General features: G+C 69.4%; 46 protein-coding genes and 3 pseudogenes (1 of these 49 running past the window's edge). 33 read left to right on the top strand and 16 right to left on the bottom strand.

Going from position 1 to position 57,671, the window contains the following annotated elements:
• Positions 1-2,148, top strand: the 3' portion of a protein-coding gene (locus tag IEY95_RS45540; RefSeq protein WP_189192203.1) for a penicillin acylase family protein. 159 nt of this gene lie to the left of the window's left edge; only the last 2,148 of its 2,307 coding nucleotides appear in the window; its start codon lies off the left edge, out of view; the stop codon is at positions 2,146-2,148.
• 87 nt (positions 2,149-2,235) lie between these two features.
• Here IEY95_RS45540 and IEY95_RS45535 read toward each other — a convergent pair whose 3' ends face one another.
• Positions 2,236-3,021 carry a thioesterase II family protein gene (locus IEY95_RS45535; protein WP_189192202.1) on the bottom strand — a complete coding sequence of 262 codons (786 nt, stop codon included), beginning with the start codon at positions 3,019-3,021 and terminating at the stop codon, positions 2,236-2,238.
• 81 nt (positions 3,022-3,102) lie between these two features.
• On the opposite strand from IEY95_RS45535, the gene IEY95_RS45530 reads away from it, so the two are divergent.
• The 9 genes from IEY95_RS45530 (at position 3,103) to IEY95_RS45490 (ending at position 18,744) form a co-directional block, all read left to right on the top strand.
• Positions 3,103-4,125 (top strand): ornithine cyclodeaminase, encoded by a 1,023-nt coding sequence (locus IEY95_RS45530; RefSeq protein ID WP_189192201.1) that lies wholly within the window; start codon positions 3,103-3,105, stop codon positions 4,123-4,125.
• 318 nt (positions 4,126-4,443) lie between these two features.
• Positions 4,444-6,261, top strand: a complete 1,818-nt coding sequence (locus tag IEY95_RS45525; RefSeq protein ID WP_229703809.1) for a DUF885 domain-containing protein — start codon at positions 4,444-4,446, stop codon at positions 6,259-6,261.
• On the top strand, positions 6,258-7,556 hold the full coding sequence (locus IEY95_RS45520) for a trans-sulfuration enzyme family protein (protein ID WP_189192200.1): 1,299 nt from the start codon (positions 6,258-6,260) through the stop codon (positions 7,554-7,556). Before IEY95_RS45525 ends, IEY95_RS45520 begins: the two co-directional genes overlap by 4 nt.
• Before the next feature lie 70 nt (positions 7,557-7,626).
• A complete protein-coding gene (locus tag IEY95_RS45515; RefSeq protein ID WP_189192199.1) occupies positions 7,627-8,493 on the top strand; it encodes a hypothetical protein in 867 nt (288 codons plus the stop codon).
• 18 nt (positions 8,494-8,511) lie between these two features.
• Positions 8,512-9,825 carry a lysine N(6)-hydroxylase/L-ornithine N(5)-oxygenase family protein gene (locus IEY95_RS45510; RefSeq protein WP_189192198.1) on the top strand — a complete coding sequence of 438 codons (1,314 nt, stop codon included), beginning with the start codon at positions 8,512-8,514 and terminating at the stop codon, positions 9,823-9,825.
• A gap of 154 nt (positions 9,826-9,979) precedes the next feature.
• A complete protein-coding gene (locus tag IEY95_RS45505; protein ID WP_189192197.1) occupies positions 9,980-11,839 on the top strand; it encodes a non-ribosomal peptide synthetase in 1,860 nt (619 codons plus the stop codon).
• Positions 11,832-12,446, top strand: coding sequence for a TOPRIM nucleotidyl transferase/hydrolase domain-containing protein (locus IEY95_RS45500; RefSeq protein WP_189192196.1), 615 nt, complete (start codon positions 11,832-11,834; stop codon positions 12,444-12,446). Before IEY95_RS45505 ends, IEY95_RS45500 begins: the two co-directional genes overlap by 8 nt.
• Before the next feature lie 183 nt (positions 12,447-12,629).
• On the top strand, positions 12,630-14,432 hold the full coding sequence (locus tag IEY95_RS45495; RefSeq protein WP_189192195.1) for an amino acid adenylation domain-containing protein: 1,803 nt from the start codon (positions 12,630-12,632) through the stop codon (positions 14,430-14,432).
• A 16-nt stretch (positions 14,433-14,448) separates the two neighbouring features.
• Positions 14,449-18,744, top strand: a complete 4,296-nt coding sequence (locus tag IEY95_RS45490; protein WP_189192194.1) for a non-ribosomal peptide synthetase — start codon at positions 14,449-14,451, stop codon at positions 18,742-18,744.
• Positions 18,745-18,935: 191 nt separating this feature from the next.
• Here IEY95_RS45490 and IEY95_RS45485 read toward each other — a convergent pair whose 3' ends face one another.
• Together IEY95_RS45485 and IEY95_RS45480 are read right to left on the bottom strand one after the other, a co-directional pair.
• Entirely contained in the window at positions 18,936-19,874 is a 939-nt protein-coding gene (locus IEY95_RS45485) for an ADP-ribosylglycohydrolase family protein (protein WP_189192193.1), read from the bottom strand.
• 440 nt (positions 19,875-20,314) lie between these two features.
• Complete coding sequence (locus tag IEY95_RS45480; RefSeq protein WP_189192192.1) at positions 20,315-20,539, bottom strand: hypothetical protein; 225 nt, start codon at positions 20,537-20,539, stop codon at positions 20,315-20,317.
• Between the two features lie 216 nt (positions 20,540-20,755).
• On the opposite strand from IEY95_RS45480, the gene IEY95_RS45475 reads away from it, so the two are divergent.
• The 9 genes from IEY95_RS45475 (at position 20,756) to IEY95_RS45435 (ending at position 28,371) form a co-directional block, all read left to right on the top strand.
• Positions 20,756-21,601: a hypothetical protein gene (locus IEY95_RS45475; protein WP_189192191.1), complete on the top strand. Its 846-nt coding sequence runs from the start codon at positions 20,756-20,758 to the stop codon at positions 21,599-21,601.
• A gap of 454 nt (positions 21,602-22,055) precedes the next feature.
• The gene (locus tag IEY95_RS45470) at positions 22,056-22,517 is read left to right on the top strand and encodes a DUF8830 family protein (protein WP_373294680.1); all 462 of its coding nucleotides are present in this window, start codon (positions 22,056-22,058) and stop codon (positions 22,515-22,517) included.
• A gap of 307 nt (positions 22,518-22,824) precedes the next feature.
• On the top strand, positions 22,825-23,136 hold the full coding sequence (locus IEY95_RS45465; protein ID WP_189192190.1) for a helix-turn-helix transcriptional regulator: 312 nt from the start codon (positions 22,825-22,827) through the stop codon (positions 23,134-23,136).
• Entirely contained in the window at positions 23,133-24,677 is a 1,545-nt protein-coding gene (locus IEY95_RS45460; protein WP_189192189.1) for a helix-turn-helix domain-containing protein, read from the top strand. The genes IEY95_RS45465 and IEY95_RS45460 overlap by 4 nt, the downstream gene beginning before the upstream one ends.
• Before the next feature lie 147 nt (positions 24,678-24,824).
• Positions 24,825-25,397, top strand: coding sequence for a transcriptional regulator (locus IEY95_RS45455; protein WP_189192188.1), 573 nt, complete (start codon positions 24,825-24,827; stop codon positions 25,395-25,397).
• Between the two features lie 242 nt (positions 25,398-25,639).
• Positions 25,640-26,269, top strand: coding sequence for a hypothetical protein (locus tag IEY95_RS45450; protein WP_189192187.1), 630 nt, complete (start codon positions 25,640-25,642; stop codon positions 26,267-26,269).
• A gap of 232 nt (positions 26,270-26,501) precedes the next feature.
• Complete coding sequence (locus IEY95_RS45445; RefSeq protein ID WP_189192186.1) at positions 26,502-26,753, top strand: hypothetical protein; 252 nt, start codon at positions 26,502-26,504, stop codon at positions 26,751-26,753.
• Entirely contained in the window at positions 26,750-27,304 is a 555-nt protein-coding gene (locus tag IEY95_RS45440) for an RNA polymerase sigma factor (protein WP_189192185.1), read from the top strand. Before IEY95_RS45445 ends, IEY95_RS45440 begins: the two co-directional genes overlap by 4 nt.
• Complete coding sequence (locus IEY95_RS45435) at positions 27,301-28,371, top strand: hypothetical protein (RefSeq protein WP_189192184.1); 1,071 nt, start codon at positions 27,301-27,303, stop codon at positions 28,369-28,371. Before IEY95_RS45440 ends, IEY95_RS45435 begins: the two co-directional genes overlap by 4 nt.
• Before the next feature lie 362 nt (positions 28,372-28,733).
• On the opposite strand, the gene IEY95_RS45430 is transcribed toward IEY95_RS45435, so the two are convergent.
• The gene (locus IEY95_RS45430; protein ID WP_189192183.1) at positions 28,734-30,746 is read right to left on the bottom strand and encodes a spermidine synthase; all 2,013 of its coding nucleotides are present in this window, start codon (positions 30,744-30,746) and stop codon (positions 28,734-28,736) included.
• Between the two features lie 121 nt (positions 30,747-30,867).
• Positions 30,868-31,197, bottom strand: coding sequence for a hypothetical protein (locus tag IEY95_RS45425; RefSeq protein WP_189192246.1), 330 nt, complete (start codon positions 31,195-31,197; stop codon positions 30,868-30,870).
• A gap of 109 nt (positions 31,198-31,306) precedes the next feature.
• Between IEY95_RS45425 and IEY95_RS45420 the strand changes: the two genes are divergently transcribed.
• The 3 genes and pseudogenes from IEY95_RS45420 (at position 31,307) to IEY95_RS45410 (ending at position 33,015) form a co-directional block, all read left to right on the top strand.
• Positions 31,307-31,522, top strand: coding sequence for a hypothetical protein (locus IEY95_RS45420; protein ID WP_189192182.1), 216 nt, complete (start codon positions 31,307-31,309; stop codon positions 31,520-31,522).
• A gap of 284 nt (positions 31,523-31,806) precedes the next feature.
• Positions 31,807-32,378 (top strand): annotated as a pseudogene (locus tag IEY95_RS45415) (transposase).
• Positions 32,379-32,682: 304 nt separating this feature from the next.
• The gene (locus IEY95_RS45410; protein WP_189192181.1) at positions 32,683-33,015 is read left to right on the top strand and encodes a hypothetical protein; all 333 of its coding nucleotides are present in this window, start codon (positions 32,683-32,685) and stop codon (positions 33,013-33,015) included.
• A gap of 237 nt (positions 33,016-33,252) precedes the next feature.
• Here the strand turns inward: IEY95_RS45410 and IEY95_RS51130 are convergent.
• Positions 33,253-33,487, bottom strand: a pseudogene (locus tag IEY95_RS51130) (helix-turn-helix domain-containing protein); the annotation flags it as partial.
• A 67-nt stretch (positions 33,488-33,554) separates the two neighbouring features.
• Entirely contained in the window at positions 33,555-35,108 is a 1,554-nt protein-coding gene (locus IEY95_RS45395; RefSeq protein ID WP_229703808.1) for a serine/threonine-protein kinase, read from the bottom strand.
• 731 nt (positions 35,109-35,839) lie between these two features.
• Between IEY95_RS45395 and IEY95_RS50925 the strand changes: the two genes are divergently transcribed.
• The 7 genes from IEY95_RS50925 to IEY95_RS45360 all read left to right on the top strand — a co-directional run bounded on the left by IEY95_RS50925 (position 35,840) and on the right by IEY95_RS45360 (position 44,071).
• Positions 35,840-36,076 carry a helix-turn-helix domain-containing protein gene (locus IEY95_RS50925; RefSeq protein WP_373294678.1) on the top strand — a complete coding sequence of 79 codons (237 nt, stop codon included), beginning with the start codon at positions 35,840-35,842 and terminating at the stop codon, positions 36,074-36,076.
• 29 nt (positions 36,077-36,105) lie between these two features.
• Complete coding sequence (locus IEY95_RS45385) at positions 36,106-37,200, top strand: hypothetical protein (RefSeq protein ID WP_229703807.1); 1,095 nt, start codon at positions 36,106-36,108, stop codon at positions 37,198-37,200.
• A gap of 258 nt (positions 37,201-37,458) precedes the next feature.
• Entirely contained in the window at positions 37,459-38,103 is a 645-nt protein-coding gene (locus tag IEY95_RS45380; RefSeq protein ID WP_189192242.1) for a class I SAM-dependent DNA methyltransferase, read from the top strand.
• A 467-nt stretch (positions 38,104-38,570) separates the two neighbouring features.
• Positions 38,571-39,983, top strand: coding sequence for an ABC transporter substrate-binding protein (locus IEY95_RS45375; protein ID WP_229703806.1), 1,413 nt, complete (start codon positions 38,571-38,573; stop codon positions 39,981-39,983).
• A gap of 13 nt (positions 39,984-39,996) precedes the next feature.
• On the top strand, positions 39,997-40,950 hold the full coding sequence (locus IEY95_RS45370) for a carbohydrate ABC transporter permease (protein ID WP_189192178.1): 954 nt from the start codon (positions 39,997-39,999) through the stop codon (positions 40,948-40,950).
• Positions 40,947-41,831, top strand: a complete 885-nt coding sequence (locus IEY95_RS45365) for a carbohydrate ABC transporter permease (protein WP_189192177.1) — start codon at positions 40,947-40,949, stop codon at positions 41,829-41,831. The genes IEY95_RS45370 and IEY95_RS45365 overlap by 4 nt, the downstream gene beginning before the upstream one ends.
• Positions 41,831-44,071, top strand: a complete 2,241-nt coding sequence (locus tag IEY95_RS45360; RefSeq protein ID WP_189192176.1) for a glycosyl hydrolase family 65 domain-containing protein — start codon at positions 41,831-41,833, stop codon at positions 44,069-44,071. The genes IEY95_RS45365 and IEY95_RS45360 overlap by 1 nt, the downstream gene beginning before the upstream one ends.
• Before the next feature lie 56 nt (positions 44,072-44,127).
• Here the strand turns inward: IEY95_RS45360 and IEY95_RS45355 are convergent, their stop codons facing one another.
• From IEY95_RS45355 to IEY95_RS45335, 5 genes are all read right to left on the bottom strand, one after another.
• A complete protein-coding gene (locus IEY95_RS45355) occupies positions 44,128-45,174 on the bottom strand; it encodes a LacI family DNA-binding transcriptional regulator (protein ID WP_189192175.1) in 1,047 nt (348 codons plus the stop codon).
• A gap of 332 nt (positions 45,175-45,506) precedes the next feature.
• Positions 45,507-46,346: a hypothetical protein gene (locus IEY95_RS45350; RefSeq protein ID WP_189192174.1), complete on the bottom strand. Its 840-nt coding sequence runs from the start codon at positions 46,344-46,346 to the stop codon at positions 45,507-45,509.
• Positions 46,347-46,496: 150 nt separating this feature from the next.
• Positions 46,497-47,519, bottom strand: coding sequence for a TolB family protein (locus IEY95_RS45345; protein WP_189192173.1), 1,023 nt, complete (start codon positions 47,517-47,519; stop codon positions 46,497-46,499).
• Entirely contained in the window at positions 47,516-48,799 is a 1,284-nt protein-coding gene (locus IEY95_RS45340; RefSeq protein WP_189192172.1) for an MFS transporter, read from the bottom strand. Before IEY95_RS45340 ends, IEY95_RS45345 begins: the two co-directional genes overlap by 4 nt.
• 5 nt (positions 48,800-48,804) lie before the next feature.
• Positions 48,805-49,695 carry an alkaline phosphatase family protein gene (locus IEY95_RS45335; protein WP_189192171.1) on the bottom strand — a complete coding sequence of 297 codons (891 nt, stop codon included), beginning with the start codon at positions 49,693-49,695 and terminating at the stop codon, positions 48,805-48,807.
• Positions 49,696-50,289: 594 nt separating this feature from the next.
• Here IEY95_RS45335 and IEY95_RS49840 point away from each other — a divergent pair.
• Positions 50,290-50,562: pseudogene (locus tag IEY95_RS49840) on the top strand (transposase); the annotation flags it as partial.
• Between the two features lie 425 nt (positions 50,563-50,987).
• On the opposite strand, the gene IEY95_RS45320 reads toward IEY95_RS49840, so the two are convergent.
• A complete protein-coding gene (locus IEY95_RS45320) occupies positions 50,988-51,368 on the bottom strand; it encodes a winged helix-turn-helix transcriptional regulator (protein ID WP_189192170.1) in 381 nt (126 codons plus the stop codon).
• Positions 51,369-51,442: 74 nt separating this feature from the next.
• Here IEY95_RS45320 and IEY95_RS45315 point away from each other — a divergent pair, with 74 nt between their 5' ends.
• Positions 51,443-52,126: an NADPH-dependent F420 reductase gene (locus IEY95_RS45315; protein ID WP_189192169.1), complete on the top strand. Its 684-nt coding sequence runs from the start codon at positions 51,443-51,445 to the stop codon at positions 52,124-52,126.
• Between the two features lie 536 nt (positions 52,127-52,662).
• Here the strand turns inward: IEY95_RS45315 and IEY95_RS45310 are convergent.
• Complete coding sequence (locus tag IEY95_RS45310; RefSeq protein WP_189192168.1) at positions 52,663-53,340, bottom strand: histidine phosphatase family protein; 678 nt, start codon at positions 53,338-53,340, stop codon at positions 52,663-52,665.
• Positions 53,341-53,854: 514 nt separating this feature from the next.
• Between IEY95_RS45310 and ku the strand changes: the two genes are divergently transcribed.
• Positions 53,855-54,787, top strand: coding sequence for a non-homologous end joining protein Ku (gene ku, locus IEY95_RS45305; protein ID WP_189192167.1), 933 nt, complete (start codon positions 53,855-53,857; stop codon positions 54,785-54,787).
• Here the strand turns inward: ku and IEY95_RS49835 are convergent.
• Positions 54,784-54,915, bottom strand: coding sequence for a DUF6233 domain-containing protein (locus IEY95_RS49835; RefSeq protein ID WP_268240556.1), 132 nt, complete (start codon positions 54,913-54,915; stop codon positions 54,784-54,786). The two genes, ku and IEY95_RS49835, sit on opposite strands and share 4 nt — an antisense overlap.
• 147 nt (positions 54,916-55,062) lie before the next feature.
• A complete protein-coding gene (locus IEY95_RS45300; protein ID WP_189192166.1) occupies positions 55,063-55,605 on the bottom strand; it encodes a hypothetical protein in 543 nt (180 codons plus the stop codon).
• Positions 55,606-56,168: 563 nt separating this feature from the next.
• Between IEY95_RS45300 and IEY95_RS45295 the strand changes: the two genes are divergently transcribed.
• A complete protein-coding gene (locus tag IEY95_RS45295) occupies positions 56,169-57,233 on the top strand; it encodes a hypothetical protein (protein WP_189192165.1) in 1,065 nt (354 codons plus the stop codon).
• Positions 57,234-57,671 lie beyond the last annotated feature (438 nt).

The raw sequence follows: 57,671 nt of genomic DNA, 5'->3' as shown, positions 1-57,671 counted from the left end.
GGGATCGCCGGCTATGTGCATCGCAACTGTGGCCGGGTCGCAGTTGAGCGACGGATGCTGCGGGCCCTCAAGGACTCGGCGCCACGCTGCCCCGGGGACATCGAGGTGCCCACGCTGACCGCACCGGTGCGGGCCGAGTGCGGCGACGACGGCGTCACCCGGATCACCGCGCAGACCTACCACGACGCGGTCCGCGCGCTCGGCTACACGATGGGGCGTGACCGCGGCTTCCAGCTGGACCTCGTGCGCCGCACCGGAAGCGGCCGGGTCGCGGAGGTGTGGGGGCGCACCGCCGTGCCGTTGGACACCGCGTACCGCCACCTGGGGCTGGCCGCGGCGGCCCGCGCCGCGACCGAGCAGCTCGCCGGGCCGGAGCGGGACCTGCTGACCGCGTTCGCTGACGGGGTCAACGCCGCCTTCGCGCAGGAGACCCCGTTCGAGTGCCTGTTCCTGTCCTACCAGCCGCAGCCGTGGCAGGTGGAGGACAGCGTGCTCACCGCGCTTGTGCTGTCCCACTCGCTGTCGTGGAACGAGGAGGCCAAGAGGGCGGAGTCGGTCATGCGCCGCGTGCTGCCCAAACCCATCGCCGACTTCTTCCTGCCCGGCGGAACCACGTCCCTGCCCGCCGACCTGGCGCGTCATCGCGGCGAGGAGCGGTCCCTGGACCTCGTTGCCCTCGACGGCGCCGTGCCCGGCTCCAACTGCTGGATCGCCACGGGGGACGAGCCGTTGCTCGCCTGCGATCTGCATCTGGCGTTCGGCGTGCCCAACGTCCTCTACGAGATCGACCTCGCCTGGCCCGGCACCCGGCTGCGCGGCCTTGCGAGCCCCGGCCTTCCGGTCGCCCTCGCCGGCACCAACGGGCGGATCGTCTGGGGTGTCACCAACCTCACCGCGGATGTGCTCGACCTCATCCCCACCGGTCAGGACTCCCTGCACACCAGGACGGAACAGATCCGCGTCCGTGGCCGCCAACCGGTCACCGTGCAGATCACGACCGACGGCACGATGCCGGTCTCGCAGACCCCGCTGTGCGGCGAGAAGATCGCCGTCCGCTGGACGGGACACGACCCCCGCGCCGCCGACCTGCGATTCCACCGCCTCGCCCACGCCCACGACGTCGACGAAGCCGTCGCGGTCCTCGACGACGCACACGGCGTCGCCCTCAACGTCCTTGTCGCCGACCGGGAGCGGATGGCGCACCTGGCGACGGGTCTGCTGCCCCGCCGTCCGGCCGGCACCCCGCGCACCGAACCCGCCGACGGCCATCTCACCGGACCGGAACGCCCCCGGGCCGTGGACCCCGCCGACGGCATCCTCGTCTCCGCCAATGACGCCGCCCTGCCCGAGGACGAGTTCCGGATCGGCCTCGACCTCGACCCCGGCCACCGCGCCGGCCGCATCCGCGACGTCCTCGGCGCGGCCGAGCGGCACGACGCGGCCGGCATGCACGCGCTGCAGCACGACATCGCCGCTGATCTGTACCTGCACTACCGCGACCTCGCGGTCGCCGCGCTCCGACCGGGCGACCCCATCCGGTCTCTGCTCAAGGAGTGGGACGGCACCGCCGCGACCGACTCCCGCGCCTTCGGTGTCCTCGTGCGGCTGCGCAATGTCCTTGCCCGGCGCGTCCTTGCCCCGTATGTCGCGGTCTGCCGCGAGGACGAACCCGCGTTCCGCTTCCCGTTCCGCGATCTCGACCGGCCCCTGATCGCGATCCTCGACGCCCGGGACTGTGCGCTGCTGCCTGCCGGGACCACCGACGTCGATGGCTTCATCGCCGAGTGCGTGGCGGCGGCGGTGCGTGAACGCCCGCGGAAATGGGGCCACTTGAACCGGGTCGGTCTCAGGCATCCGCTCGCCGCTCTCGTGCCGTGGTCGGACGCCCTGCTCGGCATCCGTCCGCGCTCGCAAGCCGGGATGCTGCACAGCGTCCGTACCGCCGTCCCGGGGTTCGGCGCGGCCGGCCGGATCGTGGCCACGGTGGACGACCTCGTCACCGCCGAGCTGCCCGCAGGCCAGTCCGGGCACCCGCTGAGCCCGCACTATGCGGACCGGCACGCCCGCTGGGCGAGCCTGGCCCCGCTGCGGCCGCGGGCACGCCGGGCGGGCTGCGGCCACGTGCTGCGCCCTCCGGCGGACCGCTGACGTGCCAGGTGACGAAGGAGCGAAGGAGCGAAGGAACGAAGGAGCGAAGGAGAGAGACAGCGGCTCGCGACGAGCGAGCCGCTCGGCTCATCCGACCGCTTGTTCCTGCTCCGCCGGGACGTCGGCCACGTCGCCGAAGTCCCGGCGGATCTCGGCGAGCAGCGCCGGTGGCGCGGAGAGGAATTCGAAGTGGCCGCCCTGCAGCTCAACGGACCGGCAGTCGGCCGAGGTGTCCTGCCAGCCGCCCATGAGCTTCGTCGGGATCTCGGCGTCCTCGGACCAGCCGAGCGCCGTGATGGCGCAGGGAACGCTGATGCGGCCGGGGGCGTACTGCTTGTTCGCCCCGAGGTCGTTGACGAGGACCTCAAGGCCCATCTCGACGAGCGGTCCGCTCGGCTCGCCGCCGAGCCTGGTGATGATGTGTCCCAGCTCGGTGCGCAGCCCGTCCCGGTCCAGCTCGAACAGCCGGCTGTAGGGCCCATCGTGCGGCGCCACCTGCCCCGAGACGAAAACCCTCTCGGGCAACGGGAGCCCGGCCGCGGCGAGTTGCCGGGTCACCTCGATGCCGGGAAGTGCGCCACCGCAGTGCCCGAAGAACGCGAAGGGCCTGTCCAGGTACGGCCGCAGGTAGTCGACGAGCTCCCGCGCCATGTTCTCGTACGTCCCGTAGTGCGGTTCGGCGATCCGATTCTGCCGGGCAGGCGGCTGGATCAGGCAGACATCGATCGCACCGATACGGCGCGGCCACGCCTGGTACATCGAGGCGCCGCACCCCGAGTAGGGGAACAGGAAGAGGCGGGCCGGCGCGTCCGGGTCCGGGCGGCGCAAGAGCCAGCGCGGCGGCTTTTTGGGACGGGGCTGCGGTGAATTCATGCGGGCGACCGTAGAGGAGGCCCTCTGAGCGCTTCAAGGATGCGCAATTCCCTTGTTCCAAAACGAGAAAGGACATAGCCCATGCAAGCCCTGCCCCAACCGATGCGGTACCTCGATCGTGAGACCGTCGCGTCGCTGTGCGCGCGGATCGACCCGCTCGAGGCGGTCACCGAGGCGTTTCTCGCCGTGCGTGCGAACCGGTCCGGAGTGGCGACCGAAGCCGCCCTGCGCTGGATCACACCGGATGGATCCGCGGCCCGCAGCCTCGTCCTTCCCGCCTGGAACGACGGCGCGTACGGCTGCAAGATCATCAACGCCAGTCTGGGGAACGTGGACCGCGGCCTGCCTCGTGCCGCCGGCCTGATCCTGCTGTACGACAGCGAAACAGCCGAACCGGTCTGCCTCATGGAGGGCGCGCAGATCAGCGCCCTGCGCACGGCGGCGGTCTCCGTGGCGGCGCTGCGCGCGGTCCGCCCGCTGCCCACGGTGGACCGGGTGGCCCTGCTGGGGTGCGGTGTCCAGGCACGTACCCACCTGGGGTTGCTGGCGGCCCACGGCGCGGTGAAGTCGGTGATCGTCTACGACTTGTCGCCGTCCCGACGCGAGGCCTTCGCCGACGAGCTGCGCGCCGCGCTGCCGGAGATCGACGTCGAGATCGCCGCCGACCCCGAGTCGGCGGTCCGCTCGGCCCCGGTTACGGTGGCCGCCACGACGACCACGACCGCGTATGTACCGCTGGCCTGGCTGCCGGAGGGTTCCGTCTTCCTCAACGTGTCCCTGGACGATGCTGCCGAGGACGTGCTCCTGGGCGTCGAGCACCTGTTCGTCGACGACTGGCACCTGGTCAGTGAGGACGACACCCGGCTCCTGGGCCGCCTGGCCCAGGCCGGCCGTGCCACCGCGCCGGGCACCGAGATCCCGGGAGCCCGCCAGGTGGACGCGGACCTCGCCATGCTCCTGTCCGGCGCCTACGCGCGCCCGATCGCCTCCACCGACCGGACAGTGATCAACCCGTTCGGCATGGGCGTCCACGACGTGGCCCTCGCGACGCGCGTCCACGCCCTCGCCTGCGACGAGGATGCCGGCGTCTTCCTGCCTCGCTGACCGAATGTGCCTCCGTCCCGGTCGTCGTCGCCGCGTGCCGTGCGAGAAGCCGGGACGGTCAACTCGCCACCGAATGTGCCTCCGTCCCGGTCGTCGTCGCCGCGTGCCGTGCGAGAAGCCGGGACGGTCAACTCGCCGTCGTTGTCTGCCAGTCGGCGTTCAATCGGCGTTGATTGACCGGCCCATCCGGTCGGGCCATGATCTGTTTCCCGGCGGTGCGGTGCACCGCGTTCCCCCGTCCGCTGCGTGGCCCACGGCGTAGTGCCGTGCCCCCGGACAGAGCCAGTGACCGATCGACACACAGTGAGGTGGAGACACGTGGGCGACGACCTGTCTGCCGACTCCCGCGCAGTGCGTGACGTAGCGGATGCCTACGTCACGGGGCTCGCCCGAGTGGACCCGGGCATCGCCACCTACCTGGGTCTGCCGGTGGGGCAGGAGGAGATGCCCGACCTGTCGCCGGAAGGCCGCGACCGGATGGATGGCCTGTCCCGCGCGACCCTCGTGGACCTGGACCGGGCCGAGCAGGCCGCGGTGGGCCCCCTGGCCCCCGCGGAGCGCCGGTGCGGGCGGCTGTTGCGCGAGCGCCTGCAGGCTGACCTGGCCGTCAGCACCGACGACGAGTACCTGCGGGAGATCGTCAACGTCTATGGCCTGCAACAACGGGTCCAGGACATCTTCCAGTTGATGCCCACGAGCACCGCGGATGACTGGGCAGCGGCCGCGCGGCGGATGAGCCGTGTCTCCCAGACGCTGGACGGCTTGCGGGAATCCCTCACCCGAGGACTCGACACGGGCCACTTCGTTGCGGCGCCGAGACAGGTCCGCGTCATCGCCGACCAGCTCGACGCGTGGATCCGCGACGCCGACGGCCGGGGCTGGTACGCCGGCTTCTGCGCGGACGCTGACGTGCCGGCGCCGCTGCGGTCCGAACTGGACAGGTCGGCGGCCCTTGCCACCGCGGCGGCGGCCGGGATGCGGGACTGGTTGCGCGCCGACTACCTCCCCAAGGCTGAGGCCCAGCCCGACGGCGTGGGCGCCGACCGCTATCGCACCTGGGCCCGGTTTTGGACCGGCGCCGAACTCGACCTGCACGAGACCTACGGGTGGGCTTGGGGGGAGTACCGCAGAATCCGGGCCGAGATGCGCGCCGAGGCGGAGTCCGTGCTGCCCGGGGCCACGCCGCGCGAGGCGATGCACCACCTCGACCGGCACGGCGAGGCGGTGGACGGTGCGGAGGCGGTCCGGCTGCGACTGCAGGGCTGGATGGACGAGGCGCTCGACGAGCTCGATGGCACGTATTTCGAGCTGGCGCCGCCGGTGCGGGTGGTGGAATCCGCGATCGCACCGGCGGGCAGTGGTTCGGCGGCGTACTACACCCCGCCGAGTGTGGACTTCTCCCGCCCCGGCCGGACGTGGCTGCCCACCCAGGGACGCACGCGGTTTCCCCTGTGGAGCCTGCGCAGCGTCTGGTACCACGAGGGCGTGCCGGGCCACCATCTGCAACTCGCCCAGTGGAGGCACCTCAGCGACCAGCTGTCTACGTACCAGGCCGGCCTCGGCGGCATCGACGCATGCACCGAGGGCTGGGCCATGTACGCGGAGCGGCTGATGGACGAGCTCGGCCACCTGCGCAGGCCCGGCGAGCGCCTTGGCTTCCTCGACTGGCAGATGCTGCGCGCCGTGCGGGTCCTGGTCGACATCGGCGTGCACCTGGCCCTCGACCTCCCGCACGACGCCCCGGTCGGCGCGGGCCAGGCATGGACCCCCGGGCTCGCGAAGGAGTTCCTGGCTGTCCACAGCGGGCAGTCGGCCGAGTTCGTGGACAGCGAGATAGGCCGTTACCTCGGCCTGCCCGGCCAGGCGGTCTCCTACAAGTTGGGGGAGCGGGCATGGCTGGAGGGACGGGCCGCGGCCGAGGCGGCGCACGCGGGCCGTGGCGAGCGGCTGGACCTGAAGTCCTGGCACACGGCCGCACTGTCGCTTGGCCCGCTCGGTCTTGACGACCTTCAGGACGAACTGGCCCAGCTGCAGGCGGAGGAGAACCCGCCTTTGCGTCCACGGCATCACCGGGACGGAATGGAAACACGCGTGAGCAACGGGCCGACGGAGGCGGAAGGCGGGTCACTGCTGTGAAGGGCGCCAGATTCACGACCCTCGCCATCAGCGGGGCCTACGACCATGCGGAGGCGGCCCATCACCTCGGTTCGCTGAGCGAGCCGGCCCATCTGGCGACCGCGCAGAGCTTCCCGTCGATGGACGCCATGCTCGCGGCCACCGCGGAGGACGGCGACGGCTGGGTGTATGCGCGACGGGGCAACCCGACGGTCCGCCTCCTGGAGCAGACCGTGGCGGCGCTGGAGGGGTACGGGGTGGACGCCGCGGTGAGCGCCACCCTCACCGCGACCGGGATGGGCGCGATCACCCTGGCCACGATGCCGCTCCTGTCCACGGCTGCCGGGCCCAGGCCCAACATCGTGGCCTCACCGCAGTGTTACGGCTCCACCACGATGGTCTTCGACAAGCGGTACGGGCAGGAACGGGACGTCGACGTACGGTGGGTCGGCGACCCGCTGTCGGTCGACGACTGGGCCCGCCGCATCGACGGCGAGACCCGGTTCCTGTACGCGGAGGTCCCCTCGAACCCGACGGTGCAGCTCGTGGACATCCCGGCGCTGTCGGTGCTGGCCCGTCAGGCGCACATCCCGCTCATCGTCGACGCGACGCTCGCGACGCCCGCACTGCTGCGCCCGCTGGCCCTCGGCGCGGACGTGGTGGTGCACTCGCTCACCAAGACGGCCGGCGCCAGCGGCCGGAGCATGGGCGGCGCGGTGATCGCCCGGCACGCCCTGGAGTTGCGCCGGCAGCCTGCGGAGCTGTCGGCCGACTACGCCGGCTATCTGCGCCGTGGTCCCCTGCGGGACATGGGCGCGGTCATGAGCCCCTTCAACGCGTGGACGATCCTCGCGGACGTCCGGGAGGTACGCGGCCGGGTGGACGCCATGTCCCGTACCGCGCACGAAGTGGCCCGGTACCTCGCGGAGCACACCGGTGTCACCGAGGTCTTCTATCCGGGACTGGAGAGCCACCGCTCCCACCACATCGCCCAGCGGGACATGTGGCTGGTCGACAGCGAGCTGGACGGGGGCGAGGCGGAGAACCGGTTCGGTTTCCTTCTCTGCTTCCGCCCGGCCGGCGGTGTCCGTGCCGCGCACGAGGCCATGGACCGCCTCGGGCTCGTCTGGCGGGCGAACAATCTCGGTCAGGTCAAGAGCACAGCGACGATTCCCGGCGCCACCACGCACAAGCAGGCCGCGGACGCCGATCCCGGCCGGGCCCCGGTGCCGCCGGACATGATCAGGCTGAGCGTCGGGATCGAGCACGTGGACGACATCATCGGGGATCTCGACCAGGCGCTGCGGACGCGCTGAGAGTCCCGTGCCACCTCCGACGAAATCCACGGCTTCGGCCGTTGCCAAGCTGAGTCAGCAGGAGGAGACAGTGGAATTGGAAACTGCGTTGACCCGTGCCTACGACACGCGGTTGGTGCTGATATCGCCCCCGCGTACCGGGTCGACCGCCGTGGCCCGGTTGTTGTGGCAGCACCCCTCCGTGACGCACCACTGCCACGAGCCGTTCGAGGCTTGCTACTGGGGTGCGCAGGGACCGGAGTCGGTCGAAGGCATCCTGCGCAACCCCATGGTGGTCGCGTCGGGCGAGCGGGTCGCGCTGGCCGACGTGGAACGGGGCAGCGGCCTGCTGATGAAGGAGATGAGCTTCCAGCTCAGCGAGGCCCAGTTCACGCAGCTCGTCGGGCTCACCACGGCGCCCCCGATCTTCGTGATCTGCGACCCCCGGCTGTCGACCACCTCCCGGCTGCGCATCGTGCGCGAGCTCAACGGGGCGAAGACCTTCCCGCCCTTTGAGAGCGGGTGGCAGTCGCTGCGTGAGCAGGTGGAGCTGTGCCGGGCGCGGGACATCCCGTATGTGCTGGTCGACTCCGACGACATGCGGGCCGATCCGGCCGGTGTCACGGCCGCCCTGATGACGGCGGCCGGACTGCCGCAGGTCGGCGGACTGGAGAACTGGTCCCCTCGTCCGGGCCTGAAACTGGTCTCGCCCGAGGTGGGTGCGCTGATGAGCGACGTCCGCAAGGCAGACGATCCCTTCTACCGCAAGGTGCTGGGCAGCAGCGGGATCCAGCCCAGGGGCGAGGTCGACTGGGAGCGGGAGGAAGCGGCGATCGCCGCCGCCGGCCTCGAGGGCGACGTGGCGAAGTGGCGGCACTGGTACGAGGAGATGCGGGCGGACCCGGCACTGATCGCCGGCCGACACACGGAACGGGAGAACAATGCTCACACGGGATGACATACGCCGAGGTGCCGCATGACCGACCGACCCAACGTCCAAGAGACCGCGCCGGCTTTTGAACCCGTCGATGTGCTCGGCGTCGGGTTCGGACCCGCGAACCTGTCGCTCGCCATCGCGCTGCAGGAGGACCTGCCGGAGGCAGGCGCCTTCTTCCTGGAGGCCGCATCCAACCCGGTGTGGCAGGGGGGACTGCTGCTGGACGGCTCCAACATGCAGAACCACCCCAACCGCGACCTCGTCACCCTGCGCAATCCGCGCAGCCGCTACAGCTTCCTCAACTACCTCTTCGAAGAGGGCAGGCTCATCGAGCACCTGAACCTGCCCCTGGAGTTCCCGCTGCGCAAGGAATACGCGCAGTACATCGACTGGGCCACCCGGCAGTTCCAACCGCAGGTCGCCTTCGGGGCGCGGGCGACAAAGATCGCCGTGGCCGAGGCCGACGGCACCCCTGAGTACGTGGTGACCTGCGCGGACGGCTCGCAGCAGCGGGCCCGCTCGCTGGTGGTGGGCACCGGGCGTACGCCGTTCGTTCCCGGACCGTTCGCCGGCCTCGACACCCCTCGGGTGTGCCATCTGACCCGGTACCTGCACACCGTGCGGGAGCTGACCGACAAGCCCCCGCAGTCGATCGCCGTCATCGGCGGCAGCCAGAGTGCCGTCGAGATCGTCCTCGATCTCGCGCACCGCTTTCCGCAGGCGCGCATCGTCAACTACGTGCGGAAGTTCGGGCTGCGGCTCAAGGACACCAGTCCGTTCAGCGAAGAGGGCTTCTTCCCCGCGTTCACGGACTACTACTACCGCGCGAGCCGGGCGAGTAAGAACGAGCTCGACGCGTACATGCGCCCCACCAACTACTCATCGACCGACGCCGACGTCCTGCACCACCTGTACGCGCTGATATACGAACAGCGCCTGGACGGCGATCAGCGGATATTCGTTCGCGGCAACAGCGAGGTGCGGACCGCGGAACCGGATGACACGGGCGTGCGCCTGGAGGTGGAGGAAGTCCACACCAAGGACGTGTCGACGGACCACGTAGACCTGGTGATTCTCGCGACCGGGTTCCGCGATCTCGGACCGCATCAGGGCCAGGAGGCGTATCCGGCGCTGCTGTCGGGAGTGATCGACCGCTTCCAGTTCGACGACGAGGGCCATCTGGTCGTCGAACCCGACTACCAGCTGCGGCCCTGCACCGACGGCACACCACCGCTGTTCCTCAACGGGCTGTGCGAGTCAAGCCATGGCATCGGCGACGCGGGATCGTTCAGCCTGCTGTCGCTGCGCGCCGCGACGATTCTCGACGGCCTGCGCAAGCAGGGGGTCGTGTGACCACGGTGAGCCGGTTGTGCCCCGGTGGGCAAGGAGCGAGTTCGATGACTCCGGCGCGGCGTAGCGATGCGTACGGGAGACGAACCGGGGTCCTCGATCCCGCCGGCTTTCCCGAGCGGGAGTTCGAAGCGGCGTTTGACAAGGCGGGCATCTGATGACGATTGACAACTGGCGGAACGCGACCATCACCGATCTGTTCGACGAGCAGGTGCGTCTTCGCCCCGAGGCGACCGCGCTGCGCTTCGACGGCGTCGACATGAGCTATGCGGAGCTCGACCGGCGGGCCGATGAACTGGCCCGGCACCTGCGCGCGCTCGGGGTCGGAACGGAGAGCGTGGTCGGCCTGTTCGTCGAGCGCTCCTTCGAGATGATCATCGCGCTCGTCGGCATCCTGAAGGCGGGCGGCGCGTACCTGCCCGTCCACCAGAACGAACCCCCCGAGCGGTTCCGCTACATGCTGGAGCAGGCCCAGGCCCGCGTCCTGCTGACCCACGACCGGCTGAGCGACCGGGTGCCCGAGATCGACGGCACCGTGGTCAATCTCGATCACGCGTGGGAGACGGCCCCCGTCGCGGGGCCGATCGAGCCCGGCACCGGCCCCGACAACCTGGCCTACATCTGCTACACCTCCGGCTCCACCGGCATGCCCAAGGGCGTCGCCGTGCGCCACCGCGGCGTGGTTCGCCTGGTGCAGGACGGCGACTACGCCTCGCTGACCGCGGACGAGACCTTCCTGCAGTTCTGCTCGTTGCGCTTTGACCCCTCCGCCTTCGAGATCTGGGGATCGCTGCTCAACGGGGCCAAGCTGGTCGTCTATCCGCCGGGCACGGTGGCGATGCACGAACTGGCCGCGTTCCTGGAGAAGGAACGGATCACCACGCTGTGGCTGACCACCGGCCTGTTCCACCGCCTGGTCGACGACCATCTCGACAGCATGGCCGGCCTGCGCCAGATGCTCGGCGGCGGTGAGCCGCTGTCCCCCCTGCACATGAACACGCTGCACCGGGCCTACCCCGACCTGCTGATCGTCAACGGCTACGGCCCCACCGAGGACACCTGCTTCACCTCCTGCCACGTCATCAGCGACCTGATCGGCGACAGCGTCCCGATCGGCCGCGCGGTCACCGACACCCGCCTGTACGTCCTGGACGAGCACCTGAAGCCCGTCCCCGAGGGCGAGTGGGGTCTGCTGTACACCAGCGGCAGCGGTGTGGCCCGCGGCTATGTGGGGCGCCCGGCGCTCACCGCCGAGCGGTTCGTGCCCGACCCGTTCGTCCCGGGCGAGCGGATGTACAGCATCGGCGACGTGGTCCGGCTCGACGCCCACGGCGCCCTGGAGTTCCGCGGCCGCATCGACGACCAGGTCAAGGTCGACGGCTACCGGATCGAGCCCGGTGAGATCGCGGCCGCCCTGTCCGGCTTGCCGGATCTGAAGGAGGCCGTCGTGCTGGCCCGCGACGACGTCATGCCCGGGCGCAAGGTCCTGGTGGCGTACGTCGTGCCGAACGGCCCCGCCGAAGGTCTCGTACCGAGGCTGCGCCTGGCCCTGCACCACAGGCTGCCCCGGTACATGCACCCGTCCGTCATCGTCGTCATGGAGGAGTTCCCGCTGACGCTGGGTTCCAAGACGGACCGGCGGGCCCTGCCGGCCCCCACGCACCTGCCGCGGACCGCGGACACGCCCTACGTGGCCCCGCGCACTCCGCTCGAGGAACTGCTGGCGGACCTGCTGGCCGACGCGCTCGCACTCCAGGAGATCGGCATCGACGACGAATTCTTCGAGATCGGCGGCAACTCGCTGATGGCCATGGACCTCCTCGCCCGCATCCGGACCGTGCTCCAGGTGGATCTGCCAGCGGCCGAATTCTTCGAGGCCGCCACCGTCGCCGGACTGGCGGAGCTGATCGAGCGTTACGTCCCCGACCTGCCGTCCTTCGGCGAAGCGGGCACCCAGTCGTCCCCGGCAGCGGCCCAGCGGCCCGTGCCCGCACAGGTGGGCGGGCCCCTTGGCTGACATGAGGTCCTTCCGGGACGCGGTCATGGCATGGGCGGCAGGTGGCTCCGGCGACCTGGCGTACGAGCTGGCCACGCTGTTGCCCGTCGAGGGGGCCGTCCTGCTCGAAGGGCCGAGCGACGTCGCCGCGGTCGAAGCGCTGGCAGAGGGCTACGGCCGCGACCTGGCGGCGGAGGCCGTATGCGTCCTGGCGATGGGCGGCGCGATGAACGTGACCCGCTTCATCGACCGCCTCGGGCCGAACGGCTTGAACCTGCAACTGACGGGTCTGTGCGACGAGAGGGAACGCGGCTACTACGCCCGCGCCTGGGCGCGGGCCGGGCTGCCGCCGCACTTCTTCGTGTGTGACGCAGACCTGGAGGATGAGCTCATCCGCGCCCTGGGCGTGGAACGGGTGGCCGAACTCATCCAGCAGGAGGGCGACCTGCGTCCCCTGCAGATCTTCCTGTCCCAGCCCGCGCAGCGGGGCCGCAGCTCGCAGCAGCAGCTGCGGCGGTTTCTCGGCACCAAGAAAGGACGCAAGATCCACTACGGTCGGGTGCTGGTCGACGCACTCCCGCACGAACGCGTCCCCGCGCCGCTGGCAGACCTGCTCGACTTCGTCTGAACCTGCTGCCCGACGGCAGGCGGCCGGCTCGCAGGTGAGCGGCCGCCCGCCGGGGTGCTCCGTGAGCGCGACGCACCCATCACCACGATCAACTGGCCCGTCCACGCGAGGAACCAGAGCCCCGCCATGCCCTTATCGCACGCGACCCCTCTGCCCAGCAGTGGCCCGCCCTCAGGAGACCCCGTGCCCGTGTCGTCGCCTGCCTCGACCCAGAGGACCGCAAAGGCCGCGCTGCAGATCATCGCCGAGGTGCTCGGCGTTCCCGAGACCGACGAGACCGAAAGCTTCTACGACTTCGGCGGAACCTCCCTGCAGGCCATGCGGATCTGCGCCCGGCTCGCGAAGGACCTAGGCCTACAAGCCTCTCCCGAGGCCCTGTTCGAAGCGGACACCCTCACCGATTTCACGGCCGAGCTCACTCCAAGCCCGGGCAGCACCACAGCACCCGCTGCTCAGCCGATACCTCCCGCACCACCTCATCGCGGCGCCGAGCGTTCCCTCCATGCCGCCGTCACCCACCAGGCGCGCCTGCGGCCCACTGCCCTCGCACTGATGTGCGGGAACGAGCGCGTCAACTACGCCACCCTCGATGCCGCATCGGACACCTATGCCGCGGAGTTGACCGACGCCGGAGTGCATCCCGGCTCCGTCGTACCAGTCCTGCTGCCCCGCTCACCCCGACTCGTCGCGGTGCTGCTGGCCGTCCTCAAATGCGGCGCCTCCTACGCCGCCCTGGACCCGCGCTGGCCCGCCCCGCGGATCCACGACGTCATCTCCCGCCTGCGCGCCCCCCTGACAGTGGCCGAGGAAGGCGTGCTACATGGGTGGGCCCCACCCGCCGAAAGCCTGGAGCAGGCAGCGGCCCGGCGCATCGCCTTCCCGGACGTGACCGTCACTCCGGACGACCCCGCTGCGGTGTTCTTCACCTCCGGCACCACCGGCGTCCCCAAGGGCGTCCTGTCACCCCATCGTGCGACCACCCGCCTCTTCCCTCCCGACGGTGTCTCGTTCGCGGACTTCGGCCCCGGGCGGGTGGTCCTGCAGGCGGCTCCAGTCCCCTGGGACGCCTTCAGCCTGGAGCTGTGGGGCCCGCTGACAAGCGGCGGCACGTGCGCCATCGCCCCTTGCGACTACCTTCTCCCAGACGCCCTCACCGATCTGGTCGCCAGGGCCGGCGTGGACACCGTGTGGCTGACCTCGTCCCTGTTCAACCTCTTCGTGGACGAGGACGACCCGGACCGCCCCTGCTTCGCCGGGATCCGGCAGGTCCTCACCGGCGGCGAGCGGATCTCGCCCGCACACGCGAGCCGCTTCCTGGCCCGCTACCCGGACACCGTGCTGATCAACGGCTACGGACCGGTGGAGAGCTGCGTCTTCGCCACCACCCACCAGGTCACCGCCGCCGACTGCGCCCGCGCCGAGGACATCCCCATCGGTGTGCCGGTGCCGGGCACGGCCGTGCACATCCTCGACGGCGACCGCCCGGCCGCACCCGGCGAGCCGGGCGAGATCTGCCTGGCCGGCGACGGCCTGGCCCTCGGCTACCTGGGCGACGCCGAGGCCACCGCCGCGTCCTTCGTCACCCTCCTCCTCGACGGCTCGCCCCTACGCCTCTACCGGACCGGCGACCTGGGCGTACTGGACGCCGACGGGTCGCTGTCCTTCCGCGGCCGGACCGACCGGCAGGTGAAGATCGCCGGCCACCGCGTGGAGCCGGGCGAGATCGAGACGGCCGCGCGCCGCGTCCCCGGCGTCTGCGAGGCGGCCGTCATCCCGGTCCCGGCGCCGGCGGGCGGCTACGAGCGCCTTGCGCTGTTCTACACCTCAAAGGACCGGGACGATCCGTCCCACCCGGCCGTGGTACGGCGTGCCTTGGCCGCCAGGCTCCCCGCCCCTTTGGTGCCCCGCACCGTCCGCCGCTGCGCGTCCTTGCCCACCACGGACAACGGCAAGCTCGACCGCCGTGCCCTGCCCGCCTGGCTCTGACCAAGGACCGTTCGCCATGTCGCACACCCTCCCCAGCTACCCGATGTCCTGCGAACAGGAGTCGATCTGGCTCAACGACCAGTTCCAGGAGGGAGCCTCCCGCTACCTGGAGTCCTGGACGTACCGGCTGCACGGCGCCCGCATCGTGCCGGCCGCCGTGCAAGCCGCGCTGGATGGCATCGTCGCGCGGCACGAGGCCCTGCGCAGCCGCCTGCATCTCGTCGACGGAGAGCCGCGCCAGACGGTCCTCCCGCCGGGCCCGGTCGAGCTGGAGATCCGTCCCGTCACCCCCGGACAGCTGCTGGCCGCACTGACCGAAGCAGCCACCCGACCGGTGCCTCTGCACCAACCGCCGCTGCTGCGGGCGACCCTGCTCCAGCTGGACACCCACGGCAGCAGCAGCGGCGCCGTCCTGGTCGTGGCCATCCACCACGCGGTCATCGACGGCTGGTGCTGGAGTCTGCTGGACACCGAATTCAGCGCCCTCTACCGGGCCGCCCTGGACGGCTCCGACCCCGAACTGCCCGAGCTGCCCATGCAGTTCGGCCCGTACGCCCAGGCACGCCCCGCCCCCAGCCCCGCCTCCCTGGAGTACTGGCGTAGCGCGCTGGCCGGAGCACCGCAGGAGTCGTCGTTCCCCGCCGACCGGCCCCGCCCTGCCGTGCTCGGCACCGGCGGCGACCGGGTGGAGTTCACCCTGGACCCCGACCTGGTCAAAGGGGTGCGAACCCTGGCCCGCCGAGCCCGGACCACCCCCTTCGCCGTGCTGGCCACCGCCCTGGGCGCGCTGCTGGCCCGGCTGTCGGGCCAGCAGGACGTGGTCATCGGCACTCCCGTCTCCCGGCGGGACGACGAACACCTCGAGCCGATGCTGGCCTGCCTTACCGATGTCATGCCACTGCGCCAGCACCTGAACCCCACCGCATCCTTCGCCGAGCTCACGGCCCGGACCAAGGCCGCGGTGTGGGCCGCCGTCCGCCACCGCGACGTTCCCTACTCCCACCTGATCCGCGACCTGAAAGTGGAGCGGTCCACCAGCCGCTTCCCACTCTTCCAAGTGGTGTTCGGTCTCGACGACGCCCCCGCCCCAGCCCTGGACCTGCCCGGCGTCACGGCCGAGCGGCTGTATGTGCACGGGGGCACGGCAAAATACGACGTCTTCCTCCACATGGTTCCCGAGGCGGACGGCTTCCACGGCTACTGGGAGTTCTCCACCGACCTCTTCGACCGCGCCACCGCCGAGCGGCTGACCGCACGTCTCACAGCGCTGCTGGCCGCCGCCGTCGCCAACCCCGACCGGTCACTGGCCGAGCTGGACGTCCTTCCTCCCGAGGAACACGCCCTCCTCCACCAGTGGACGCACGGCCCGGCGCCCGTCAGCGACCGCCCGCTCGCCCACGAGGCCGTCGCCGCTCAGGCACGCTGCACCCCCAACGCCCCCGCGGTCGTCCACCGGGACCGGATACTCACCTACGCCCAACTGGAAGCGGCTGCCGCGAACGTCGCCGCCCATCTCGTGGCCCGGGGCGCGGCGCGACAGCTCGTCGGGATCTGCCTGCGCCGCTCGCCGGAACTGGCCGTCGCCGTTCTGGGCGTGCTCAAGGCGGGCGGCTGCTACCTGCCGCTCGACCCCGACTACCCCGCCGACCGCATCGCCTTCATGGCCGCCGACAGCGGGATCAAAACCGTGCTGACCCAGCGCGACCTGGTGGACCTCGTCGACGCCGAGTCCGTCGTGGTGGACGACCTACCGCCCGCGCCCGCCGTACCGCTGCCCGCGGCGAGCCCGAACGACCTCGGCTACCTGATCTACACCTCCGGATCGACCGGCCGGCCCAAGGGCGTGGTCATGCCGCACCGCGCCCTGGCCAACCTGCTGGCCTGGCAGCGCGCCCGGTCCGCCGCAGGCACCAGCACACGGACCCTGCAGTTCGCCCCGCTCAGCTTCGACGTGGCCTTCCAAGAACTGTTCAGCACCTGGACGACCGGCGGCGCCCTGGTCATGGTCGACGACGAAATCCGCCGCGACCCGGCCCGCCTCCTCGACCTCCTCGCGGCCGAGCGGGTGGAGCGGCTCTTTCTGCCGTTCGTCGCCCTGCAGCAACTCGCCGAGTACGCCTGCGCCACCGCCCGGACACTGCCGCGACTGCGCGAGGTGGCCACCGCGGGCGAGCAGCTCTTCGCCACCCCCGCCCTGCGAGAGTTCTTCCGGTCGCACGCGCCCAGGGCAGTGCTGGACAACCAGTACGGCCCCTCCGAGACCCACGTCGTCGTTGCCGAGCGTCTCGCGAAGGACCCAACCTCCTGGCCGGACCTGCCTCCCATCGGCCGCCCGATCACAGGTGCGCAGATACATGTCCTCGACGAGGCGCTGCGCCCGGTCCCACCCGGCATCACGGGCGAACTATGCGTCGCAGGCCCCGTACTGGCCGACGGCTACCTGGGCCGCCCCGACCTGACCACCGAGAAGTTCGTCCTGCGCGACGGCTTGCGGCTCTACCGCACCGGCGACCTCGTCCGGCACCTTCCCGACGGCCGCCTCCAGTACCTGGGGCGCCGGGACGACCAGGTCAAGATCCGCGGTCATCGGGTGGAGACCGGCGAAATCGAGGCCGTCCTGCGGGCGTTGCCCGCGGTGACCGATGCCGCCGTGGTGGCGCAGGAGTCCTCCACCGGGCGCCGCCTGGTCGCCCACTACCTCACGACCACCGACGACGCAGCAGCCCCACCCCACCCCGACGCAGTGCGACAGGCGCTGGCCGAACGCCTCCCCGAGTACATGGTCCCGGCCGCCGTGCTGAAGCTGGAGAGCTTTCCCCTCACCCCCAGCGGCAAGCTGGACCGCGCCGCCCTGCCCCGCCCGGAGCAACTGGATACCCAGCCATCCACACCCTTTGCCGCGCCCACCACTCCTACCGAGCATCGGATCGCCCGGATCTGGAGCGAACTGCTGGACATCACCCGCGTCGGCGTCCGGGATGACTTCTTCACCCTGGGCGGGCACTCCCTGCTAGCCACTCGACTCGTGCTCAGGATCCGAGAGGAACTGGGCGTGGAGATCCCGCCCGGCGCGGTCTCCGCTTCCGCAACGGTTGCCGCACTGGCTGCCCTGGCCGACGGAAACGACGTCGCAGAAGCCCTCGACCTGCCCGCCGAGATCAACCTGCCCGCCGACATCGTCCCGGCGCCGAAGACAGTCCCGGCGATACAAGCCCCGGCACATGTCCTGCTCACCGGCGCCACCGGCTTCCTGGGCGCCTTCACCCTGCGTGCCCTGCTGAACCGCACCGACGCCACCGTGCACTGCCTGGTCCGCGGCACCGACCCGGAACACGCCGCGAAGCGGCTGCGCATCGCCCTGGAGAACTACGGGCTGTGGGACGAGCGCTGCGCTCATCGCGTCACCGCGGTCCACGGCGATCTGGCCCAGCCGTCGCTGGGCCTGTCCGAGGACGCCTTCGACAACCTCGCCCGCACCATGGACGCGGTGCACCACGTGGGAGCGGCGGTCAACCTCGTCTCCTCGTACGGACAGCTCAAAGCAGCAACCGTCGACGGCACCACCGAGATCCTCCGGCTGGCCGCGCGTCACCGCACCGTCCCGGTCCACCACGTCTCCACCGTCGGCGTGTACGCGGGCACGGCCCCGCACCCGATCGGCCCGGAGCACCCGACGGGGCCACCTGAAGCGCTGGAGCACGGATACACCCAGAGCAAATGGGTGGCCGAAGGGCTCGTCGAACAAGCTCGCCGACGAGGGCTGCCCGTCACGATGTACCGGCCGACCCGCATCGCCGGCCACAGCCGCACCGGCGCCTGCCAGACAAGTGACTACCTGTGGCTGATGCTCAAGGGCTGCATCCAGGCCCAGGTGGCACCCGCCCAGATGGACACCGCCTTCGACCTGACACCGGTGGACTACGTCGCTGATGCCGTAGTGGCGCTGTCCCTGCTCCCAGGCACTGCCGGCCGGACCTTCCACCTCGCCGCAGGCCGGCTGCTGCGCCTGGAGACGACGCTGGACTGGCTGCGAACCATGGGGTACCACCTGCCAGAAGTTTCCCCGCAAGCGTGGCTGGACCGGATCGGCGCGGACCCCGGCAACGCGGCGTTCCCGCTCCTTGGCACGCTGGCCGCGGAACTGACCGGCGGCGGATCGGAGGGCAGCCTGGCCTTCGACCCCACAGCCACTGACGCCGCGCTGGCCGCAACGGACGTACTGCGCCCCGAGATCGACCGGGAGCTGTTCGGCCTCTGCGCCGTCTACTTCACCGCAACAGGCTGGCTCCCGGAACCCGGCGCAGCGCAATAACAGCAGCGCAATAACAGCAGCGCAATAACTTCGGCGGCCTCGGCAGATGCCGGGACACTCACCCGCCGGATCGGTGAGCTGGCGCAGCATGTCCTCGACCTCCGCATGGCACTGGCCGAGCGGGACGAGGCCCTCGCTGCTGCGCGGGCGGCCCACCGCGAGCTGATGGCCCAGCTCAACCGCTGACCACGTCAGTCCGCGTCAGCCCGGAGGCGGTGCGCGAGATCAACCAGATCGGCCAGACGCAGCACCCGTCCGCCGAACCCTGGCAGGGGGACGTGCAAGGGCTCAGTCCAGCGGGCAGGGATCGCATCCAATCCGTGATACGCGCCCGCGAGACCTCCGGTGACCGCAGCGACGGTGTCCGTATCACCGCCTACGTCAATCGCCGCACGCATCGCGTCCTCGAAGCTGGCTGTGCTGCGCAGAGCCCACACCGCCGACCCCAGGCAGGGCCAGACTGCGCCGTTGAACTCGGTTGCCTGGTCGGGATGCCAGCCGGCAGCAAGCACCGTGGCATATCTCTGACGGTGATCCGGATGGACGAGATCCAGAACGTCAGGAAGGGCACAGAGAGGGTCGGCGCCTGTCAGGGTGACGCGGATGAGCTCGTGAAATATGGCGGTCCCTTCCCAGGCGGCGCGGTCGCCATGGGTAAGGGCAGCGATGCGCCGGGCGGCATCCATCGTGGCCGACTGGCCGGCACGTGCAAAGTAGACCGCAGATGTCGATGCCCTCATCAAGGAGCCGTTCCCGGCTGCTCGCCGGTTGACCTGGAAATGAATTGCGGCGGCCAGATCCCACGGCATGCCGTTCGTCAGAACGTCCTCGGTCTGCAGGCCGATGTCTTTGGGGTCGGCTGCCGCCCATTGTTGGAAGCGGGCGAAGATGTCCGGCAAGTCCAGTCCGCCCCGCTGCAGCAGCGACTCCGCGACGAGAACGGCCATCTGCGTGTCGTCCGTGGCTTCGCCCGGTTCCCAGCCACCGCCTCCGCACATCTCGCCATCGCCCCCCGGGCCTGGGAACCGGGCAGAGAACACGCCCTGGGGACCGAACTCGAAGGGGGCGCCCAGCGCGTCGCCCACCGCTGAGCCGACGACCGTCGCGACGGCTCGCTCAAGACGCTTCACCCGCGCAGGCTATCGGCGTCACACGAGGCCGCACCGGCCATTTCTTCGCCCAGCCGCCGGCGACCCAAGGCGGCTTCCGTTCGACCGCTGTCGCCGGACGGCGAACTCACCGATGCGTGCGGCGGGTGCCGCCTCGCAGCGCATCCCCCAGCAGACCGGTCCGCGACACCTGTCACGCACCCGCGCCAGATCGACGCACGCCGTTGACCTGGGTCACCATGCGATCCCGGGACCTCGGATCCGGCCAGGACCAAGAGAATCTGCGTGGCGGGTTGGGGCGTGCCGGCCGGCTGTCTGCGAACCGGGCCCGGGCGCAGAGCGATGGGACGGCGCCCGCATGCGTGACCCGTCGCCCGCCCGCCCACGCGGCGGCGCCGCGGCCCGGATCGCCTCTGCCGGCTCGCGGCGACGGCGCGGGCCGGGGCCGCCGGCGCCGGCGTTCACCCGATGAGGCTGCGCAGTACGGGAACACTGACGCCGCCCCCGGCCAGGCCCGCGAGGACTGCCCCTGCGACGGTGCTGCTGCTGAGGAAGGTGAGTCCTGCGACGATCAGGGCAATGACGACCGCGGCCAGCAGGACGACAGCGGTATGCACCGTCAGGAACGGACCAGGCTCGGACGGACCCTGCGGACCCTGCGGCGTCGGGGCGGACGGGGAACTCACGTGCTTCTCCCTGTCTGTTGAAGGTGGTGTGACGCCCGCTCATACGTCGTAGCCGTCCCCGCACCCCACGGACTGTTCCAGCCCGGGCCACCGTCTGAAAAAACTTGAAAAGGTCCGTGGGGTGGCGGCCGGCGCCGCACATACAAGGCGTCATCTTGCGGGCGAGCCGGCCCGGTTGCTCCGGGGCGGCGTGGTCGACAACCGAAGGGGGAGGCGATGCAGGGCGACGACGAGGCTGCGGGCGCTCAGCCCGCGGTCTCACCCGCCCGGGACCTACAACCTTCCGGTGAGCCCCACCCCCACCTGCTCGGTGCCCCGGTTCCCCCGGGCGCACTGGGCGAGATGGACGCCTGCCACGGCAGGCAAGCGCGTCGGCTGCACAAGAGCATCGACCGGCGGATGGCGGACCGGAAGTTGGTCCGGCTGCTGTCCGAGGACGGCTTCGCCGGCCCCCGGTATGCATGGTTCGAGGAAGAACTGGCCCGGTACGGGATCTCGGTGCTGCGCGGCTGGATGCACTCCGGGTTCGTGTTCACGCTCGTCGCCTCGCGCGGCTTCGCGCTGCATCCGCACGAGCTGGAACTCGAAGCGCTGGCCCAGGACGGCGAGTTGCGGGAGGAGCTGGCGACGATGACCGTGGCCCGCGCCCTGCCGCGCTTTCGCCGGCGGGCCCTGGTGGAAGGCGGGTGGACATACGAGGGCGGCGCCAGCATCGCCACCTACTTCATGGGGGCGTGTGCCTACGAATTCCCCAACGAATACCGCAGACACCGCAGCCACGAGGAGAGATGGCGCCGCGCACTGGAACGGGATGCGGCAACAACCAGGGCCCCGGTGGCCAGTGATGCCGCCACGGAAGTCCTCGGCAGACAGCGGGTGCTGGACGACCTCGAGGGCATCAGCGATCCGCGCATGCGCGCAGCCCTCGCCCTGACCCTGGACGATTACACCCAGGAGGAGATCCGGCTGTTCCTCGGCGCGGCGTCCCGTCGCGCGATCGAGGGTCTGCTCTACCGGTGGCGGACCAAGGCGAGGCGGGAAGAAGGTGAGGACCATGAGTGACCGGGACGAGGCCTTCGACGCACTCATTCAACAGTCGTCCCTCGGCTCCGAGGGCGCCGGGCGGCTGCGCGAACGCACCCCGCTCGCCCGGGCCCGCACGGTCCGCAGGATCATGCATCTGCGCGACCGGATCACACACCCTTCCGGCGAGGACACCGAACGGCTTGAGGCCGCCCGTGAACTGATCCAGCTGCTGGAGTCCCTCGGATACGGCACAGCCGGCGAGATGCCCGACGAACTGCTGCGCGCAGCACGCCGTGCACAGGCGGCAGCGCAGCAGGGGAGCGCGGGCCCGGGCCGGGCAGAGCAGCCAGACAGCCACCGCCGTGAGGCGCCCCGCAGCCGGCCCGCCGCCCCTGCCGCGACCCGCCGTAGCGATCCCGGCACCGCCGACCCCGCACAACAGCCCCGCACACGCCCGGACACGAGCGGCAGCACCCCCCGCACGAGCAGCATCACCACCGCAGCCCCGGCCACCACGGGCGATCCCGCCGACCTGCCGCCCGCCGGCCCCCGCCCCCAGCAGCCGGAGCCGGAGCGGGAGCGGGAGCGGGACGTTTCCGGCCTGTGGCACAGCACCGTGCACGTAGCCGGCCCCACCACACCACTGGCCGAGGTCCGCCGGGCCCTTGAACAACTCGCCCACGACCATCCCTTCCTCCTGACCAGCCGCTACTCGGACGATCATGCCGAGATCCGCTGCTGGGTAGAGGCCCGCGATCTGCACGAGGCAACCGCCCTCTCGCTGCGCCTGTGGTCCGCCTGCCACGCCTTCGCGCACCTGGCGCGGTGGGAGATCGTCGGCCTGGAGGTCATCGACCGCGCGACCTACCACCACCGCATCGCCCAGAACACAGCCGCTGATCGCACCACAGCCCTGGCAGAGCGCGGAGGGACCCGTGGACCCGGTGCGTGAGCAACCCGCCTTCGGCGTATGCGGAGTTCGTGCGGGGCGTGCACGCATTTCGCCGGGCTGCAGCGTTTCGGCCTCTGCCCGCGCAGCCGTTGCCGGCGCTTCTGCCGAGGCCGATCCGCACGGCCCCGGGTGCCGCGGAGCAGCCGGGGGCCGCTCACGGCGGCGCGGGGGCCGCGGCGCCGGGGGCTGACGGTCCGGTGGGCCGGCAGTGCCGCAGGCAGAAACACGGATTGCGCTGAAAGAAAGACCTGAGCGCAATAGGCAAGCATCCACCCTATAGCGCATACCATTTGGTAGGGTCGACAGCATGGGGATGACACTGGGGGAGCGGGTGCGGGCCACCGTGGCTGCCCTGATGCAGATCACCGGAGAGACGCAGGCCGACCTCGCCGCCGCCCTCGGTGTGAGCCAGACGCAGCTGAGCCGCCGTCAGTCCGGCAGCGCCGCCTGGAGCCTGGACGACTGCGACACCCTGGCCGCGCACTACGGCCTCGACGTACTGGACCTGCTGGCCGGCCCCACCCGGGCGTGCGAGCTGCTGCCCGCCGCCAGACGCCGGCGCCCCGTCACCGGCCGGAAGGCAACCGGCGTCGCGGCGGGGAAAGAGGCGGCGCGATGACGGACTTCGAAGCGATCGACCACCTGCTGGCCACCGCCCGCCGCGAGGTGGAACTGCCCCCCACCGGCCGGCGGCGCCCGCTGCGGGAGGCACTCGGCCTCTCGCGCACCCAGGTGGCACAGGCCCTCGGGGTGAGCCCCTCCACGGTCGGCGGCTGGGAATCGGGCCGCGACCCCAGCGGCCACGTACGGGAGAAATACGCGTACTTCCTCCAGGGAGCACAGGCAAAACTCGAGACCCAGGCCCAGGCCGCGCCCGCGGCGGCACCGGCCGCGGAGAATACGGCCCACGGCAACACCGAGGCCGGGACCGCCGCCGACCCCGACTCCGACGAGGTCCACACCCTCCCGGCGCCCCAGCCGTGCGTCCTGTGCGGGCAGCCGGCCCGCCGGCACGTCGCCGGATTCCCTCAGCACCTGGATCCCGCCGAGTGCGCCGCGGCAAGCCCCGCACCCCCCGCCGCACCGGTCCCCACCGGAACGGCCCCAGCCCCGGCCCCCGTCACGGCCCCGGCGCCCGCTCACGCCGTCGCGCCCCGTCCCGGCCGCAGCGTGAAGGCCGTCACCGCGCACCGCCGGACGCAGGCCGCCTCCGAAACCCGGGACGTGATCGCAGAAGCGGTCGCGGCCGCACTCGCCGAACACGCCGGCGACGTCGAGGCGGCAACGGCCGCACTGGTCAAGCGGGCGATCCCGGACGTGATGGCGCTGCTGGACACCTGCCGCAGGGGCGGCCGGTACGAGATCGTGGCACACCCCTGGATGCCCGACATCCTGCGCAAGCAGACCGCCCGCGGCCCCGACCAGATCTGGGAAGCCCGCCCCAAGTGGGCACGCCCCGAACTGCCCGCAGGACGGCACGACGTGAGCGTCCTGGACGTCAACGCCTACTACCTGTCCGCGTTCAAGACCCACCTGCCGATCGGACAGCTCGAGCACACCTCCGGCCCCGGACACGACCGCCGCCGCGCAGGCGTCCACCTCATCACCCCGCCCGCCTGGGACCACGACGCCGTACTGCCCAACCCCATCGGCAACCGCGACGAAGCCGGCCCCCTGTGGGTCACCGAACCCACCCTCCGCCTCCTGCTGCGCCTGTCAGCACCGGCCTACGCCCTGTGCGATCCCCCCGAGATCCACGAGTCGTACACCTCCGGCGCGACCGAAGGCCTCCTGGAAAAGTTCCGCATCACCCTCCGCGACGCCCGCGACCGGGCGATCGCCGCACACGACGACGTCACACTGGAATACCTCAAGGCGATGTACTCGAAGTTCGTCTCGACGATGGGGGAGTCGCACTACAACCGTCAGCTGTACCGGCCCGACTGGATGCACATCATCCGCTCCCAGGCCTTCTCCAACCTGTGGTGGAAGGCATACAAGGCATACGACGAAGGCCTCACCGTCGTCAGCGTCATGGGCACCGACGAACTGCACGTCATCGGCGACTGGCGCAGCGTCTTCCCCGAAGGCCGCGGCGTCAGCGAAATGAAACCCAAAGACGCCTACAGCATCGGCACCGAACCCGTCGACGAATCCTGACCCACCGGGCCACAGAACCAGCAGAATGCGCCGTTGTCCCGCCACACAGCCAGAAGTCCCGAACTCACCGTAAACGAACGGAATTTACGGTATTCTGGCACCCCCTGAAAGAGACAGAAGACGGCAACCACGCGAGAGGAAAACCGAATGCCGGAGAGGAACATCGACTTCGGTACATACGGTGCTCGCGGCATCAAAGCCCACGAGGCGGTCGCCCGCCAACTCGACACCCTCGCCGGCTACATCGCCACCCCCGTCACCGCGCGCCGCGGCCTGCTGGCCCGCCTGCACTACCTCACCCGCACCGACCATGCCCTCAACGCCGCCCGCGAGGCGGGCCTGACCGTCACCGGCCGCACCCTCAGGGCCTGGCTGGAGGGCAGACGCGCCCCCTCCCGGAAGAACCTCGAGCGCATCGAGGCCGCCTACAAGACGGTGCGCCGCCACAACGTCGCCCGCTACCTCCTTGGCCGCCTCAACGCGGACGGCCGCGGCACCCGCGTCGAAATCCACCCGCTGAACCAGTCCCAGGTACCGCGCCCACGCCAGCGCATCGTGGAGTACCGCAGCTTCAACGTGCGCCATTGGGATCGCGTCATCCAGGCCTGGGCCGACAACGACACCCAGGCACTGGACGACGCCTGGGTGGAGAAGATCGTGGACCTGGGCAGTCAGTGGGGGCAGTACGAGTACGTGACCAACGTGGGGTTCGCGGCCTGAGCTTGTTGCAGGACCTCACATTCCGTGTCCTCAACTCACGGCCGGTGGCCAGTCGACGGCAGACATGGGCGAACAGGGCATCGGCCGTGCCGAATTCGGCTTTCACGCGGTCGGCCGGCGCATCGATGTCGGGCAACGACGACGCGTCGCTGCGTACCGCGCTCGCGTTGTCCCCGAGCTGGTCGCGGGCGGCATATGGGGCCGCCTGGTGACGCCCGCATGAATCCTGCTTCAATCCAGGCATGTCCGTCATCGCCTCGCAGGAGTTCTACCGGTCCCCGATCTTCTGGGCTGCGGCGGCTGTTGTGGCTGCCGTTGTCATCGGCGTCGGCACCATGTGGGCCACCCTCCGGGCCGCGAACCCCAAACGCAGCATCCAATACGCCATGGAGGAGACGCGTCTCCTCCAGCCCCATGAGCACCTCGACGGCACGATGGAGTTGCGGCGGAACGGAGTCCCGCTCACCGATCCCCGGATTGTGCGCGTCCGCATTCGGAACAACGGCCGACGCGATGTGAGTGCGAACGACTTCGACAGCGCACACCCCATCCAGGCGTCCTTCGGCGTGCCCGTCCTCGAACTGCTGAGCTCTGGCTCGCAGCCCCCGACGTCGCACACGCCCGCCGCCGTCGTGTCGGGAAACGAGCTGCGCATCGGACCGGGACGGTTCGGCAAGGCCACGGAGACGTCGTACGTCGTCCTCATCGATGGACAACCGGCTTTCGAGCTGAGGCACTCACTGCTGAACGTTCCCGTGCGAGAAGGAATCACCCTGGGGTTCACCTCCCGGCTCCTGACAGAAGTCGTGTATCCGATCGCCGGGGCCGGCGCAGCTCTGCTCATCATCATCCTTGGGGCCCCCTTCACCTGAGGTCATCGCTCCTGGTCAGCCCGCCGGGACCTCGTCCTCGCGACACGCTCTCATTGCCACGCCCCGGCGCGTCAGGGCGAGACGGCGAGACACCGCCCTGTGCCATCCCTGATCCCGGCCCGTCCCCTCGGTGCGAAATCCCCTCGTGCAGGGGTTCACGCGGGCGGCGTCGTTGGGCTCTTTCTTATGAGACGGAGCCGACAACTGGTCGGCACGGGAGGGGAGAAGGACGATGACCCACCTCATGACGGTGCTCACCGTGTGCTCGATCGTCACCGCAGAGGTGTCGGCGCTGACGAGACTGTGGCTGCAATTGCGGTGGCGGTCGCGCCAGGAACAAGCACGGCTCGTCTGCCTTTCGGGCATCGCGGAACACCTCGCCGTCGGCAGCCAGATCGTCCTTGACGATCAACAAAGTGACGGACAGCGTTTCCAGATGAAGGCAGGCCGCGATCCGGCGAAGGAAGGCGGCACAGCCACGTGAACGATCACGAATCTCCGGACGGACCGGCCACCGCCCCCGCCAATGTCTTCGACTCAGTGCGCCTGGCGATAGATGCGGAGTTCTCAGACTTCTACCGCGCCAACATCCAGCAGCTCGTCGGATTTCTGATCAACCAGGGAGCCAGCCTTCCGACCGCCGCCGACATCGCTCAAGACACCATGGCCAAGGCATATCAGAACTGGGGCACCATACACACGCCACGAGCCTGGGCCCACACCGTGGCCTCCCGCACTCTGGTCCGCAAAATCGCCAGCATCCGCGAGGAACCCGTCGACCGCCTGCCCGAGCCCACCTCCTTGCTCCCCAGCCCGGACTCACTCAAGGAATGGGAGAGCCACCACCAGGTTCTCGCCCTACTGCAGCACCTGCCACCCCGCCAACGGCAGGTACTGGCCTGGAGGTTCAACGGTTACACACCCCAGGAGATCGCCGAGCAGCTCGGCATGACCGCGACCGCGGTCAGATCCAACCTGAAGAAAGCGCGCAGAGCCGTCGCTCGCCGCCTCACCTGTGAGGAGGCGGAGCAGTGACCGATGACCGCTCCTTCCCCGGCGACTGGACCGACCGGCACCAGCGCGCTCTTGACGCAGCGCTGCAGGCCGCACTCGACACGGAAGCAGGCCTGAACGAGATCCTCTTGCAGTCTCACCACGACGCCTGCATAGAAGCCCTCGACACCGTCCTTGACACAGAAGCAGGCCTCGCCGCAATCCTGTCGCCCACTTCGCCCCCCGTCCCCCGCCTCACGAGGACAGACGCCGGCCACCAGGCCCCCGACCCCACGCAGAAGATCATCCGTTCCGTCAGCCCCGCACGCCGTATCGCGCTGCGCCGGCACCCGGATCTCACGACGGCGACCCGCCTTCTCAGCCGCGCTGTCGCCCTGGCCGCTGATCCCCGCCGTACCTGGTCGGGAGTGCGCTCGCTCGCACTCGACATCGTCCTCGAGCTGGCACGCTGCCTCCCCCAGGACATGACTGCTGCCGGCCCCCGCAGCATCGAGCTCTCCCTTGACCAGATCTCCTGCCTCGATCGCACCCGCGACCTCTACGACGACCTCTGGCTCTCCCACCCACGCGATAACCCGCAAGATCTCTACCTTGCCCGAGACCGCGCCCGTGACCTCGTCCTGATCTTCACCATGGCCGACGAACTGGACAACAATCCTGCCCTCACCCGGGCTCACGCACGCGGCCGCGACGTCGTCTTCGTCCTGGACGGAATCCGCAGAGGCGAGCGCCTGCGGGAAGATACAGCAGACCATGCCTGCGCCGTCTCGAGTGACCTCACCCGCGTCTGCATCCGCGAGATAAGCCGAACGATTGGTCAGCTCCTCGGCGCAGACCTGCTCTTGTTCAACGCCGCATCACTGGGCGCGTTCCTGGACGATTTCACCAAGGCCGACCTCCGCACGGCCAACCTGGCAGGAACCGACCTCATCGGCGTGCTCTGGTCGGAGAACACCACCCTGTGGCCGGGCAGCATCGACGTGGAACATCTCAAAGCCCGCTCCGAAAGCGTTCCGCACGAGCAAGGAGTCTGGGTTGTGAGATCAGACCAGGCCAGGACACGTGACCCTGCAGAAAGGAATGCATAGAGACCGCGAGTCCTGCGAACCGATCGCAGGGCCCCCGACGCACATTGCCCGCCGCTCACGTGGCGGGCCCGGCGCGCACCAGAGTTGCCGAACTCCTCGAGATCGGCCCGCGCAGCTCCTCCAGCGACGCCGGCAGACGCCGACGGAACTTCTCCCGGTACAGCGCAGGTGCCGGGGGAGACGAGCACCGCGTGCCGCGGCCGCTTCCGCCTCCGTGGCTGAGGCCCTACGTCACATGCGAGCTGGGCATCGGCCCCTCCTCGGCGATGCTGTCGATGAGGCCTGCGATTCCGCCGGAACGAAGCTCTCGGCGGGAAGGACATCATCCCGGCCACTGATCCGCTCGGCGACCGGCAGCCGGCTCAGCTGTTGAGGGCCGCCGTATCGTCCGGCACCGGCGTTGCTGCGCGCCCGGCGAACCGCATGGCGACGCACGCCCCCAGGTACAGCAGGGCGACGACCAGCAGCAGCGCCTGATAGCCCGTCAGCAGGGCCAGATACTCGAGCGCGCCCCCGGTCAGTGCGCCCAGCAGATTCGCGCCGAACGCGGATGTCGGGTCCGGGGCGAGCGCGAGGCGGTCTGAGAAGATGAGGTTGGCACAGAAGATGGGGGCGAAGGCCAGGGCGATGGCGGCGGTGAGCCGTGCGGCGAAGGGCAGCGAGAGCACGGCGTGCGCCGGAACCAGCCAGGCTACCGCGAGGGTGCCGAAGAGCAGCAGCTGCAGCAGCAGCTGATTGACCCGCAGTAGCCGGCGCCGGACCTCGACCCCCGCGAGAACGGCGAGCAGGACGCCGATGAAGACGAGGGCGTTGACCAGCCAGGTCGTACCGAAGTAGAGCGCGAAGTTGATCACGTTCTTCGTTTCGAGCAGCATGAAGGCCGCGCCCAGCAGGAACATGTCGGTGTAGCGGACCATGCTTCGGATCCGGACCCCGGTCAGGCGCACCGACAGGAGCGTCACCATCAGGATCGCGCCCAGCACGCCCAGGTAGAGGGTGGGAATGTTCCGGTGGAGCAGGTACGGGAAGGGGTGGTCATCGCTCGCGGCCGCCGGGACCGCGCCGCTGGGCTGCCAGATCTGCTCGCAGGACTGGTCGGCGGTCGTCATCCCGGCCACCAGCACGGCCGCGTTCTGGCCGAACGTCGTCATACAGGGCGCGTGGCCGTAGATGTCATCGAGGGTGCCGGCGAAGCGGTCGACCAGCCAGCTCTTGCGATAGTAGTTGTACATGACGAACGCGCCGTGCGGCGCGAGGTGATCGCGGGCGGCCTCGAACGCCTGCTGGGTGAACAGGTAGCTCTCCAGGCGCAGATTGCTCGCGCCGGCCACCAGCGTCAGCGAGTCCGGCAGCGCCAGGACGACGAGGTCGTACTTGGTGCTCGTCCGCTCCAGGAAGGCCCGTCCGTCGTTGATGTGGACGTGCACCCTGGGGTCGTCGTACGGCTTCGCGGGGTGCAGCTGTGCGCCGATCTGCTGCAGCCGGGGATCGATCTCGACCGCGTCCACGCGCTCCGCTCCGTACGCCAGCGCGACCGCGACGTCATTGCCGTTACCGGCCCCGATGACCAGCACGCGCTGGTGCGGGTTGTCGGGCGTCCGGTCGTAGGCCTGCCGGTAGAGCGAGTCCTGCTGCAACAGCGCGGAAAGCGGCGCGATGCTCTGGTGCGGGATGCCGTTGACGGAGATCGTGGAATTGAAAAGCTGGATCTTGTAGTAGGGCGACCAGGAGATGCCGGGCGTCGTCGTCTCCACGAACAGTGCAGCGACCATCGCCGTGAGGGGGATGCCGTACGGCAGGGTGTTGCGCCGTCCGCCGAGGACCAGCAGGGCCGCGGCGGCGAGTACGCCCCACACGACCGACGGGGCGCGGAGCCAGGACAGCAGGGCGAAGGACACCGAGCCGGTGAGGCTGCCGAGCAGGTCGTAGCGGTAGGCATCAAGCGGGGGAAGCCGGCGGAAGAAATCGGCGGTGATCTTGCCGATCGCAGTCATGATCACCGCGGTCAGCAGGAAGATGGCCGGCAGCGTGACCCACTCGGGGAGGCCGGTGGTCTTCACGGAGGTGAAGTAGATGACCTGGCTGCTGCTCTGACGCACCTGCACCGGATACTCGCGTACCAGGATGACGAGGAGCGCGAGCGGGATCGGTGCACAGCGTTTGAGCCACTGCCCGCGCGCGGCGGGGATCAGGAACCCGAGGCCGATCCCGAGGAACGACCCCAGCAGGATGAAGTTCGAAAAGTAACTGAGGTGGACGACGTTGGCGCCCGCCCATCTGATCAGCGCCAGCTCGACGAAGAGCATGGTGGCGCTGGCCAGCATCAGCCTCCAGCGCACCGAGCTGTAGGTTTGTCTGGTTTCGCCCAGGTTCATGCGTGTTTACGGTGCCATCTTCGGCAACGGAGAGTCGAGATGCCTTGCCGGTTTTGCGGCACGGATGGTTGGTCGGGTGAGGTCGCGCGGCATCACGATGCGCTGGACCTGATGCGTGCCCTCAAGAATCTGGGTGATCTTGGCGTTGGGGCAGCATGCGCTCGACGGGACAGTCGCGGGTGCGGCCGTAGTCGTCGACCTGGGGATCACCGCCGAGCAGCTCGGCGGCGTGCAGCAAAAACGTGACCTCGAGCGGGCGGACCGGTGTCTGCGGCTGCTTCCCGCATCCGCGCGAGGTGGTCAGCGCAACCGGGCTGCCCGTCATCACGTCCCGACCGTGGTCGAAGCGGCCGGCCCGGCCTTGTCCGCGGCTGTGCGCCACGGACTGCGGATGTCCTCGCCCGCCGGTGGTGCGCATGTTCGACCGGGCGGGCAGCCGGGCTCGGCTCACGTCCCACCTGCGACTTCAGGACGGAACGTCCTTGATGGCTGTTTGACACTGCCATGGTCAGCTTCCACGCTGGTGCATAGATGGACAATTCGACCAAAAGGAGATGATCATGACGATAAGCACCCGAAAGTACATCCGACACCTCGTCGGGGCGTCGTGCGCTGCGGCGCTGCTCGCCGCAACGGTGGGCGTGGCGAGTGCCGAGACGGTGTCGCTGACCACGGGGGAGACGTCGAGAGCGGCGCCACACGGGGACTGCACGGGTTACCACTACGACGAGAACCGCAACCGCATCTGGGATCCGGCGGGCTGCACCCCGCCGTGAAGCGAGGAAGCCTCCACCGGCCCCGCGCCTTGAGCGAAGCCGGCATTGTCACCAATGGCGTTCATGGTGTCACTACGTGTGTTGTTCAGGGCTTTTTTGATGGCACATGCGCCGAGGGCAACCGTTGCACGGGCCGGCCTGGTACCGGTTGCACGGTCTCCTTTGCTCCGGGTGGCTGCACGGCCGGGGCGCGGTCCTCACCTGCGGACGCCCTCTGGAGATCTTTAGCGGTGTGGGTTACGTCGGGTCGTGACGGGTGTCGCGGGCCGCGCTGTGCCGGGAGGATGAGGTACCCCGATGGCGGTGGACTGACGGCCGGAAAACGGGCTCGGCGTGCGCAAGTCCGGCTCGCGGCCGCTGACTTGATCGAAGCCGGGGCCAGTGACCGGGAGGTGGCCCGACGGTTCAGGGTGACCCGGATGTCGGCGAACCGTTGGCGGCGGGCGTTGGCTTCGGGCGGGCGGCAGGCCCTGGCGTCCAAGGGCCCCGGCGGTGCCCGCTGCAAGGGCTTCACCGAGACCGACTGCGCCCGCCTGCTGGATGCCGCGCACCAGCAGCCCGGCGGCCCCGTCGTTCTGGTGCGGGACAACCTGAACACGCACGCCAACCGCACCATGCACGAGCTGATCGCCGCCGATTATGGCTGACCGTCTACCAGTTGCCGCCGTACGCTCCCGAACTCAACCCCGTCGAGGGCGTGTGGCCGCACCTGAAGCGGTCGCCGGCCAACCTCACCAAACACAGCCTCGACCGGCTCACCGCATGGGTGAAGACACGGCTGAAACGGATGCAGTACCGCCCCCGACTCATCCAGGGCCTCATCGCCAAGACCGGACTCGACCTCCAACCGCCGTAACCCCAGCCGTTAAAGATCTTAGTGCTGCCCATCGGCAGATGGAGTGCGGTCAGACGCACAGCGAATCTTTACCGTCCGCACAATCACTCAACGCCCGTCTGTCAAGTTCCGAGACTCAGTGGCATGACGAGGGTGCTGGATCAGGGCTTACTTGAAGCACGGGTTCACGCCATCAGGAAGCCGGGCTCCACGTCCGGAAGGTCCTGGCTGCGTGATTCACGAAACAAAGGGGAGTGCATTACTCCCAAGGCAACCTCTGATCGCCAATAAGCGAACAGAGGGGAAATTATTCGGAGGTAATCCAATGGCGGCAGAAGTGAAGTTTGTGCGGCTCCAGTGCCTGGAAACAGAGGATAACGGAGCAGACGAGCTGTACCTGCATTACAACGGTGCCCATCTGGCAGGTATCCAGGACGTCGAGACTGGAGGAACGTGGCAGCTTGACCTCGTCAAGCGCCTTGACGGCGAGGCGTTTGTGTCCCTCTTTGACGAAGATGACATCGATGAGGATGACTTCCTCGGCGAAATCGTGATCTCTGAGTCGGAGATGAATCAGGGGCTCCGTCAACAGGAATTCAATCAGGATGATGCCCTCTACGTGCTCTTCTATAGGGTGCGTCCATTCGAGGAAGACTGATCAAGGATTCCCAATTCTTCCGAGGCGTGGGTGGTGCCGGCCGCGACCGGCCGAAGAGCGAGCCGTAGCGCGACCGAACACCGCCCAACGCTCGGCGGACCGCCTAGGTCCAGCGATCAGCTCGTGCATGGTGCGGCTGACATGCATGTTCAGGTTGTCCCGCACCAGAACGACGGGGCCGCCGAGCTGCTGGTGCGCGGCATCCAGCAGGCGGGCGCAGTCGGTCTCGGTGAAGCCCTTGCAGCGGGCACCGCCGGGACCCTTGGACGCCAGGGCCTGCCGCCCGCCCGAAGCCAACGCCCGCCGCCAACGCCCGAAGCCAACGGTTCGCCGACATCCGGGTCACCCTGAACCGTCGGGCCACCTCCCGGTCACTGGCCCCGGCTTCGATCAAGTCAGCGGCCGCGAGCCGGACTTGCGCACGCCGAGCCCGTTTTCCGGCCGTCAGTCCACCGCCATCGGGGTACCTCACCCTCCCGGCACAGCACGGCCCGCGACACCCGTCACGACCCGACGTAACCCACACCGCTAAAGATCTACTAGAAGGTGATCACCGACACCGAATCCGAGCCCTTGTTGGTCACGTAGACCTGGCGCTCAGCCGGGGACACCGCCACCCCCTCCGGGGAGTTGCCGACGGGGATGCCGTCTGCGATGTGTTTCGTCGCGAGGTCGATCTCCGACACCGAATCCGATTTCCCGTTGGCCACGTAGACCTGCTGTCCGTCCGGGGACACCACCACCCCCGTCGGCCGCTTCTCGACGGGGATGGGGCTGCCGACGGTGCGGTTCGTCGCGGGGTCGATCACCGACACCGAGTCCGAGCTGAAGTTGGTCACGTAGACCCGGCGTCCGTCCGGGGACACCGCCACCCCCGCCGGGGAGTTGCCCACCTGGATCGAGGCCAGTTCAGGATGGGAGGAGGGGGTCTGTGTCAGGTAGATACCGCCTCCTACCGCGGCCAGCGCCACCGCCACCACCCCTGCGATGAGCCTGGCCCGGTGGTGTCTGGGGCGCTGCCGGCGGGGCCGGAGCGGAGCCTCGTCACCTTCGCGCGGCAGCGGTCCCCGGGGCGGGCCGGCCGGTTCCGCCGGCTCGGCCGGCCCCATGAGCTCGGTCGGCGGGGCCGATTCCCGGGGGCGCGGCGGCTTCGAGGCGGGGGGCCGCCCGGGCGACGGCACCCCCGGTGAGGAAGCCGGTTGCGGCAAAGGGGACGGATGGGGCTGGACGGCGATGGAGGCGAGCCGCTGGGCGGCCGCGTCGCCGTCCATTCTCTCCGCGGGGTCCTTGGCCAGCAGCCCGAGGAGGACCGGGGTCAGCTCCGCTGCCCGGCGCGGCGGGGTGGGGGGCTCGAACTGCAGGGCGCTCAGCGTGCCGAGAGCGGAGTCGCGGTCGAAGGGGCCGGCCCCCTCGAGCGCGAAATACAGGGTGGCGCCGAGTGAGAACAGGTCGGCGGCCGGGGTCAGTGCCCCGCTGCGGGCTCGTTCCGGGGCCATGTAACGCACGGTCCCGACGATCTCCAAGGAGGCGGTCAGACGGGCCTCTCCGGAGCCCGGCTCCAGCGCGATGCCGTAGTCGGTCAGCAGCACCTGGCCGCCCTCCGCAGGGTAGGAGCGCTGCGGGCCGGGGTCGGTCAGCAGGATGTTGGCCGGTTTGACATCCCGGTGCAGGACGCCGACCCGGTGGCCCTCCAGCAAGGCGTCGAGCACCGCCAGCCCGATCCAGGCGACATCGGCGGGCGGCAGCGGCCCCCACTCGTGCACCACCGCCTCCAGGTCCATGGCGCCGGGGATGAAGTCCATGACGATCCACGGCAGGCCGTCGTCCTCCACGATGTCGTGCACGGTGACGACATGGGGGTGGTTGCGCAGCCGGGCAGCGTGCCGCGCTTCGCAGCGGGCCCTCGCGATCCGGGTGCCCACATCGCGTTCTGGGACGTCCGGCGGCAGGATGATCTCCTTGAGCGCGACCTCGCACGCCAGTTCCTGGTCGTACGCCAGCCACACCCGCCCCTGACCGCCGGCGCCGAGACGACGCAGGAGCCGGTAGCGCCCGGTGATCACGCGCCCGGCCGCCTCGTTCGCTCCTGTCATGGCTCCCTCTTCCGGGACGGGCCAGCAGGGTCTTCGGCGAGCGGCAAAAGGCCTCCCTCCACATATCGCATATCAGTCAAAGCGTGGCAACCCTCCCGTTGATTCGCGTCATCACTCAGTAGGGCATATGTTCGATTATCGGCAAGAGGGACACCCGTGTCGGTGGAGTAGGTCTCTGCGCTGGGAGTCTGCGAGTCTGCTCTCTGGGGGAGAGAACACCGCGTCCGGGTTGAGTCGACGGACACACAACAAGGCGCAGACGGCTGGCCGTCCGGGGGCCTGGTCCCGCCCGCCCCCGGAGCTCACGGGGTGCAGCGGCGAGCGGGTGTCCATGACCGCGCAGCCTGGTACGCGCCCCACAGCTCGTCCGCCTTCGCGCACCGCACCTTCCCGTGTCCGCAGTCGCCGCACGTGGTGGGATCGTGTCCCGCGAAGGACACGGTTGGCGAATTCGGCTGCTGTACGGGGGCGAGTCGGGCGAAGGGAGAGGTCCTGGTCTTGGCCAGTGGTGTTCCGGTCGGCCGGGCGTCGGGGGCGTGAAGGAGAGCAAGGAGCCACAGGCCATCGGCACCGGTCTGAAGATTGTTCCTGAGCCTTCATCGGGTCTCCTTCGTGGATACCCCTGGCTTCAGCCGGGGGAGGAAACGAAGCTCCTGTGGAGCAGGGCAGGGAAAGCCGTTGCGCCGCCAGGGCGGAACGGCGTTGTCAGTGGCGGCCGGTACGTTGATCGTATGCATCTGCGGTACTCCTTCCGGATCGAGCCGACGCCGGGTCAGCGCACCGCGCTGGCCCGTACGTTCGGCTGCGCCCGGGTGGTGTACAACTTTCCACTCCAGGCACGGCCCGTTGAACGGGGAACCCACCCGAAGCCCCAGCCGGTTACCACAGGCAGGCAGGCAGGCGGGAATCCCCCTCCTTTTTTAGGAGGGGGAGGATGTCAAGTGAGGATGTGGCAATGGCATGGCTGAGGAAACGCGGGAGGCGGACGGTCGGGCTCGTGGCCGCGGCGAGTGCGGCGCTGGCGCTGACCGCCTGCGGCCCGGGCGGCTTTGACGACGGGGACTCCGGGGATCGCGAGGCGAAGTACAAGCGCGTCATCGAAGACCCTCACCCGCGCCCCGCCGACGTCATCGAGGCGGCCGGCGCACCCACCGGCGTGGTCCGCGCGGACGACGGCTCGCTGCTCCTGACGTACGACGCCAGCAACGTCGAGGACGACGAGGGGCCGGCCGCCACCGCCTGGCGCATCGTCGGCCCCGACGGCCGTACGGTCGCCGAGCACGCGGAACACGCGGACGCGGAGGCGGCGCCGGCCGCGTTCAAGGGGGTGCGCGGGGGCTTCGTGCGGGTGCCGCCGGGTGAGGGGGCCGAGGGAGCGTACGCCCTCGACGTACGCGGCAAGCAGCACAAGGTCATCATCACCGACACCCCGTTGCGCACCCGCCCCGGCGACATCCTGCTCGCCGAACTGGAGCCCACCCTCATCTACCGCCCCGCCACGCGCACCGTGGCGCCCCCGGCCGGAGTGCCGGGCGACGCCATCCGCCTCGCCGTCGACGAGCGGGGCACGGCCTGGAGCCTGGACCAGCCCCTGACCGAAGACCCCAACCGCGTCGTATGGCAGCGCGACGGTCGCAGCGTTGGCTCCACGGCGGTCCCGAAGCCGTACGCGGGGGGTATCCTCGCCGCCCGAGGTGGCACCGCGGCGCTGTCCCTCACTCAGGGCGAGGGCGTGCGCGGCCTGTTGGTGACGACGGACGGCGGCGGGCACTGGCGGACCGTTCTCGCCGGCGGCATTCCCTGGAGGGAGCTGAAGCATGGCCCGGAGTCGCTGGTTTTGGAGCTGCTTGCGGACGGGCGGCTGCTCGTCGGCGAGGAAGGCGGCCGCTACTGGCTCGCCGACGACCGCACCAACAGCGCCTTCCACGAGCTGAAGACGCCGGCGAAATTCACGTCGTTCACCGTCGACGGAACGACGCTCTACGGCATCGCGGACGCGACGACGGCGACGTACAACCTGGTGAAGGGTGAAGGGCTATGGGTCTCTCGCGACGGCGGACGCGAGTGGCGGCGCTACGGGCAGCGCGGATAGCGGCGGAACGGGTGCGTGTACGCATCCGCGAGCTCCCCAACCGCCACCCCGGCGCACCAGCCCTTCGTGCCACTCAGTATTCGGTGGCACTCATCAACCTTCGGTGGCAATGATCAGGCTTCGCCGGCGCAGGACGATCACGCGTGACTGTCCCGTCTTGAAGGATCTGGTCTCCGTCTCAAGTGACCTGGTCTGATGCGTCGTTGATCTCAGTTGATCTGGTTCGTCATCCTGATCGCTGCACTACTCTGTCGAGCCATGAACGCGGACTGCTGGTTGGCAGACACCCGGACCTCCTACGACACGGTCGCGGTCAGCTATGCCGACCAACTACGCGAGGCTCTGGCCGGGGCGCCGTATCTTCGGGCGGCTCTGGCGCTGTTCGCCGACGTGGTGCACGCCGCTGGCGGTGGGCCGGTGGCGGACGTGGGCTGCGGACCTGGACACGTCACCGCTCACCTGCACGAGCTGGGTGTGGACGCTTTCGGCATCGACCTTTCATCCGTGATGATCGACGTGGCTCGGCGTGACCACCCCCGCCTGCGGTTCGAGGTGGGCTCGATGACCGACCTCGACCTCGCCGATGCTTCAGTCGTCGGCCTGCTCGCATTTTGGTCGTTGATTCACGTCCCCGACGAAGCAGTGCCCACGATCTTCGGCCACTTCCGGCGCGTGTTGCGTCCCGGCGGACCGCTGCTGCTCGGCTTTCACGTCGGCGACGGGTCGAGGCTGAAGACGCAGGGCTACGGCGGCCACCCGATGAACGTCCACGTTCACCGCCGCCAGCCTGACCAAGTGGCGGCCTGGCTACGCGATGCCGGGTTCACCGTCGAGGCCCAAATGCTGATCGACCCCGACGAGAGCGTTCCAGGTGCGGTCCTCTTCGCACGCCGTCAGTCCTAGCCACGCCAGCGGTCCGGTTGCGGCCGACGGCACAGCGAAGTCGGACCACATCAACTGAGACAGCCTCCGGCATCCGCTCGCCCGGGACCACATCACTTGAGATTCCTGGCTTCCCCACGTCTCAACTGAACTGGTCGCCGCAGGTCAGCGACCCGACTCGGAACCAGATCATTTGAGACCGGACAGTGACATTCGCCCTCAGACGGTGGCGTTCGCTGCACAGAGTGAGAGCGAACGCGACGTGAGCCGCCCCGCCCTCCCGGTCGGGAGCCGTACGGTCGCCCTCCCGGATATGAACGATCAAACTTCTCCACCCAGAGACAGTCATCGAGCTCCAGTTGCGACCCCAACTCCCTGGTGAGAGCGGCTGGTAGAGGAAGAGCGCAGTCGCTGTCGGAGGGGTTGACGGGAGGACGCATCGAAGGCATCTTGAACGATCAAATTCAGCCGTTGGCAGGGCCGCTGCCATGAGCCGGTCGACGCAGCGTCTGCATCTGCCGGTGAACAACGAGGAGGACACCGTGAGTTCTTCGCGGATAACCGTCGGTGCGGGACAGGGCCGGCCGAAGCCCCCGGGCGCGAAGCCGGTGCGGCGGGCGGCTGCGGTGGTGGCGGCGGTGATGTGCGCCTCGGCGCTCAGTGGATGCGGTGGCTCGGACTCCTCCGGCACGGACTCCAAAGGGCCGGAGAAGTCCCAGGACCGCGGCCCGATCACCTTGGCCACCGGTAAGGACACCACGGGCACCCTGCAGGGCCAGCTCGATCGCTGGAACAAGCAGCATCCCGATCAGAAGGTCACTCTCGTCGAGCTCCCGGAGAGCGCCGATCAGCAGCGCCAGCAGTTCATCCAGAACGCTCAGACCAAGTCCGGTACTTACAGCGTGCTCAACCTCGACCCGATCTGGGTCGCCGAGTTCGCGGCCAACCAGTGGATCGACGAGCTCCCCGCCAAGGAGTTCCCGCTCGACAGGATGATCCCGGCCGTCGTGAAGACCGGCGAGTACTTCGGCAAGCAGTACGCCGTCCCCTTCAACACCAATGCGGGTCTGCTCTTCTACCGCAAGGACCTTCTCGACCGGATCGGTGCCCAACCGCCCACCACCTGGGATGAGTTGAAGCAGGACTGCGTGAAGGTGCAAAAGCTCCCGGAGGGCAAGGGCGTCGACTGCTACGCCGGGCAGTTCGACAAGTACGAGGGGCTGACCGTCAACTTCGCCGAGGCCGTGGCCTCCGCCGGTGGCAGCGTCGTCGACGACAAGGGCAAGGCCACCGTCGACACCGAGGCCGCGAAGAAGGGCCTGCGGTTCCTCGCCGACGGGTTCAAGGACGGCACCATTGCCCAGCAGGCCTCCACCTACAAGGAGGAGGACGGCCGCCGAGCCTTCCAGGCGGGCAAGCTCCTCTTCCACCGGCAGTGGCCCTACCAGTGGGCTCTCGCCAATGCCAAGGACGGGTCGAGCAAGGTGGCGGGGAAGTTCGGCGTCGCCGCGCTGCCCGGCCTCGACGGCCCCGGCAAGTCCAGTCTCGGCGGACTCGACCTGGCCATCAGCAAGTTCGCCAAGAACAAGGCGACCGCGCTGGACTTCATCAAATTCTTCTCCAGTGAGGCCAACGCCAGGACCAACCTCAAGGTCACCTCCGCGGCCCCGCCCTACACCGGCCTCTATGACGACCCGGCGCTGCGCAAGCAGTTTCCGTACCTGGCCACACTCAAGGAGTCGCTGGACACAGCGACGCCCCGGCCCGTGGTCGTGCACTACGGCGATGCCACGGCCGCCATCCAGGAGAGTGCCGCGGCCGCGCTGAGCGGCTCCAAGTCGGTCGACGCGGCCCTGGCCGATATGCAGAAGAACCTCTCCGCCGCCATCGCTGCGAAGTAGACGGGCCGCCCACGTGTCCGTCACGACGCCGACGCCGGTGCGCAAGACGGCGGCGTCCCGGCCCGCGCGCTCATCGCGCCGGGCCGGGACGGCCGGTCTGGCCGCGGCCCTGCTCTCACCGACGTTGCTGGTCCTCGTCCTGGTCATCGGATACCCCGTGGTGGCGGCCCTGCGGCTGTCCTTCCAGGTGTCCAGCGAGTCCATCGACCCGCACACCGGTTTCAAGGTGACCGCCACCTCCTACGGCGCCGAGAACTACACGTCCGTCTTCTCCGACGACCGGCTGCTGCGGCCCTGGTGGAACACCACGTCGTTCGCTCTGGCCTCGGTCACCCTCGAGGTCCTGATCGGTGTCTCCATGGCCCTGGTGATGCACCGGGCCTTCCGGGGCCGGGCCCTTGTCCGCGCCGCGGTCCTCGTGCCGTGGGCCATCCCCACCGCGATCTCCGGCATGCTCTGGAAGTGGATCTTCAACAGCCAAGGGGTCGCCAACGAGATTCTCGGCACCCAAGTGCTGTGGAGCAGCGACGGGTTCCAGGCCTGGCTCTCCGTGGTCATCGCCGACACCTGGAAGACCGCGCCGTTCATCGGGCTGCTCGTCCTCGCCGGACTGCAGATCATCCCCGGCGAGCTGTACGAGGCTGCCCGCGTCGACGGCGCCTCTGTATGGCGCGTCTTCTGGCGGATCACCCTGCCCCTGGTCCGCCCGGCCCTCGTGGTCGCTGTCCTCTTCCGCCTCCTGGACGTCCTGCGCATGTTCGACCTGCCGTACGTCCTGGTGGGGCCGCGAAAGGATTCGGTCGAAACGCTCTCGATGATCGCCTTTGACGAGATGACCAATCTGCGCTTCGGCACCGCCGCCGCGTACGCGACCGTCCTGTTCCTGTACGTCGCCGTGGTCGCCCTCGCGTTCGTGAAGCTGTTCGGAGCCGATCTGATCGGCCGGGGCACCGGGAGCGAGACATGAGTACGACGATCTTCAGGCTTCGGCGGGTCGCGCCCGTACGGCGTGGCACGAAGCGTGCCGGGCGCGGCACGGCCTGGGCCCGCCGCCTGGGCATCGCGGCGGTTGTGGCCTACTGCCTCGCGCCCTTCTACTGGATGGTCGTCTCCAGCCTGCGCAGACCGGCCGACCAGTTCTCCAACGCGCCGCTGCCCGCACCGGTCTCCTTCGACAACTACTCCGCGGCCTTCGACGCGCGCAACGGATTCGGCCGGGCCCTGGTCAACAGCCTTGTCGTGGCCGGAGTCAGCACCGCCGTCACGCTGGTCGTCGCCATCTTCGCCGGATACGCGCTGGCGCGGCTGCAGTTCCGCGGCAAGACACTGATCCTGACGCTGATCATCGCGGCCTCGATGTTCCCGCCGATCATCCTGGTGGTGCCGCTGCTCGAACTCTTCACGGACGCGGGCTGGATCAACACCTACCAGGCGATGATCGTCCCGAGCATGAGCTTCGCCCTGCCGCTGGCCGTCTGGAACCTCACCGCGTTCTTCCGCCAGATGCCCGCGGAGCTGGAGAAGGCCGCGCAGGTCGACGGGTGCACACCCGCGCAGGCGTTCCGCAAGGTCGTGCTCCCGCTCGCCGCACCGGGCGTCTTCACCACGGCGATCCTCGTCTTCATCTGCGCCTGGAACGAATTCCTCATCGCGGTCAGTGTGGTGAATGACCGTCACATGATGACCGCGAACGTGATCGTGTCGCTCTTCACCGGCCAGTACAAGTACGACCAGCCGTTCGGCACACAGATGGCGGCCGGCGTCGTGGTGACCCTGCCGCTCGTCGTCGCCGTGTTGTTCTTCCAGCGGCGGATCGTGGACGGTCTCACGGCAGGAGGACTGAAATAGTGGACGCTCACACGGCGGGAGAGCCGGCCCGAGTAAGCGCCCCGGCCGGCGGGGTGCCCGCCGCCTTTGACGAGTGGGTGCTGAGCACCGACGATCCGCTGACCGACTACCACCCCGCCTTCACCGGCAACGGCCGGCTGGCCGCGCGTGTGCCGGCGGCCGGCAACGGCTTCGCCGAGGCCCCCGTGCGCACCCAGTTCCATGTCGCCGGCTTCTACACCGGCCGCGACGGCGGATGGTCCCGCAAGGCGTCCCTGCCCGCCTGGACGACGCTCGACGTGAGCGACGGCAGCGGCTCGTTCAACGACGCGTTCAGCTCCGTACGCGCAACGGCGGAGGAACTTGTCGGAGGTGACTGGGCAGCGGTGACACGCCCGGAAGCCGGAGTTGCTCGCGGCATCGAGCGGTACCGGCAGTCCCTCGACCTGCGCACCGGAGTGATCACCACGGAGGCCCGCTGGACCTCGCCGGCGGGCCGGGTCACGGATGTGCGCTACCAAGTGCTCACCGACCGGTCCAGGCCTCACGTGGCCGCCGTGACCGTGAGGGTCACCCCGCACTGGGAGGGGACACTCGTCGTCACCGACACCCTCGAGGACCGGGCGGCTTCCCACACAACACCTGCCCGGCAGGGAGCGGGCGAGGGACGGATCTGGACCGTGACGGAGGCCGAGGGAAGTGGCATCGTGGCCGCGGTCGTCTCCGTTCTCGACGCCGCGGGTGCCGGGCCGCCGCGTCCATGGGGGGAGGAGACGGCGGCGCGGACGGTCACGGTACGAGCGCTGCCGGGCCACCCCTACAGCTTCACCAAATACGTGTCCGTCGTGACCTCGCACGACGCCGACGACCCGCCCGCCGCCGCCCGAGCCCACGCCGACGCGGCCGCTCGTGCGGGATACGGCCGGCTCGCCGACGACAACCGCCGGGCCTGGGCGCGGGAATGGGAGGGCGACATCGTCGTCCGCGGCGACGCCCGCCTGCAACGCCAGGTGCGGGCCTCGAAGTTCTACCTCCTGACCAGCGTGCGCGAGGACTCGCCGTGGTCGCCCTCACCCGCCGGGCTCTCCAGTGACAGTTACAACGGCCATGTCTTCTGGGACACCGAAACCTGGATCCTGCCGAGCCTCCTGGCCCAGCACCCGCAGATCGCCGAGAGCGTCCTCGACTACCGGCTCCGGCGGCTCGACGCGGCCCGCGCCTACGCCGCCGACGGCGGATACCGGGGCGTCCGCTTCCCCTGGGAGAGCGGTCTCACCGGCGACGAGGACACACCGGCATGGGCTCCGTGCGGCCGTCTCGAACAACACGTCAGCTCGGATGTCGCGCTGGCCTTCTGGCAGCACTGGCTGGTCACCGGCGACGAGCGGTGGCTGCGTACGTCGGGACTGCCCGTGCTGAGCGCGGTCGCGGACTTCTGGACGAGCCGGGTCACCGCCGACGCCGAGGGCCGCTGTCACATCAACGGGGTGATTCCGCCGGACGAGTACGCGGAAGGGCCGCACGACGACTCCGTCTACACCAACGTCGCTGCCCGGGCCGCCCTCCGCTTCGCTGCCCGGGCCGCAGAGACATTGGGGCAGCCGGCCGATCCGCGCTGGACGGACGTCGCGGACCGGCTTGTCATCCCGTTCGATCAAGCCCAGGGCATCCACCCGGAGTTCACCGGATACGAAGGCCAACGGATCAAACAGGCCGACGTGGTGATGCTCGCCTACCCGTGGGAGAACCCGCAGCCCGCGGAGGTCTCGCGGGCCGACCTCGAGTACTACGTGCCCCGTACGCACGAGGACGGCCCCTCGATGACCGACTCGGTGCACTCCATCGTCTACGCCGAACTCGGCGACGCCAAGGCGGCGTTCGAACATACCCGGCGCAGCGTCGAGCCCTTCCTCCGGCCGCCCTTCGAGCAGTTCGCCGAGACCCGGACCGGGGGAGCCTTCACCTTCCTCACCGGTCACGGCGGCTTCCTGCAGGAGTTCCTTTACGGCTACTCGGGACTGCGCTGGCGCGCGGACCGGGTCGTCCTCGCACCGATCCTGCCCGACCCGCTGGACGGCATCACTCTGCGGCGGCTGCGCTGGAGGAGCCGTGTCTTCGACATCGACATCCGGCACGACGGCACGACGGTACGGCTGCACGCGGGCCAAGCGCTCCCGGTGGAGGCCGCGGGACAGCTCCATCACGTCCCAGCCGGGGGAGAAGTCAGGCTCGCTACGCGCACACCAGTGGCAGACCAGTAACCGTTGGGCAGGGGCAGGGGCAGGGGCAGAGGCAGAGGCAGAGGCGCGCGGCCGGATCAGCCGCCGGGCGCGCTCCGCGGCGGCGCCGAACTCGCACGCACGACCAACTCCGGAACCAGCAGCCGATGCAGAGACTCGGCAGCCTCGTCGACGTCCTCATCCGCGTTCCGGCCGACGAGCCGCAGCAACTCCGCCATGATCAACCGGCCGACCTCCTCTATCGGCTGACGGACACTCGACAGACCCACCGCCGCTGCGGCCGGGGTGTCGTCGAATCCCACCACCGCGACGTCCTCGCCGGGGCGCAGCCCGTGGTGGCGCACGGCATGCAGCGCGCCCACTCCGAGAGCGTCGGTCGCCGCGACCACAGCGGTCGGCGGCCCCGGCCGGTCCAGAAGCTCCACCATGAGCCGCGTACCACTCGACATGGTGTCGTCGCCCCGTACGTCGAGCCGGTGGCTTTGGGCGAGCAGGCCGTGCCGGTCCATGGCCGCCAGCCAGCCGTGCGCCCGGGAGTCGCCGACACTGGAGCCCTCGGGCCAGCCCAGGAATCCGATGCGCCGGTGGCCGGCGGCAACCAGATGATCGACGGCCGAGGCCGTCCCGGCCGTGTTGTCGACGTCGGCCCAGCTATAGCCGGCGGCACCGGTCGCCGTACGCCCGAACGCGGCGAACGGGACGCCGGCTGCCTCCAGTTGCCGTGGACGCGGGTCGTGCGGAGTGACGTCGTAGAGCACCACTGCGCTCACGGCCCCGGCGCGCCACAGCGCCGTGCACCGCTCGGTCTCCTCGTCGGCATCGGGCGCCGTGAACAGCAGCACATGGTGGTCGCATGCCTGGCCCGCCTCGGCGAGCGCGTGAAGGAAGCGGTCCTGAATGGAAGCCACCGTCTCCGCATGGACCGGCAGGATCCTGCACCCCACCATGCGGGGAGAGCTGGCCCTGAGCGAGCGTGCCGCCCGGTTGGGGTGGTAACCGAGGTCGGAGACAGCCCGGTTGACCCGCTCCCGCGTCTCGGCGCGGACCCGGTCGGGCGCGTTGAGCACGTTGGACACCGTCTGTCGTGACACCCCGGCCGCCTCGGCGACGTCCGAGATGGTCACGGACGGCCCCGGAATCAGCCGTGGGCCATGGGAACCGGCCGTCATGTGCATCCCCCGCTGGTCGACCCATACGTATGTGCATGAACGGAGATCAGCGCCCCGCATGCCGGACGGATCGATTTTATCGTTCAAGCCTGGGCTGTCGAGGCTGGGCAGAGGGGGAGGGGCGCACGACCAACGAGCATTGGTGGACGGAGCAGCCACTTCACATGTGTGCACACCGCCCTTCCGTACGGCGGGTGTGGAGTCTCACACAGCACATGGTCGTCTCGATCGGTGTCGACGAGCGTGACAGCGGCATCCCGCGCCGGTGATGGTCTCGCAGCGCGAAGCTAGGGGTGTTCGTAGAGCTGGATGAGGCCGGCGAGTGAGAAGCACAGGGCGCCGGTGAGGGTGCCCCAGTTGGCGATGTCGGCGTTGACCATGCTGCCCGTGGCGGGGCGGGTGAAGGCGGCGAGCGCTGCCACCATGAACAGGAAGGAACCGAGCTGGTTCACGGCGACGATCCACCAGCTGAGGCTGCGGGGGCGGACGCAGGGCCGGCCGTGGCAGATCTCGACGAGGCCCAGGTGCCCGGAGACCAGGAAGAGCACACAGCCGACCACGTCGGGCGCCCAGATCAGCCGGTTGACCCGCTGGACGCTCAGGCCCCGCAGGAAGGAGTCCAGCAGGGAGACGGCGAAGACGAGCGTGCCCGCGAAGAGGACGAATGCGCTCAGCCAGTCCACCCGCATCGGCTCGTAGCTCCACCACCGCCAGCGGCGGGTGACCAGCCGGCCCTCGCCGCCGGCGTAGCGGGGTGCGTTGACCACCTGAAGCAGCGAGACGTAGCCGCCGGTGTTGAAGAACAGGCCGCCCACGAAGTAGATCGAGGCGCTCTCGGTGGCGTTGCCGGAGCCGAATTGGGCCACGGCCGCGCCAGCCGCGAAGAGAGCCCCGCCGACGACGAAGGCGATCGCCGCGATGACGTTGAGTCTGCGCAGCCGGCCTAGGGCAACGGCATCCGCACGGGTGCGCCCACTGGCCGCCGCACCGGGCGAACGGACGACGAGGATGCCGCGCCGCCGCGCGACCCGCGACTCCCACACCGCGGTGCCACCGCCGGGAAGGTGCCAAGTGAGCCTGGTGGTGAACGGTCCCGCGCCCTCGGCGCGCTGCTCCGGCTGCTCCACGGGCCGAGCCTAGATGTCGGACGGGACCGGAAGGCGAGCGAAACGCTGTCCCGCCAAGCCGTCGGAAAGCGGGTCTGTACGGTCAACGGTGGCTCTTCGAGCAGGAAGTAACACCTGATGCAAGGGTGGTCAACCACTGCGGACGGCCGGTCACCCCAGGTAGGCGGGGGCGACGGCCGAGGCCATCAGCCGGCGGGCTGTGCCGGTGCCGTCGGCCGGGACGGTCCACAGGTCCGAGCCGTAGTCGCCGGGGAGGGCGTAGACGAGGGTGGAGTCGTCGGACCACAGGGCCTGGTCGTCGATGTTGCGCTGTTCGGCGGTCGCGGTCTCCTTCATGGTGCGCAGGTTCAGGACGTACAGGCGCCAAGGGGCGTCGGGTGAGGCTCCCTTGACGCGTTTCTTGTAGGCGATGCGGGTGCCGTCGGGCGAGAGGGAGGGGCATTCGACGTTGCGGTGCAGGGTGGTGAGGGTGCGTGTGGTGACGTCGCCGCGGACCAGGTAGGTCTGGCCGCCGGTCGCCAGCGTGGCGTAGAAGCGGGTGTCGTCGGCGAAGGTGACGCCCCAGATGTTGGTGTCGGCGGCGTGGTAGGTCCGGCCGTCCTTGATGACGCGGAAGGTCTCCAGGTTGTCGTCGATCTTCCAGGTGCGGGTGTCGACGATGGCGGTGCGGGTGGAGAAGTTCGTGCCGGCGTAGGAGTCTCCGCTGACGAAGACCGTCCAGGCCACCAGGTGGCCGGAGGGTGAGACGCGGGCCCGGGTGGGGATGCCCGCGGCCGGGAAGTGGTGCAGTTCGTGCAGGTGCGAGTCGAGCACGACCGCCCGGTAGGTGTCCCGCAGCGTGCCGTGCACGGCCTGCAGGCAGATGCCGGTACCGGCCGCCGCGTGGAAGCGCAGGCACTTGACGCCCGACGCGGTGCGCGGCCCCTGCGGATCGTCGGCGGGCACGGTGGCGATCTCGTCGCGGTGCGGGCCCCAGGCCAGGTTGCGCACCAGCAGCCGGCGGTCGGCCGTCGGCCGGAGCGAGACGGTGCCGGTGCGTACGGTCGGGCCGTTCGCCTGCTGCTGGTCCCGCATGCCCGAGCGGTGGGCGGCGTACAGCACGGCCCCGGTTCCGACGCTGCCGAGCAGCAGGACGGCGGCCAGCAGGATCACCAGGCGGGTGGTTCTGGTCAAGGGGACACCTCAGCGGGGGACATTTCGTCGGCGGGACGAAGGATGAACGAGGCCACGAGGGCGCTGATGGCAAGTGCGGCGGCGGTGACGGCGAGTGCGGTGCGGCCGCCCCACAGGCTCCAGGCCGCGCCGAAGGCGAGCGAGCAGGCGAACCGCGCCAGCGCCTGGCCGGTACCCACCAGTGCCTGCCCGGCGCCCTGGTGCTGTGCCGGCACGGCGCCGGCGGTGGCGGCCGCAAGGACTCCGTCGGTGGCTGCGTAGAAGGTGCCGTGCAGCGCGAGGACGGCGACCACGGCAGGAACGCCGTGCCAGGGGGAGAGCACCAGGCCGTAGCCGAGCAGCAGGACGCCGTGGCCGGCCAGGAAGAGCCGGCGGCGGCTGATGCGGTCGGCGAGTGCGCCGAGCGGAACGGCGAGCAGCAGGAAGACGGCTGCGGTGCCCAGGGGCAGCAGCGGGAACAGGTCGGCGGGCAGGTCGGCTTCGCGCTGGAGCAGCAGATACAGGAAGGAGTCGCTGACGGTGGTGAGACCGAGCAGGGCCGCGCACAGGGTGAGCCGGCGCAGTTCCGGGCGGCGCAGCAGGCCCAGCGAATCGCGCAGGGCCGGCCGGGCCGGCTCGGGCAGCGCTGCGGCACCGGCGGGGGCGATGCGGCGGGGCACGAAGAGCACCAGCACCAGGACCCCGAGCACCGCGACGCAGCCGCTGACCGCGAAGACCGCGTCGTAGCCGTCGACGGTGGCCCGCAGCACGGCGAAGGCGACGAGCGGGCCGAGCAGCGCGCCGGTGGTGTCCATGGCGCGGTGCACCCCGAACGCCCGTCCCCGGTGCTCGGGTTGGGTGGCCAGTGAGATCATCGCGTCCCGGGGGGCGGTGCGCAGCCCTTTGCCGGTGCGGTCGACCGCGAGCACGGCACTGAGTACGGGGAGGGTGTGGGCGAGCAGCAACAGCGGCTTGCACAGCGCCGACAGGCCGTAGCCGAGGCCCGCCACGACCTTGTGCCGGCGGCCGCCCCCGTCGGCGAGGTGGCCGCCGGCCAGCCTGACCAACGCCCCCACGCCGTTGTTGATGCCGTCGAGGAGACCGAAGCCGAGGGGCGACAGTCCAAGGCCCGCGACCACGTAGAGCGGCAGGACGGCCGTGACCATCTCCGAGGAGACGTCCGTGATCAGGCTGACCGCACCCAGGGCCAGCACGGTGGGGGGCACAGCGGCCGGCCGCCGCCCCGGACGGGTGTCCGGGGCGACGGCGGCCTTGGTGCTGCGGGAGTCCGCGAGGTACACGGGCGTCAGTTCCAGATGCCGGCGATGTCGGACGCCGAGGCGGCGTTGCCCGCGTGCGCGCTCAGACCGGCCAGGTCCTCCACCGTGCGCAGGACGTTGTAGTGGTTGTAGGTGGTCGCGCTCGAGCTGCCGGGGGCGACGTGCTGCCCGTAGAAGACGGTGGGGATGCGGTTGCCGGAGAGCTTGTTGTCCTCGTCGAAGGTGACGGCAAGGATGCTGTTGTGCGTCTGGGCCCAAGTGGCGTACGCACCCAGGTTGTTCTTGATCCAGGTGTCGCCCGTGGAGACCGAACAGTCGTGCATGTCACTGCACAGGTTCGGGACGACGAAGGAGACCTTCGGCAGGGTCGTGTAGTCGGTCGGGAACTGCGCCATGGTCATCGCGGTGTTCGTCGGCACGTTGGAGAACCCGAACCACGGGTTGTGCTTCTGCGCGTACTTGCCGCTGCTGCAGGTCGTCGAACCCTGGCTGGGCAGCGACTCGTTGTAGCTCTTCCAGGTCTTGCCCGCGGCGATCAGCTCGGAGGCCAGGTTCGGCGCGGAGATGGAGCCGACCGAGACGCAACTGTCGTCGGTGCGGCCCTGGTTGGAGCCCGAGAAGAGCATGTAGTAGTTCGGCTCGCTGGGGTGGGTGAGGCCGTAGGACTGGGTGAGGTTGGCGCCACCCGCCTTGAGGGTGTTGTTGATGTACGGGGCGCTGGAGCTTCCGATGATCTGCGAGTAGGCGTGGTTCTCCATCACCACGACCACCACGTGGTCGGGGGTGGGCAGAGCGGCGGCCTGAGCGGTGGAGGCCGTTGCGGTCCACACGCCGATCGACGTGGCGGTGAGGGCGACAGCCCCGGCGAGTGCGGCGAGGGAGTGTCGGGTGCGCTTGGAAGCCTTGACGGCGGCCATGACTGTCCTCCGGACAGAAGTGACGGGCACGTGCGGGGGAGCGGCGCCGCAACCCTAGGAGTCCCAAGCCGGAACTGCGTGAAGCACAGACGAACGCTGGACCCCGCGCGGCAAAGACCACACCAGGCACGGGTCATGCACAGGCCAAGCACGGCGAAGCCTTGCTGAGCAGGGCTCATGTCCTTTGCTCAAGCAGTCCCTGGGCCACACCCGCCCCCGGCTGCGCGACCCGGAGGCGGCGGACCGGTGGACCTGTGCTGGCACCGGTGAGAACCGCACCACGCAAGAGAGGTTCGAGTGCACCCGGTGCGGACACACCGCCAACGCCGATCAGGTCGGCGCGCTCAACGTCGCCCTTACGGAACCCGGCCTCGCTTGCCCCGCACCGACAGCACCGCTTGGAGCCGCGAGGCCGGCCGCGAGGTGGACGCCGAGGTCCTGGCGCACATCTCCCCGGCCCGCAGCTCGGCTCGGCAGGAATCTGCCGGGTGTCTCGGGGGCGGGCTTGGGCTTGGGAGCGCGGACCATGTTCGCGATGCTCAGCCGCTCGTGCGCCACGACCGCAACAGCGTGACAGACGCCTGCTGTTACAGCCCGGACGTGGTGCTGGGCGACCGCGGCAATGACCACGACAAGTACCGCCGCCTGATCTGGGGTCTCGGTGTGAAGCCGCTGATCGCCCGCCGGGGAATCGAGCACGGCTCGGGACTTGGCACCCAACGCTGGGTGGTGGAGCGCGCGTTCGCCCACCTGCACTGGTTCCGCCGCCCGCGAATCCGCTGGGAGATCCGCGATGACATCCACGAAGCCTTCCTCACCCTGGGGTGCGCACTCATCTGCCGGCGACGTCTGCGCTCACGCTGTTGACCGGTCTAGTGCTGTGACCGCGTAGGTTCGCCGTGTTGCAGAGACGACCTCTCCTGGATGCCTCGTGGCCTTGCCGGCAAGCGTGGACAATGCCCGGTGTGACTCCGGAGACAGATCGCCCCAGATGGTGGTTCGGGCTTCGCCGCTTTGCGCTCTTCCTGGGCGTCGGTGGCCTTGGCCTCTCCGCGTACGATGTGGTTTCGCATCAGCCGGGGGAGCCGCCGTGGGGATGGTTGCTACTCGGAGCGATTGTCTGCGGGATGCTCAGCGCACTGTTTCCGGGGCGGCGTCGTCGTTGAGTCAGGTGCTGCCCGGGCTGTGGGATCAGGCTGTGGTGCTCAGTGGTCGTCCGCCCCACCGGATGAGTTGGAACGAACGTCACCACTCTCCAACCGCCAACCCGGCGAACGTATGCGGTCACAGCACTAGCAAGTAGGAGGCGGGGGCTGCGGGTCGGGAGTGCTTGCTGCTTCCTGGGCGGCCATGACCTCATCGCCGTACTCGAAGGCCCATGCGCCGACGGCGTCGATGGGCACCAGCAAGGTCCGGCCCAGAACGGTGAGTTGGTACGCGACCCGTGAGGGTGCGTCGGGGTGTTCCTGCCGGTCGACCAGACCGTTGCACTGCAGCCGCCGCAGAGTTTCGGTGAGGACCTTGGAGCTGATACCCCCGATCCGCTCACGCAGTTCGACCGGGCGCCTGGGGCCGTCGCGCAGCGCCCAGAGGACCACGGCGTTCCAGGTGTTGGAGAACAGGTCGAAGGCGAGGCGGGCGCGGCAGTCGGCGAGGAAGGCGTCGGTCGTCACGTACCAAATGGTGCCTGACAGGCTCTCTAGCGTCGGTGTGAACGGTGGAAGCCGACACGGAGAGGGCGCACGTGATGAGAATCGGTGTACTGGGAACGGGCAACATGGCCGACGCGCTCGCCACCCACTGGGTGCGGGCCGGGCACGAGGTGACCATCGGGGGACGGGACGCACACAAGGCTGAGCGGCTCGCGGCACGCATCGGAGGCAGCGTGAAGCCTGCCGGTCTGCGTTCGGCGGCTGAGTCGGGGCAGGTGGTGCTGGCCGCGCTGCCCTTCGGGGCAGGAGTGGACGTGGCACGGGAACTGGGCGCGGCTCTGGAGGGCAAGGTGCTGCTCGACTGCTCGAACCCGGTCGGGCCGGGTTTCCGGCTGCTGACCGAGGGCGGCCCGTCAGCCGCGCAGGAACTGGCCGCCGCGGCACCGGCAGCCCACGTGGTCAAGGCGTTCAACCTCTGCCACGAGGACGTGTGGCGCATGCGGCCGCCCGTCTTCGACGGGAGACCACTGGCCGTGCCGGTCTGCGGGGACGACGAGACGGCCCTCGCGCGTGTACGCGAGTTGGTGCGGGACGTGGGCTGTGAACCCGTGGCCGGCGGCGGTCTCGAACGGGCGGGGCTCCTGGAGGCCACCGCCGCGCTGTTCATCGCGCTGTGGGTCGGCGAGGGAGCGGATGCGCAAGCAATCGCACCTCCGCTGGCATACGCGGCCGGACCGAGCCACCCGGAAACGGAAGGCGACACGGCAGCTTTCCGTTAGGGGCTGCCGGCTGCTCGCCGGGGAGCGTGCACGAGGGCGGTTTGACTCGATCGTGTGATGGTCGGCTTCCGGGCTTGCGGGCTTGTGGTGGCCTGGGCCGTTCGGGCTGCGGTGATCGTGCGATCTGGGACGCCGGGTACGGTGCCGGCGTATGGGGCCCCTGCTCCGCCGGAGTGGTGGTTCAGGGCCTCCCCGTCGCCTCTGGCCGCGCCCCTATGGCCAGGTCGCGCAGGGAACTGGCCTCCCGGGACCGGACCACGTACAGGATGCGTGTCGCTGCCCCGGGGTCGAGTACGCCGGGGCACAGTGCGCCCAAGACCGTTCGGGGCGTGCGGCTGAGTGGGCTCACTCCTGCTCAGTCCACAGGAACGGTTCTTATCGCGGTCCGCGGTAAGGAGCCCGGAACGACGGCAGGGCCCCGGACGGCTGACCGTCCAGAGCCCTGCCGTTGTTCGGATGTCACACTCGGTGTACCCGCGTCCACGAGGGGGAACCGACGAATGCGCTGGTCAGGGCCTGCCCGCAGCCGGCGAAGATCATTTCCCGGAAGGGACTTGATCGTTTCCCGCCGCCCAGGTGGGCCGCCGCGGACTGATCACCATCGGCGCGTACAGGCGTCGCGGATCGCGAGAGGAGCCATTGCTGGGCCCCCTTGGAGTGACGTTGCCGAGCCGGACGTCCCAGCCTCCACCTCGCCAGGTGAGGGAGACCGCGGACAGGGGTGGCACAGCAAGATGCCAGAAGGCTCTTGCCGGTACGCCCAGGGCATGAATGAGCGCGGCCCGGACAACGGCTGCTTCGGTGACGGCCACCGCGTGGCCCATGTCGGGCGTCACGCTGCTCAGCCAGTCCGCCGTTCGGCGGCAGAGCCGGCGCACGGACTCACCTTCGTGTGGCGCGGCATCCGGGTCGGTGAGCCAGGCGTTGAACCCGTCGGGGTCGGTTGCGGCGACATCGTCGACGGTGCGACCGCACCATTTGCCGAGGTCGAGATCGCGCAGCGCCGGCTCGGACACCGCCACCAGGCCGAAGGCGTCCGCGGTCTGCGAGCAGCGCGTCGAGGGCGCCCGGAGGGCCAGCTCGTGGGGAGGGAGCGTTGCTCCCGCGGCACCTGCCGAACGCAGGCTGCGCTCACTCAGGGGAGCGTCACCGAGGAGTGGATCCAAGGTGGCGTCACCGCCGGGCGCACACATAAACGTCAGGCGGATCGTCATGAGGCTGACCTCCTTCTTGGCCCGGCACGCCTTCAGATGGTGTGAGACTCGGCGACGGTCAGCGGTGCCGGATCGACACCGTTCAACCGCCCCGTCGAAGGCGAGCATGAGGCGGAGCAGTCGGCCCCCGGCATAGAAAGGCTGACGCTGCGCCGTGACTCATCTGCTCCAGGGTCGGTGAAAGCCTCCCGCTGCAACATCCGCCAGGTGTCCGGAGCCACCCCGCCAGTCGGCCGGTGCGTCCCCCGGCAGGCAGCCGACGGCTCCAGTCGGCTTGCACTTATCGCGGTAAGGAGCCCGGAACGACGGCACCCCGGACGGCTGACCGTCCGGGCCCTGCCGTCGTTTGGATGTCACACTCGGTGCACCCGCGTCCACGAGCGGCCCGAGTACGACATCCGCACCGCACTCCTCCGCCCCGCGGTGGCCTGTGTACTTTCCTTCCTGCTGCGCATGCCGGACCGCACCACCACCCGTAAGCTGGCTTTCTCGGGGCATGCCGTGGAGGTCTGCCATGCCTCGAACCGTCTGGACGGGCGCCATCAGCTTTGGTTTGGTGACGGTCCCGATCCACGTGGTCAGTGCCACCGAGGACCACAGCGTCCGCTTCCACCAGGTGCACCTCGACGACATGGCCCGCGTCCGTGTGCGCAAGTACTGCTCGGTCGAGGACCGCGAGGTCTCGAACGTGGAGATCGGCAAGGGCTACGAGGTCTCCAAGGACACGATCATCGCGGTCTCGGACGAGGAGCTCCGCGAGATGCCGTTGCCGACGGCGAAGGCGATCGAGATCGAGGCGTTCGTGCCGGCCGCGAGCGTCGACCCGATCAGGATTGGCGAGGGCTACTACCTCCAGCCGGACGGGCAGGTCGCGGCGAAGCCGTACAAGCTGCTGCGGATGGCACTGGAGCGGTCGTCGAAGGTGGCCATCGCCAAATACGCCTGGTCCGGGCGGGAGCGGCTGGGCATGCTGCGGGTGCGGGACGACGTGATCGTGCTGCACGCCATGCGCTGGCCGGACGAGATCCGCGACCCCGCCGAGCTGACTCCCGGGGCCGTCGAGCTCACCGACAACGAGATCGAAGAGGCTCAGCACCTCATCGAGCGGATGTCCCGCGACGACCTCGAGGGAGAGGAGTTCACCGACCGGTACACGGAGGCGGTGGAGCAGCTCATCGAGGCGAAACGGGAGCACAGGGAGCCGCCCAAGGCTTTTGAGGAGCAGGCCGCCCCGGGCGGGGTCGTCGACCTGATGGCCGCGCTGAAGGAGTCCGTGGCGAAGGCGCAGGCCTCCCGCGGCGAGGACGCCACCGTCCACGAGATGCCCAAGAAGACGACGGCCAAGAAGACGGCCAAGAAGGCGCCCGCCAAGAAGACCGCCGTGAAGAAGACCGCCGTGAAGAAGACCACCAAGAAGGCGGCGGCGAAGAAGCCGCGGAGCGCCTAGTCGAGCACCCCGAGGATGCTGTCGGGGTTGCAGTGGGGGCAGGCCGGGACGCGCTCGTACAGTGCTCGGCGCGCCTGGTCCTCGGTGATGCCCTTCGACCGCTTCCCTGCCATGTGACAGTCGCCGATATGGGGATTGCGGGGCTCGTGGAGCCTTTTCCGGAACCGGTAGGGACGTCCGGTACTCGTTGTACAGCGTCAAGTCCCGGGCTGGTCAACGGACTTGGGCGAACACCCGTGAGCGTGCCTGGAGAGGCTCGCGCACGGACGTTCACATCACTTGGTGCGCCGGTCGATCTCCGCCTGCACTGCATCGATCGCGACCCGGATCTCCGTGATCGCGGCCCCCTGCTGCCGGGACAGGGCCAACAGTTCCTCCAGCGTGGTCCGCTTGCCGGACAGCTTCTTGCCGAAGCAGTCCGGCAGGACTGTCTTCTGGTAGACGTCGATGCGCGCCACGATGTCGCCGAAGCGGAGGTCGGGGGAGCGCCGCTCCGCCTGCTTGACCCTCGTGCGCAGCTCGTTGAGGGAGCCAAGGTCCGACTTCTGGGCCGGCATGTCTGCCAGCTTGTCCAGGACGACGGCGACTTCATCGAGCAGGTTGTAGTCGGGCCTGAGCCGTTCAGCCTTCTCTGCCGTCCTGCGCTTGCGCAGCTTGTAGACAGTGAAACCGATCGAGACCACGAGGCCGATCAGGCTGATGACGGCAGCCCATGTCCAGGTACTGCTGAAACCCTCCTGAGGAGTGTTACTGCCCAGCATCACCCGGATGCGTGGCCGATACGCGTTCTTCACCAGCTGGGAAGCAATGCAGTGCACTATTGGTTGTCCTTGGAGAGAACAGGGCCTCGCTGGGGCTCCGCCAAGAGCTTCCCCGACGAGGCCGTCGACAGGTTCTCGCTGCACCGCACAGCCAGTGCAGGACAGTGGCCCCGGACCCGATTGCGGTCCGGGGCCACAGCGTTGTTGCTGCACGCTTCCCCGGCGGCTGCGCTCTGGCGCGCTTCTTGTGAGAGGTGCCAGATACGGGAGTGCGAAGGACGCAGACTGCCTCGCTGTGGCGGAGGCACATCTCCAGTCAAGGCCGGTGCGATCTTCATTCCAAACCCCGATAAAGCAAGCCGATGAACGACGAAGAATCCCGACTGGATGGCTTGTGCATGCCACGTGCAGATAGTTCTTGATTCTTCCCTTTTTCTTCGCCCCCTGCTTGAACAACGCCTGCAGGGCGGCTAGTTCAACATTCGCCAACCTGCCGGATGGAGATCAACTAGATTATCTCGCCCTCCGACCGGAAGAATGGCGCGACTGCCGAGGGGGCGGTGTGAGGGGGGTGCTCCATGGGGCGCAGAGTCAGTGCCTTGCAGGACGATGGACGGCCCTTGACCGGCTTTGCGCTCAGCTTGCGGGACCTCTGGGACAAGGCGGGCGCTCCGGCGACCATGAAGGAGCTAGCCGCCAGGGCCGGCTACCCGCAGCCTCGTTTATCGGAGTTGTTCAACGCCAAGAAGGTGCCGTCTGATGAGCTCCTTGGCGACGTGGTCCAGGCGCTCAAAGGGGACTCCGCAGTCTGGCTGGTCAGACTCAAGGCGCTACGGGTTGCCGAAGAGAAGTTCCAGGCGGCCGCCGCGCGGCAGGGAGACTCACTTGAGGCCAAGCTTGCGCGCCTGGAGGAGGAGAACAAAAGACTGCTGGCCCTGACGACCCACCCCGAGTCCGTTATTGCGCAGGCGAAGGCTGCCGACGAGGCAGCAGCCGCTCGAGCCCTGGGGGCATCGAACCTTGAGGCGCAGGCGCGCGCACTGTTGGCGGAGGCCATCGATCAGTTTCGGCAGCTACATGAGCGGATGCCTATCGTCCAGAGGCAAGCCGATTCGATCATCGCCGATGCGCGGGCTGTAGCGGACCGATACCTGCTCGATGGACGTACGCAACAGGAAAGGATCGTCCAGGAGGCCAACGACCGGGCCGAATCGATCATCCGCAAGTCCCTGCAAGAGGCAAGCGCACTCAAGCAGCGCACTATCCGGGAGACGAAGGCTCAGCGCGAGAAGGCGGCCGCATCAGTGGATCGCCTCCTCAAGGGGGCCGACCAACTCCGCAGTGAAGCCGAACAGTTCATGCAGCAGGCTGAGACTCGGCGCTCGAACATGGAGACGCGAGCCAAGATCGAGATCGAGCGAATCACCCAGGAAGCCCTGAAGAGACTAGAAGCCGCAGGAGCTACTGAAGAGGTCGAAATGCTCGAATTGCTCCTGCTGGATTTCAACATCAACGACAGTCATACGCACGTGAGGGGACGTCACGCACGCAGGCCTGCGCCCAGCATCCCTTCTCTCTCCCCGGACGCCAGAGCTGACAATCGTCAGCCCCAGGAAGCACCCGCCGAACCCGACCAGGTGCGACGCTGGAGCCCACGGTGGGGCTTCCCGCCGCAAAGAAGCTGAAGCCGACAGACCCGGACTACCTCGACAGGGTCCGAACATGCAGGAGGCTCGTCCAGATGTTCTGCCCTCGCTGGCCCGTCAGGGGGGTGCTGACGCCGCGGCGCAATCTCGACGACGGGATCTGCGGCCCTTGCCCTGCGGGCCGGTCCTCGTCCGTTCCAGGACCCTCCTGGTCGAACAGGCGGTTTGTTGCGGGCTGTTCGGGCAGCGCGGCCGTGACAGCCGCGACCACCCCGGCGAGTCGTTGCGGGGCTCGCGCGGGTGAGCGCTGCGGCGCGGGAAGGGTGTGTGCGCCGGTGGTGTGCGCCCCTCGTGCTCCCGACGACCTTGTGCCGGAACTTGGTCACGAAGACCAAGTGCACATGCATCACGAAAACACAGTGCCGACCAGTTCTGATCTTCTGCATCTCACCCATAACCCACGTATGTAGCGTGGCC

Source organism: Streptomyces albiflavescens (genome assembly GCF_014645835.1).
GTDB lineage: Bacteria > Actinomycetota > Actinomycetes > Streptomycetales > Streptomycetaceae > Streptomyces > Streptomyces albiflavescens.
This window is presented reverse-complemented; position numbering and strand designations above follow the sequence as displayed.

What these genes read in the sequence shown, in the direction of transcription:
- IEY95_RS45535 (WP_189192202.1), bottom strand. Translation starts at nt 3,021, where the DNA reads ATGAATTCACCGCAGCCCCGTCCCAAAAAGCCGCCGCGCTGGCTCTTG.
- IEY95_RS45530 (WP_189192201.1), top strand. Translation starts at nt 3,103, where the DNA reads ATGCAAGCCCTGCCCCAACCGATGCGGTACCTCGATCGTGAGACCGTC.
- IEY95_RS45510 (WP_189192198.1), top strand. Translation starts at nt 8,512, where the DNA reads ATGACCGACCGACCCAACGTCCAAGAGACCGCGCCGGCTTTTGAACCC.
- IEY95_RS45505 (WP_189192197.1), top strand. Translation starts at nt 9,980, where the DNA reads ATGACGATTGACAACTGGCGGAACGCGACCATCACCGATCTGTTCGAC.
- IEY95_RS45490 (WP_189192194.1), top strand. Translation starts at nt 14,449, where the DNA reads ATGTCGCACACCCTCCCCAGCTACCCGATGTCCTGCGAACAGGAGTCG.
- IEY95_RS45475 (WP_189192191.1), top strand. Translation starts at nt 20,756, where the DNA reads ATGCAGGGCGACGACGAGGCTGCGGGCGCTCAGCCCGCGGTCTCACCC.
- IEY95_RS45465 (WP_189192190.1), top strand. Translation starts at nt 22,825, where the DNA reads ATGGGGATGACACTGGGGGAGCGGGTGCGGGCCACCGTGGCTGCCCTG.
- IEY95_RS45460 (WP_189192189.1), top strand. Translation starts at nt 23,133, where the DNA reads ATGACGGACTTCGAAGCGATCGACCACCTGCTGGCCACCGCCCGCCGC.
- IEY95_RS45455 (WP_189192188.1), top strand. Translation starts at nt 24,825, where the DNA reads ATGCCGGAGAGGAACATCGACTTCGGTACATACGGTGCTCGCGGCATC.
- IEY95_RS45450 (WP_189192187.1), top strand. Translation starts at nt 25,640, where the DNA reads ATGTCCGTCATCGCCTCGCAGGAGTTCTACCGGTCCCCGATCTTCTGG.
- IEY95_RS45445 (WP_189192186.1), top strand. Translation starts at nt 26,502, where the DNA reads ATGACCCACCTCATGACGGTGCTCACCGTGTGCTCGATCGTCACCGCA.
- IEY95_RS45430 (WP_189192183.1), bottom strand. Translation starts at nt 30,746, where the DNA reads ATGAACCTGGGCGAAACCAGACAAACCTACAGCTCGGTGCGCTGGAGG.
- IEY95_RS45420 (WP_189192182.1), top strand. Translation starts at nt 31,307, where the DNA reads ATGACGATAAGCACCCGAAAGTACATCCGACACCTCGTCGGGGCGTCG.
- IEY95_RS45410 (WP_189192181.1), top strand. Translation starts at nt 32,683, where the DNA reads ATGGCGGCAGAAGTGAAGTTTGTGCGGCTCCAGTGCCTGGAAACAGAG.
- IEY95_RS45395 (WP_229703808.1), bottom strand. Translation starts at nt 35,108, where the DNA reads ATGACAGGAGCGAACGAGGCGGCCGGGCGCGTGATCACCGGGCGCTAC.
- IEY95_RS50925 (WP_373294678.1), top strand. Translation starts at nt 35,840, where the DNA reads ATGCATCTGCGGTACTCCTTCCGGATCGAGCCGACGCCGGGTCAGCGC.
- IEY95_RS45380 (WP_189192242.1), top strand. Translation starts at nt 37,459, where the DNA reads ATGAACGCGGACTGCTGGTTGGCAGACACCCGGACCTCCTACGACACG.
- IEY95_RS45375 (WP_229703806.1), top strand. Translation starts at nt 38,571, where the DNA reads ATGAGCCGGTCGACGCAGCGTCTGCATCTGCCGGTGAACAACGAGGAG.
- IEY95_RS45365 (WP_189192177.1), top strand. Translation starts at nt 40,947, where the DNA reads ATGAGTACGACGATCTTCAGGCTTCGGCGGGTCGCGCCCGTACGGCGT.
- IEY95_RS45335 (WP_189192171.1), bottom strand. Translation starts at nt 49,695, where the DNA reads ATGGCCGCCGTCAAGGCTTCCAAGCGCACCCGACACTCCCTCGCCGCA.
- IEY95_RS45315 (WP_189192169.1), top strand. Translation starts at nt 51,443, where the DNA reads ATGAGAATCGGTGTACTGGGAACGGGCAACATGGCCGACGCGCTCGCC.
- IEY95_RS45310 (WP_189192168.1), bottom strand. Translation starts at nt 53,340, where the DNA reads ATGACGATCCGCCTGACGTTTATGTGTGCGCCCGGCGGTGACGCCACC.
- ku (WP_189192167.1), top strand. Translation starts at nt 53,855, where the DNA reads ATGCCTCGAACCGTCTGGACGGGCGCCATCAGCTTTGGTTTGGTGACG.